The sequence below is a fragment of the Roseomonas sp. WA12 genome (assembly GCF_054165765.1).
Genome location: NZ_CM135108.1, coordinates 1,329,733 through 1,385,617, shown reverse-complemented (window position 1 = coordinate 1,385,617; position 55,885 = coordinate 1,329,733). Strand labels below are relative to the sequence as shown.

The following is a 55,885-nucleotide window of genomic DNA, read 5'->3' as shown; positions in this document are numbered from 1 at the left end:
CCGGGGCGGGGAAGAACAGCTTTACATGGTCGTCGAAGGAAGCGCTGGTGAAGCCCTCCAGATCCGGCCCGGCGAGAGTTACGCGCGCCATACGCGGCGTGATCCGCTGCACCTGCCGCACCGTCAGCAGCCTCCGGCGCAGCTCGTGCCGCACACGTCGGCCGAGCCGCACTTCAGACGTGTCCGTCATCAGATCCGCTCGACCTGCACGGCCGCATCGTCCACGATGGACACGATCCGGCGGAGCTCTTCCTCGGTCAGGCCACTGCGCGAAAGGCGAAGGCGCAATGCCATCCGTAGATTGTGCATGGCCCGCATTGCTTGCAGCTTCGCGCCATCCGGGCGGTCACCGGCGGCCTCGTCCATCCGGGCGAAAAGGACATCGGTTTCGGCCTTGCTGCTGTCCAGCAGCCCCTGCCCTTCGGGAGTGATGGCGTAGAGCTTCCGCCCGCCCTCGGTACTTGCGACGGCGATCTGGCCGAGCTCTTCCAGGAGCGTCAGGGTCGGGTAGACCACGCCCGGGCTGGGCGTATAGGCGCCTGCGAGGCGTTCCTCGATTTCCTTGATCAGCTCGTAGCCGTGGCGTGGCCGCTCGGCGATCATCCGCAGGATCACCAGGCGCAGATCGCCGGTCTCAAAGAACCGGCCGCCTCGGCCACCGCGTCCACCGCGATGGTGGCCGTGGTGGTGCCCGTGCTCGGGACCGCCGCGGTGGAAGCGGCGACGATCATGGTCGCGGCCGCGAAACAGTTGGTGGAACATGGAACCTCCAGAGTAGTACCGATATATCGGAACTACGTTAAGATATATCTAGAGTATTCCGAATTCAAGAGTGACCTCGCTCCCGCTTGGTCGGGGCCATCTCCGGGCCTATCAGGTGTCGATGCGCTCGTCCGTGCCCGCCGCGCACGAATGCCTGGCCCATGAAGCCGAAGAGGTCGTCTCGTGAAGGTTGCCGCGAAGACGGGCCGGGGGGCGCTCCCCGCGGACCGCCTCCTCTTCCGCGAGTTGTATTACCGGGACACGCCGCGGGCCGTCCGGTACCGCTACGGGCTGCTGGCGCTCGACATACTCACGCTGCTCGTCATCATCGGCACCTCCTTTGTCCCGCGCACTGCAGCCGTTGAGGTGCTGGACAGCCTGCTCGGCATCGTGCTGCTGGCCGAGTTCTTCGCCCGGCTGCGCGCGAGCCCGCGGCCGTGGCGGGAGCTTGCCCAGCCCATCACCATTGCCGATGCGGTGGCGATCCTGTGCTTCCTCATCCCCATGCTGGGGGCTGCAGCGGGCTTTCTGCGGGCGCTGCGCGTAGTGCGGCTGCTCCGGTCCGGCAGGCTTTTAGCCCGGCTGCGGGCCGATGTTCCGGGGTTCCAGCGCAACGAGGACACGGTCATCGCCGCGACCGACCTGCTGGTCTTCATCTTTATTATGACCGGGCTGGTCTACGAGACGCAGCACGGCGGCCACGGCCAGATCAAGGACTACGCGGACGCGTTGTACTTTACCGTCACGGCCCTCACCACCACCGGTTTCGGGGACATCACCCTACCCGGACGCTGGGGGCGCCTGCTGACGGTCGTCATTATGTTCTGCGGGGTCACGCTGTTCCTGCGCTTGGCGCAGTCCATCTTCCGGCCCACCAAGGTCCGATTCCCCTGCCCCAAATGCGGGCTGCAGCGCCATGAGAGCGACGCGGTCCACTGCAAGGCCTGCGGGCACATGCTGGAGATCCCTGACGAGGGGAACTGACCCGGCCGCCCGACGCCCACGGGCCGGAAACGGGCCTGGAGGCCCGGCTCGTCATGCCACGCTTGGCCGCGGGACCTCCCTGCCCTATCTGAAGGACTGAATCGCCCCATTTGGCCGGGGCGGCCGCCAGCCCACGGCCCGGAACAGCATGACCGACACGCCCCTCGACAAGATCCGCAACTTCTCGATCATCGCCCATATCGATCATGGGAAGTCCACGCTCGCCGATCGCCTGATCCAATCCACCGGCGGCCTTACCGCCCGGGAGATGACGGAGCAGGTGCTGGACAACATGGACATCGAGAAGGAGCGCGGGATCACCATCAAGGCGCAGACCGTGCGCCTCGATTACCGTGCCAAGGATGGCCAGGACTACGTCCTGAACCTCATGGACACGCCCGGCCATGTGGACTTCGCCTATGAGGTCTCGCGCAGCCTGGCGGCCTGCGAAGGATCGCTTCTTGTGGTGGACGCCTCCCAGGGCGTCGAGGCGCAGACCCTCGCCAATGTCTACCAGGCGCTGGACGCCGGGCATGAGATCGTCCCCATCCTGAACAAGGTGGACCTGCCGGCGGCTGAGCCGGACCGAGTGAAGCAGCAGATCGAGGACGTAATCGGCCTGCCCTCCGACGACGCTGTTATGATTTCGGCCAAGACTGGGCTGAACATCGAGGGCGTGCTGGAGGCCATCGTCACCCGGCTGCCGCCCCCCAAGGGGGACGCCAAGGCGCCGACCAAGGCGCTGCTGGTGGACAGCTGGTACGACCCGTATCTCGGCGTCGTCATCCTGGTACGGGTGAAGGACGGCCATCTGCGCAAGGGACAGAAGATCCGCATGATGGCGGAGGGGTCCACCCACACCATCGAGCAGGTGGGCGTGTTCCGGCCGAAGATGCAGGCCGTTGAGTCCCTTGGCCCTGGCGAGATGGGCTACATCAACGCCGCCATCAAAACCGTCGCCGATACCAATGTCGGCGATACCATCACCGATGACCGCAATCCTGCCCCGGAGGCGCTGGCGGGCTTCAAGCCCTCCGTTCCCGTCGTGTGGTGCGGACTTTATCCTGTCGATGCCGACGATTTCGAGAAGCTGCGCGACAGCCTGGCGAAGCTGCGGCTGAACGATGCGTCCTTCCACTTCGAGGCGGAGAGCTCGGCCGCGCTGGGCTTCGGCTACCGCTGCGGCTTCCTCGGCCTGCTGCATCTGGAGATCATCCAGGAGCGCCTATCGCGCGAGTTCGACCTGGACCTGATCGCGACCGCGCCGAGCGTCGTCTACAAGATGCGCATGAACAACGGCACTGTGCGGGAGCTGCACAACCCCGCGGACATGCCGGACCCCACGCTGATCGCCGCGATCGAGGAGCCCTGGATCAAGGCGACGATCTTCGTGCCCGATGAATACCTGGGCAACATCCTGACCCTGTGCAGCGAGCGCCGTGGGCAGCAGGTGGAGCTGACCTATGTCGGCAGCCGCGCCATGGCGGTGTACCGCCTGCCGCTGAACGAGGTGGTGTTCGACTTCTACGACCGCCTGAAGTCGATCTCGCGCGGCTACGCCTCCTTCGACTACGCGATGGACAGCTACGAGGAAGGCGATCTCGTGAAGATCAGCATCCTCGTGAACAACGAGCCCGTGGATGCGCTGTCCTTCATGGCGCATCGCGCGCAGTCGGAGCGGCGCGGGCGCCAGATCTGCGAGAAGCTGAAGGACCTGATCCCCCGCCAGCTCTTCAAGATCCCCATCCAGGCCGCGATCGGCGGGCGCGTGATCGCGCGCGAGACGATCGGCGCGATGTCCAAGGACGTGACCGCCAAGTGCTATGGCGGCGACATCAGCCGCAAGCGGAAGCTCCTTGAGAAGCAGAAGGAGGGCAAGAAGCGGATGCGGCAGTTTGGCAAGGTCGAGATCCCGCAGAGCGCCTTTATCGCTGCCCTGAAGATGGATAGCTGATCCGAGCCCGGGGGCGCCGTTGCGCCCCCGGAACCCGCTTGACAGGACGCCCCGTTTCCTGCGACCGCCGGTGCATAAACGGGAGTTCACGTTCATGTCCGAAATGACGCGTCGCCATGCCCTGCTCGCGGGCGTGGCCCTAGCCGCCCCCGCGCTCCTCCCCCGCGCCGCCCGCGCCCAGGCAGCCGCCTATCCCAATCGCACGATCACGATGATCGTCCCCTTCGCGGCCGGCGGCCCGACGGATGTGGTCGCCCGGCTCTGCGCCGAGACCATGGGCCGCGACCTCGGCCAGACCATCGTGGTGGAGAATGTTGGCGGCGCCGGCGGCACGCTCGGCGCCCAGCGCGTCGCCCAGGCTCGGCCGGACGGCTACACCATCCTTTGCCACCACATCGGCATGGGCACGACGCCCTCCCTTTACCGCCGCTTGGCCTATGACGCGGTGAACGGCTTCGAGACGATCGGCCTCGTCACTGAGGTGCCGATGACCATCATCGCCAAGAAGGACTTCCCGGCGAACAACCTCGCCGAGCTGATCGCGGTGCTGCGCGAGCGCAAGCTGAACATCAATCTCGCGAATGCCGGCGTCGGGGCCGCCTCGCATATCTGCGGGCTGCTGCTGCAGTCTGCCGTGCAGACGCAGGTCACCACCGTTCCCTATCGCGGCACGGCGCCTGCGATGACCGACCTGATCGGCGGCACGGTGGACTTGATGTGCGACCAGACCACCAACACGACCCAGCAGATCAACGCCGGCGCCGTGAAGGCCTTCGCCGTCACCACCTCCTCGCGGAATGCCGCGCTGCCCAACCTGCCGACCGCAGCTGAGGCCGGGCTGCCGGGCTTCGAGGTTTCGGTATGGCACGGGCTCTACGCACCCAAGGGCACGGATGCGGCGATCGTAAACCGCCTCTCCACCGCGCTGCAGGTCGCGCTGCGCGATCCGCGGCTGGTGGCGCGGTTTGGGGAGCTCGGCACGACCCCGGTGACTCAGGAGCAGGCGACCCCCGATTATCACCGCCGCTACTGGCAGGCCGACATCGCCAAGTGGCGTCCGATTATCCAGGCCGCTGGCCAGTACGCCGACTGACCATTCTGGCGGCTGGCGCGTACCCGCCTGCCGTGTCGTGAAGCGGAACGACGCCCGGTCGGCCTTGACAGCGGAACGGTCGGGCGTCACCCCCTTGGGCAGTGGAATCCTGCCCTCCGGAGGGCCGGAGTGAGGGAGACTGTCTCAATGGCAAGCCTGGCCGGACGTCGCGTTCTCGTCGTCGAGGACGAGACACTCGTCGCCATGCTGGTCGAGGACACGCTGGCCGATGCAGGCGTGGTGGTGCTTGGCCCTGTAGCGACGGTCTCCGAGGCGCTTTCTCTCCTGGACGCGGAGCGCCCCGACCTCGCCGTGCTGGACCTGAATCTGGCCGGTGAGACGTCTGAGCCTGTGGCCGACCGGCTGATCGCGCTGGAGGTGCCCTTCGTCGTTGCCTCCGGCTATGGCGCCGCTGGCCTGCCGGCGCGGCTGGCCGGCATCCCCGTGCTGGCCAAGCCCTACGCGCCCGAGGACCTCACTGCCGCCCTGGCCCGCTTGCCCGTCGCCTGAGGCGGGCACGGGTGGCGGCACAAAATAGCTGATAGGGCTGAATCCGGCACGGGGCCTGCTAGGCTTCGCCCATGATGCCAACCGCCCCAGCGAACGGCCCCTCCGCCGGCCCGATCGCCTTCACGCTTAACGGCACGCCCCGCAGCCTTCCCGCGGGCACATCGCCCACCACGACCCTGCTCGATTGGCTTCGCGGTCCCGCTGCCCTCACCGGCACGAAGGAGGGCTGCGCGGAGGGCGATTGCGGAGCCTGCACCGTGGTCATCGAGGAGGCGGACGGCGCCCGGGTGCCGGTCAATGCCTGCCTTGCCCTGCTCGGCCAGATGCATGGCCGCGCCATTCGCACCGTTGAGGGCCTGCTTGGGCACGGCGGTGCCGCGCATCCCGTGCAGCGCCTCCTCGCGGAATCCGATGCGACTCAGTGCGGATTTTGTACGCCCGGCATCGTCATGGCGGCCTGGGCTCACTCCCGTGAGGGCGGGGATGTCCATGACGCGCTGGCGGGCAATCTGTGCCGCTGCACCGGCTACCGCCCGATTGTCGACGCCTTCGGTGCCTTGCAGGACGATGGCGTGACCTCCGCGCCCGTACCCAGCGCGGCGGCGGTCCGGCTTGAGGCTCCCGGGCAGGTGTTCCACCGGCCGACGACCCTGGACGGCCTCCTTGCCCTCCGTGCCGCCCATCCGCAGGCCTGGCTGCTTTCGGGCGGCACCGATCTGGGCCTCCGCGTTTCAGAGCGGCAGGAGATGCCAGAGGAGGTCATCTGCCTGTCGGATGTGGTGGAGCTCTCCGGTCTGGAGGTTGAACCGCAGGGGCTGCGCGTCGGGGCGGCAACCCCTTACCGGCGCCTCCTCGCAGCCTGCGAGGCTGATCCGGCCTTCGCTCCGCTCGCCGGGCTGCTCCGGCGGCTCGGCTCCCGCCAGATCCGGGGCATGGGAAGCTTGGGCGGCAATCTCGGCACGGCATCGCCCATCGGCGACACACTGCCGCCCCTCATCGCCCTGGGCGCCACACTGCGGATCGCTGGGCCGGCGGGGGAGCGGGAGATGGCGGTGGAGAGCTTCCTGACGGGCTACCGCACCAATGCCCTCGGCCCGTCGGAAGTGATCCGAGACGTGCTGATTCCCCGTCCCCCAGCCGGCGCTCTGTTCGCGGCGGAGAAGCTGTCGAAGCGGTCAGACCAGGATATCGCGACGGTTGGCCTGTCCGCTGTCATCGTCGTGGAGGACAGGCGCGTCGCGTGGGCGCGGATCGCGCTGGGCGGCACGGGCCCGCGCGCGGAGCGCTGCACGGCCGCAGAGGAGGCCCTTACTGGTCGTCCCTGGACCCGTCATTCGGTCCATGAGGCGGCTGGTGCGCTCGAGGCTGCCATCGCCCCGCTTTCCGACCTCCGCGGCAGTGCCGCCTATCGTCGTTTGGCCGCCGGGAACCTTCTCCGCCGTCTCTGGCATCGCCAGCCGGAGTTTGTCTGATGGACATGCCCCCCCGCGACACCGGATCTACCCTCTCGGGACCGGGCGCCGCGTTGCGCCAGGATAGCGCGCTGAGGCACGCGACCGGCGAGGCCCGCTTCGCCGACGACATCCCCCTGCCCGCCGGGCTGCTTCACGCGGCGCTCGTGCTCTCGCCGGTGGCGCACGGGCATCTAGCGCCGCTCAACCTTGGCCCCGCGCTGGCCACCCCCGGCGTGGTTGCTGCGATCGGTCCGCGTGATATCCCCGGCCGCAACGACATCGCCCAGGCAAAGCGCGCGCCGGAGCAGATGCTGGCCGAGGGGCTGGTGGAAACCTGGGGCCAGCCGCTTGCCATCATCGTGGCGGAAACGCGGGATGCCGCGCTGGCCGGAGCCGCGGCCGTGCACCCCGTCATCGAGCCGCTACGGCCCGTGCTTTCGGTCGAGGAGGCGCTGGACGCGGGGGCCTTCCTCATGCCGCCGATGGTCATGTCGCGAGGCGACGCCGCAACCGCCCTCACCGCCGCGCCGCGCCGCCTGTCCGGTAGCTTTCAGGCCGGCGGGCAGGAGCATTTCTATCTCGAAGGCCAGATTGCGATCGCGATCCCGGGAGAGGATGGCGACCTGACCATCCACTCTTCCACCCAGCACCCGACCGAGGTGCAGCATGTCGCAGCGCGCCTGCTCGGCTGTGACCACAACCTGATTGCCGTACAGGTCCGGCGCCTGGGTGGCGGGTTCGGGGGCAAGGAGAGCAATGCTTCCTGGGTTGCCGCCTGCGCAGCCCTGGCCGCACGCCGCACCGGGCGGCCGGTGAAGCTGCGGCTGGGCCGCAAGCAGGACATTGCGGCGACAGGCAAGCGACACCCCATGCTGTTCCGCTGGCAGGCCGGGTTCGACGAAACGGGCCGCATCCTGGCGCTGGAGGCGACGCTCGCGGCCGACGGCGGTCACAGCGTGGACCTCTCTGGCGGGGTGGTGTTCCGAGCGGTCACTCACGCGCTGAACTGCCTGGACGTGCCGGACGTCGCTATCACCGGGATCGCCTGCAAGACGAACACGGTCAGCAACACCGCCTTCCGCGGCTTCGGCGGGCCGCAGGGCGTGCTGCTGATGGAGGATGTCACCCGCCATGTCGCCCGCGCCCTCGGCACGACGCAGGAGGCGGTGCGGGACCGCAACATGGCCGGGGGACTGAACGACGCCCTCACCCCTTATGGCCAGGCGCTGGAGGGCGACCTGATTCGGCGCGTCTGGGCCGAGTGCCGCGACGGCGCGGAATGGTCCCGCCGCCGCGCCGAAATCGACGCCTTCAATGCGGGCAGCGAGGTGGTACGGCGCGGGCTGGGCAGCTTCGTGCTCGCCTTCGGCATCTCCTTCGGCATCATGTCGATGAATCAGGCGGGCGCGCTGGTGCATGTCTATGAGGATGGCTCGATCCGCCTGAACCATGGCGGCACGGAGATGGGCCAGGGGCTGTTCATCAAAATTGCTCAGGTGGTCGCCGGCGTCTTCGGCGTGCCGGTTGAGCGCGTGCGGATCACCCCCACCAGCACGGCGGAGGTGCCCAACACGGCGCCAACTGCTGCCAGCACGGGAACGGACCTGAATGGCTGGGCGGCCCAGATCGCGGCCACCACCGTCCGAAGCCGAATGGCCGAGCTGGCAGCGGCCGAATGGGGCGTGCAAGCGGAGGAGGTACGCTTCGAGGAAGAGGAGGTGTTCGCTGGCAATCACCGCATGCGCTTCGCCGAACTGGCCCATCGCTGCGTGCAGGCCCGCGTGTCTCTTTCCTCGACCGGGTTCTACAAGACCCCGGACATCCATTGGGACCCGGCCGCCATCCGCGGCGAGCCATTCTTCTACTTTTCCTACGGCGCCGCGATCGCGGAGGTGGAGCTGGACCTGCTGACGGGCGAGCACCGGATGATCCGCGCCGATCTGGTCCAGGACTGCGGTCGATCCCTGAACCCCGCCGTGGATCTCGGCCAGATTGAGGGCGCCTTCGTCCAGGGGCTGGGTTGGCTGACTTGCGAGGAGCTGTGGTGGGACGCGGAGGGGCGGTTGCGCAGCCTCGGCCCGTCCACCTACAAAATCCCGGGCTCGCGCGACGTGCCACCCGTGTTCAACGTCCGCCTGCTCGAAGGCGCCCCGAACCGCGCCGACACGGTGTTCCGCTCCAAAGCCGTGGGGGAGCCGCCGCTTATGCTGGCGACGGCAGTCTGGAACGCGCTGCGGGACGCGGCCGGAAGCGACCGGCTGGATCTGCCCGCAACGCCGGAGCGGCTGCTCTTCGCTGCACGGGGGTAATGGCAGGGCCTTACCGACGCCGCATTGGCCACCTCAGGACTTGCCCCCGCTTGCGGCCGGCCCGGGTGAGCCATACCGTGCCGGAAAGCCCCGCGCGCCAGAAGCCGGGCAGAGGGAACGGCATGAGCAACAGCTTCCGTGGACTCGATTTCGGCCTCGGCGAGACTGCCGACGCCTTGCGCGAGCAGGTGGCCGCCTTCGCCGCCGACGAGATCACCCCCCGCGCCGCCGAGATCGACCGCAGCAACGAGTTCCCGATGGACCTCTGGCGGAAGTTCGGTGATCTCGGGCTGCTCGGCATCACGGCGCCGGAGGAGTATGGCGGTGCCGCCATGGGCTATCTCGAGCACTGCGTGGCCATGGAAGAGTTGAGCCGCGCCTCGGCCAGCGTCGCGCTTTCCTACGGCGCTCATTCCAATCTTTGCGTGAACCAAATCGCCCGCAACGGCAATGCGGAGCAGAAGGCGCGATACCTGCCCAGACTGATTTCCGGCGAGCATGTCGGCGCGCTGGCGATGAGCGAGCCCGGCGCCGGATCAGACGTCGTTGGCATGCGGACCCGCGCCGAGAGGCGTGGCGACCGCTACGTGCTCAACGGCAGCAAGATGTGGATCACCAACGGGCCGGATGCCGATACGCTGGTGGTCTATGCCAAGACCGATCCGGAGGCGGGCCCGCGCGGCATCACTGCTTTCCTGATCGAGAAAGGCTTCACGGGTTTCTCCACCGCGCAGAAGCTGGACAAGCTAGGCATGCGCGGATCCAACACTTGCGAGCTGGTCTTCGAGGATTGCGAGGTGCCGGCGGAGAATGTGCTGGGAACCGAGGGGCGCGGCGTGAACGTGCTGATGAGCGGTTTGGATTACGAGCGCGCCGTGCTCGCCGCAGGGCCGACTGGCATCATGCAGGCCTGCCTCGACGTGGTTCTGCCCTATGTCCATGACCGCAAGCAGTTCGGTCAGGCGATCGGCGAGTTCCAGCTCATGCAGGGCAAGATCGCCGACATGTACACGGTGATGAACGCCGCCAAATCCTATGTCTACACCGTCGCCAAGGCCTGCGACGCCGGCCGTACCACGCGCAAGGATGCTGCCGGCGCCATCCTCTACGCGGCCGAGAAGGCCACCTGGATGGCGCTGGAGGCCATCCAGGCACTGGGCGGCAACGGCTACATCAACGACTACCCGACCGGACGGCTGCTACGGGACGCGAAGCTGTACGAGATTGGCGCCGGCACCAGCGAGATCCGGCGCATGCTGATCGGCCGCGAGCTGTTCAACGAGACCGCCTGATGCCTGTTCTCCCCACTGCACTCGACGCGCGCTCTCCCGAATACAGGGAGAACGCTGCACGCATGTGCGCCCTGGTCGATGACCTGCGCGCCCGGGCCGACCGCGTGCGTGAAGGTGGCGGCGCGGGTGCGCGGGAGAAGCATCTGGCCCGCGGCAAGCTTCTTCCACGCGACCGTATCCGCGCGCTGATCGACCCCGCCTCCCCTTTCCTTGAGATCGGGCAGCTCGCGGCGAACGGACTGTACGGTGACGAAGTGCCCTCCGCGGGCATCGTGACCGGCATCGGCCGCATCGAGGGCCGCGAATGCATGGTGGTGGCCAATGACGCGACGGTTAAGGGCGGCACCTATTTCCCGCTCACCGTGAAGAAGCACCTGCGCGCGCAGGAGATCGCCGAGCAGAACCGCCTGCCCTGCCTCTATCTCGTCGATTCCGGTGGTGCCAACCTTCCCAACCAGGACGAGGTCTTCCCCGACCGCGACCATTTTGGCCGCATCTTCTTCAATCAGGCGAACATGTCCGCCAAGGGAATCCCGCAGATCGCGGTGGTCATGGGCAGTTGTACCGCGGGGGGCGCCTATGTGCCGGCGATGTCGGACCAGAGCATCATCGTGCGTAACCAGGGCACCATCTTCCTCGCCGGCCCGCCGCTGGTGAAGGCGGCGACGGGCGAGGTGGTGAGCGCGGAGGATCTCGGCGGCGCCGAGGTGCATTCCCGCATTTCCGGCGTGACGGACCACATGGCCGAGAGCGACTCCCACGCGCTCGGCATCGCACGCCGCATCGTGGCCGGGTTGAACACGCGCAAGCCCGCTTCGCTCGACATCGTGCCACCGCGACCACCTGCCTACGATCCACGCGGGCTGCACGGCCTCGTCCCCGCCGATCTTCGCCAGCCCTACGACGTGCGCGAGGTGATCGCGCGGCTGGTTGACGCGTCGGAGTTCGACGAGTTCAAACCTCTTTACGGCCCCAGCCTCGTCACCGGCTTCGCGCGACTGCACGGCTATCCTGTGGGCATCGTGGCCAACAATGGAGTGCTGTTCAGCGAATCCGCGCAGAAGGGCGCGCATTTCATCGAGCTGTGCTGCCAGCGCGGTATCCCGCTGGTGTTCCTGCAGAACATCACGGGCTTTATGGTCGGCCGCAAATACGAGAGCGGCGGCATCGCAAAGGACGGCGCAAAGATGGTCACCGCCGTGGCCACCGCAACCGTGCCGAAGTTCACTGTCGTCATCGGCGGCAGCTTCGGCGCTGGTAACTACGGCATGTGCGGGCGAGCTTATTCACCGCGCTTCCTCTTCATGTGGCCCAATGCCCGCATCGGGGTGATGGGGGGCGAGCAGGCGGCATCCGTCCTCTCCACCATCCGGCGCGACGCGATCGAGGCAAAAGGTGGCACCTGGCCGGCCGAGGAGGAGGAGAGCTTCAAGGCGCCGCTGCGCGAGCAGTACGAAACCCAGGGCAACCCGTACTACGCCACCGCCCGCCTGTGGGACGATGGCATCATCGACCCTGCCGATACGCGCACCGTGCTGGCGTTGGCCATTTCGGCATCGCTGAACGCACCAATCGAATCCTGGGCCTCGCGGCCGCCGGGCTTCGGCCTGTTCCGGATGTGATGCGCCCTATGACAGCGATGTTCCGCACCATCCTCATCGCCAATCGCGGCGAGATCGCCTGCCGCGTGATCCGCACCGCACGCCGCATGGGCATCCGCACCGTGGCCGTGCATTCCGATGCCGATGTCGGCGCGATGCATGTTGCTATGGCCGATGAGTCCCGTCACATCGGGCCGGCGCCGGCGCGCGAGTCCTATCTCCACATCGATGCGATCATCGCAGCAGCGCGGGCATCCGGCGCCGAGGCCATTCACCCCGGCTACGGCTTCCTCTCGGAGAACGCGGAATTCGCCGATGCATGCGCCGCTGCTGGCATCACCTTCATCGGCCCGACCGCCTCCGCCATCCGGGCCATGGGATCGAAGTCCGCAGCGAAGGCACTGATGGAGCGCGCCGGCGTACCACTCGTGCCCGGCTACCACGGCGACGATCAGTCGCCCGAAGCCCTGCAGGCGGCAGCCGACCGCATCGGCTACCCGCTGCTCATCAAGGCCAGCGCGGGTGGAGGCGGCAAGGGCATGAAGGTGGTGGAATCCGCTGACGGCCTGGAGCAATCGCTCGCGCTGGCCAAGGGTGAGGCGCGCTCTGCCTTCGGCGATGACCACGTCCTGCTCGAGCGGTATCTCACCCGCCCTCGTCATATCGAAATCCAGGTCTTCGCCGACACCCAGGGCAACACCGTTCACCTGTTCGAGCGCGACTGCTCGATCCAGCGGCGCCACCAGAAGGTAGTGGAGGAGGCCCCCGCCCCGGGTATGGATCCTGCGCGGCGTGAGGCGATGGGGCGCGCGGCCTGTGATGCGGCCCGCGCGATCGGTTATGTTGGCGCCGGAACGGTAGAGTTCATCGCTGAAGGCGACACCTTTGCCTTCATGGAGATGAATACCAGGCTACAGGTAGAACACCCCGTCACTGAGGCCATCACCGGCCAGGACTTGGTGGAGTGGCAGCTCCGCGTCGCAGCCGGCGAGCCCCTGCCGATGACGCAGGACCAGCTCCGCATCCAGGGCCACGCCATCGAGATGCGGCTCTACGCCGAGGACCCCGCTCGCGATTTCGCGCCGTCCACCGGCCGGATCGACCATCTCCGCACCCCGCCGGAGACGGGCGGCATCCGCATTGACACGGGCGTTCGCGAAGGCGACGCAGTCACCATCCATTATGACCCCATGCTCGCCAAGATCATCGCGCATGGCCCGGACCGTTCAGCGGCACTGGCCCGCCTCTCTCGCGCTTTGGACGCCACCGAGCTGGTTGGGCCCGCAACCAACCTCCCGCTCCTCCGCGCCATCGCCGCGCATCCCGCCTTCCGCGCGGGCGAGCTCGATACCGGCTTCATTGCTCGGAATGCGGACACGTTGCTGGCGTCGGCCGGCCCAGCGCCACGCGCGGCCCTGGCGGCCGCTGTCGCACAAGTTCTGGCGGACGCCGCCGCTCATGCCTCTTCGGATCCAGCGGATCCGCACTCGCCTTGGGCGGCGGCATCGGCTTGGCGGCTGAGTGGTGAAGGGTACCAGGACGTCGTGCTCACGGATGGTGAGAACACGAGCGTTCTCCGCGCCTATCCCGGCGAGCATGGCTTTCGGCTGATCCTGCCGGACGGTACCGCCGAGGTCACGGCCGCCGAGGCTGCAGATGGCACGCTCTCATTGGCGCTCGACGGCACGGTCCGCCGCGCCCGTGTCCTGCGGCAAGGCGAACGCATCTCGGTCTTCCTCGACGGCACGGCCCACCAGCTGCGCGCCACGGATCCGCTTGCGCCAAGCGAGGCAACGGGTGCCACCACCGGCCGCATTCTCGCGCCCATGCCAGGGAAGGTGCTCGAGGTTACCGTGCAGCCGGGCCAGTCAGTTGCGCGCGGTGCCGTGTTGCTGGTGATGGAAGCGATGAAGGTGCAGATGCGCATCACAGCCCCGGCGGATGGGACGGTTGCGGCCGTCCACTGTGCGCCCGGAGACTTGGTTGAGGACGGCGCCGAACTGGTGTCCCTCGACTAGCGCGAGGGGCGCCGAGCCGCTCGCCCGCCGCCGCGCACCAGCGCCTCGCAGCGGTCGTCCTCACCCGTACCGAACTGGATCGTCGGCAGCAGCCCGGCCACCGGCGCCACAAGGGCCGCCAGCCCGCCAATAATGCCGCCGCGCGTGGCCAGCTCCGTCATGTCCGGCCCGACATCTGGGTCGCGGAAGGTTCCATCGACCAGGATGGAGGTAGGGATCGCGCCGATTGTGAAGGACTTGGATTCGCTCCGCAGCCGCACATTCAGCCGCTCCCGCGCGATATCCACCGCGCCGGTCGCATTCACCACCACATCCTCGGTATCGAGTATGACCGTGCGCAGGTTGGCCGTGCCCCGTTGGAGGGCGATGTTGCCGACGAAGCACTGCACCACCGTTCGCCCGGGCACGCCGATGGCCGAGAGGATCGCATTTGCCAGGCGCAGGCCGGAAAGGTCCACCAGCAACGCCGAGAGATTTCCGCCCGACATGCCCAGTGTGATCTCACCGTTGCCGCGGCTGAGAATATCGGCGAAGGACCGTCCCGTGCCGTCGATACGGCTGCGTCCGTTGATACGCCCTGCGCCTTCGAAGGTCTGCGTCGCTTGCATCAACCGCGAGACGTCGAGCCGCTGGAATCGGACATCGGCGCGGGCATGCAACTGCCCGCCCTCTTGCGGCGTGAGGGCGATCTCACCCTCAATCTGCCCCGTCCCAACGCCGAGGGCGAGCGGCCGCAACGTTACCGCCCCGTCCTTCACCTCCATCACGGCGCGCATATTGTCGAAAGGGATGTTGCGCCCGACGATGCTGTCGGCCCGGTAGTTCAGCCGGACGTTCGCGGCATCCAGCTTGGGGAAGTTGATGGGGTCATCCGGCAGCACGCGGCCGCGGGATTCGTTGCGCGCCACCTCGCGCCGCTGCTGCGGACTCTGGCCGGGCGTCGAGGCGCGGCCAGGCTCCTCGCCGATGAAGCCGCCGAGATCGGCGAGGTCGACGCGGCGCGACCGCAACTCAGCCTCGACCATCGGCTTCTGCTCGCCCGTCGTTACCGCGATGGTGCCGCCGATATCGCTGCGGCCCATGCGGCCGGTGAAGTCACGGAACCGCACGCGGCCATCGACGTAATCGAGCTGCCCGGCGATCTCGTAATTAGGTGTCTTCGGGATCGGCACGCCGGTCAGCGGCTGGAGAAGCGACATGTCCGGGCCGCGCAATTCGAGGCGCACATCAGCACCCTGCAGTTCCAGCGGGTTGCGCAGCGATCCGCGGAGGCTGACGCGTGTCGGTCCGTTCGCCACCTGCATCTCGATCGGCCAGGGCTTGCCCGTGTCCTGCAGCGCCAGGACGGCACCACCTAGTGCCGTGCCGGTGATTGGCTGCCCGGCATAGGTGCCGCGCGCCTCGACGGCGATGCGAGGCTCGTCTGTGTCCTCCGCCCGGGTGGCAATGGCGACGTTGAAATCTGCCCGGAGGCGAGGATCCACGACATGCGCCTGGCCTTCGACAATCCGGAGCAGGCCGATTCGCGGCGCCGCATTCGGTGCGCTCGGTTCCGGCGCGGGGGCGCTCTCGCCAGCCGGCTTCCCGGTGTTGAAATCGTAGTTCGTGCGTCCATCGGCCAGGGCCACGGCCTCGACGACCGGCCGCGTGACCTCGATTGCGGGAATAACGATGGCGCGCTCATGCCAGTAAGCCATGACGTCGACTTTGGCGGAAAGACGCTCTGCACGTGCGAAGGGCGGGTCCTCCGCAAAACCCTCGGGGTTGGCAATCCGTACGCCGTCCGCAGACACCTCGGTAACGCGACCGAGCCGGACATGGAGATGCTCGATGGTCACCTTTCGCCCGAGCGCGGCCGACGCCCGGCTCTCGGCAATAGGAATGAACCAGTCCCAGGACCAGAACACGACCAGCAAGGCGAGCGCTGCGAGCGGGACCCCGGTCCATATCGCCCAGCGCGGTATGCGGCGTGCCGCCATGCTGTCCTCCGTCCGCCTCGCCCAGGTCATGTAATGCACGAGGCCGGTCCAGGTTCACCTGTAGCCCCCGAACGACGGGCGCACCGGCTCAGCCGATCGACGCGATCCAGGCGAACACAGCGAGGCCACCGAGAACAAAAATGCCAATAAAGCCCATCACCAACATGCCGTCCGGGGCACGCTCAACTGGAGAAGCCGTGCTCTCCGCCTTGTTGTCACTTTGCGGACCGGTCGCCATGGCCACACCTCCCTGCTGCACTGATCTGCGCGGGTAACGCAGGAAGGCCGAAGGCTCTTCCCGCCACACCCGTTCGTGATCGGTCCGTCGCGCCGGCTGGATCATGCCCGTATGGCCGGGCGGGGTTATCCCTTCCGGACGTTCCAGAACTTGATAAAGCCTGGAAGCACGCCCGAGACTTCCCGCCGCATGACCGTCGGTAGGAACACATGCGCGACCGGGATCCAGGTCACGTCCTTGAAGGTCTGCAACTGCAGTTCTCGGGCGATCGCCTGCCGTTGCGCCTGCTCGGGCGCGAGGAACCATTCGCGGTACAGCGCTTCGATCCCCGGGCTATCCGGCCAACCGATCCACGCGTCTTTCCCGTTCGCGCGGATGGAGGGAACGACGGTGGGGTCGCTGAAGTAGTCGCCATCGGCGCTCACGGCGAAAACACTCCATCCGCCGCGGTCCGGCGGCTGCTGGCTCGTCCGCCGCTGCACCACGCTGCCCCAGTCCATGGCTTGGTAGTCGAGGTTGAAGCCCATCTTGCGCAGCAGTTCGCCTGCCACTTCGCTGGCCGCGTTGTTCACCGGGCTGTCCGTGCCCACCAGCATGACCACGCGCTCGCCCTTATAGCCAGCGGCGGCCAGCTCGCGCTTCAGAGCATCGAAATCCGTCCGGCCGGCCATCACTTCCAGCCCCGCGTCGGTCGCCATTGGCGCGCCCGGCAGGAAGATGCCGACCCTGCCACCGCGCAGCGCGGGGTCGGAGCCACCGATCGCCGCCGCGAAATCCTCCTGATTCACCGCGGAGAGGACGAGCTTGCGGATCGCCAGGTTATCGAAGGGGGGGTGCAGGTGGTTGAACTGCAGGAAGGCGAGCGTGCCCGCGCGGTTCGTCACCTCCACCTTGAGCGACCGGTCGCGTGCCAGGCGCGGCAGCAGGTCCGGGATCGGACGCTCCAGCCAGTCCACCTCGCCCTGCTGCACGGCGCCCATTGCGGTCGCGGCATCGGGGATGATCTGCCACTCCACCCGATCGACATTCACGATCTTCGGGCCGGCGGAAAGGCCGGGCTGGCCGTCGGGACGGGGGACATAGGTCTCGTTGCGGGCATAGGCCACGCGGGCACCGGGCACGCGCTCGCCGGCCAGGAAGCGGAAGGGGCCGCTGCCGACCATCTCCGTCACCGCTGTATTCGGATCGGCCGGGAAGACGCGCTCGGGCATGATGAACGGGCAATAGGGCGTGGTCTTGGCCAGGGCCTGAGGCAGCAGCGGAAAGGGACGCTTGAGTCGGAAGCGCAGCGTCCTGTCGTTCAGGGCAGAGAGCTCGTCGGTCACGCTCATCAGCGTGCGGCCGAAGGGATCGCGCCGTGCCCAGCGGCGGATGCTGGCCACGCAATCCGCGGCGCGCACCGGCGTGCCGTCGTGGAAGCGCAGCCCGTCGCGCAGGCGAAGCGTCCAGACGCGGCCTTCCTCGCTGACCTCCTGCGCGCCGACCATCTCCGGGACCGGCTCGCCGGCCGCGTTCATCCCGTAGAGGGTGTCGAAGACCATGAAGGCGTGGTTGCGGGTGACGGTCGCGGTGGTGATGCCGGGGTCGAGCACAGCGAGATCGGCCTGGGGGATGACCCGCAGCACACGGTTTGACTGCGCCCGCGCCAGCCGGGGCGCCGCGAGGAGGCCCGTGCCGGTGGCCGCACCCAGGGCGCAAAGCCCCGCGCCGGACGACAGAAAGCCACGCCGATCCATGCCGCATCCTCCATTGCCGCCGGCTTCTGCCGGTCGGACCTGTCGTGGCCTGTCTAACGCCCCGCCCCGGCCGCTGCCAAGGCAGCCTTCCCGCCCCGCGGACCGCGGGCCATCATTGCGCGGAGAGGGACGGAGCGAGATGGGGGCCGCCAACGCCGACTGGGTCACACTTCGCCTGCTGCTGGAGGCGCTAGAGCTGGGCAGCATCGCCCGCGCCGCGTTGCGCTGCGGCATCGCTCATTCCGCTGCCGCCAAGCGCCTGCGGACGCTCGAGGAGGAGTGCGGCCTCCCCCTGCTTGAGCGCAGCGCGCGCGGAGTGCGCCCCACCGCGGCGGGTGAGGCGATGGCCCAGCACGCCCGCGCCCTGTTCGGCCTCTCCTCCCGTTTCGACGAGGACCTGCGCGCCTTCGCCACTGGTGGCCTTGGCAGCGCCCGGCTGCACGCCGCACCCTCGGTCATCGCCGGGCACGATCTCGGCCGCATCCTCGCCGCCTTCATGGAGGCGCGCCCGGGCATCCGCGTGGAACTGCGCGAGGCGTCCAGTAGCGCGATCCTGCACGAACTGGCCGAGGGGCGCGGCGATCTTGGTGTCATCACCGCGGGCGGCGAAATCCCGGAGCCGATGGAGGCCTGGCCCTGGCGCCGGGATCGGCTGGTCCTTCTCACTCCACGCGGCCACCCGCTGGCAGCACAGCCCGATGCCAGCTTTGCCGAGGCGCTGGACCACCCGCTCATTGGCCTGGCCGGGGGCGGTGCCCTTTCCCTCCTGCTGGCCGAAGCCGCCCAGCGCCTCGGACGCCGGCTCGAATTCCGCTTCCAGGTCTCGGGCGCCGACGCCGCGCGCAGCCTCGTCGCAGCCGGGCTTGGCCTGACCGTCATGCCGGACGGGCTGGCGGATCATGGGCCGCCCGGTCCTCACGCCGTCCCTCTGCGCGATCCCTGGGCGCTGCGGGCGCTACGACTGGTGGCGCGCCCGGGTAACGGCCTGCCTCCGGCGGCGCGCCTGTTACGCGATCACCTCCGCACCAGCATGCGCGGCTGACGCAGGCTGCCCCCGCCAAACGGCGCTTCTCTGCCGCGTGGCGCGCGGGCAATCTCGGGTCTATGACAGATGCGTCCGGGAACGAACGGGTCGTGGTGCGGGAAGTTGGTCCGCGCGACGGTCTGCAGATGAGCCGCTCGGTAATGCAGACGGGCGCCAAGCTGCGCTGGATCGCGGCCATGGCAGCGGCCGGCCTGCATGAGATGGAGGTGGCGAGCTTCGTGCCGGCCGCCACCATGCCGGGCATGGCCGATGCTGCCGAGGTGGTTCGCGCCGTCCGCGAACAACACCCCGTTCTCCATGCCGTCGTCCTCGCGCCCAATCTGCGCGGCGCCCGCAATGCCGCAGCGGCCGGCGCGTGCAGCATCGTCCTGCCGGTCTCGGCCAGCGAGGCGCATAGCCGCTCCAATGTCCGCCGCAGCCGGGCCGAGCAGGTGGCGGAGTTCCGCGCCGTGGTCGCCTGGGCTCGCGGCCTCGGCGACGAGGCCCCGCGAATCGAAGCCGGCATCGCCACCGCCTTCGGGTGTTCCCTCCAGGGCAGGGTGCCGGAGGGCGAGGTGGCGTCGCTGGCCGCCGAGTTGGCCGAGGCGGGAGCGGCATCCGTCGCTCTGGCCGATACGCTCGGCTATGCCACCCCGTCCTCGATCCGCCGCCTGGTCCGCGCCGTGCGCGCCGCGATCGGCCCCGTGCCGCTGGGCAACCTGCATCTGCACGACACGCTCGGCACCGGCCTCGCCAACGTGCTGGCGGGGCTGGAGGAAGGCGTGCGCGGTTTCGACGCGGCACTGGGCGGCCTGGGAGGCTGCCCGTTCGCGCCAGGTTCTGTCGGCAACATCGCCACCGAGGACCTCGTCTACATCTTGGAGTCCGAGGGGTTCGACACCGGAATCAACCTTGCGGCCCTGATCGACGCCCGTGCCGCACTCCGGGACGGCCTGCCGGACGAGCCGCTTTCAGGCCGCGTCGCCGCCGCCGGTATCCCGCCCACCTTTCAACCGGCGCGCCGCGCCGCATGAGTGAGCCGATGACAGACACCGCCCAGAAGCCCGGCCCGCTCGCCGGCATCCGCGTGCTCGAGTTCACCCATATGATCATGGGGCCGAGCTGCGCGATGGTGCTGGCCGATCTCGGCGCGGATGTGATCAAGATCGAGCCCGGTCCAGCGGGCGACAACACGCGCCGCCTTACCGGCGCGGCGATCGGATTTTTTCCGTCCTTCAACCGCAACAAGCGCAGTCTCTGCCTCGACCTGAAGACGCCAGCAGGCCTGGATCTGGTGCACCGCCTCGCGGGTGAGGCCGACGTGGTAGTGGAGAACTTCCGGCCCGGTGCCATGGAGGCGCTCGGCCTCGGCTACGCCGCGCTCGCAGCCATCAACCCGCGTCTTGTCTACCTCTCCTGCAAGGGCTTCCTGCCCGGACCCTATGAGCACCGCGCGGCACTGGACGAGGTGGTGCAGATGATGGGCGGCCTTGCCTACATGACCGGCCCGCCCGGGAAGCCGCTGCGCGCCGGCGCCTCCGTGAACGACATCATGGGCGGGCTGTTCGGCGTAATCGCCATCATGGCGGCGCTGCGCGAGCGGGATGCCACGGGCCGCGGCGGGCTGGTGCAGTCCGGCCTGTTCGAGACGAACATGGTGATGATGGCCCAGCACATGGCGGGCGCGGCGATCACCGGCCACAACCCGCTGCCCTTCGGCGACCCGAACATGCCCAAGCCCTGGTCCGTCTACGACGTGTTCGACACGGCGGATCCCGGCGAGCAGGTCTTCGTCGGCGTGGTGACGGAAACGCAGTGGCGCGGCTTCTGCGAAGCCTTCGGCCTAACGGACCTGTTGGCAGATCCGGCTTTCGCCACACAATCCAGCCGCGTCGCCGACCGCTCGCGCTACCTGCCCCGTATCGCCGCGGTGTTCCGCGGCCTGCACAAGACGGTGCTGATGGCTCGTTGCGAGGCGCTCGGTCTGCCCTTCGCGCCGATCGCGCGCCCGGCCGACCTGTTCGACGACCCGCATCTCCTTGCCTCAGGAGGACTGCTGGAGACGGAACTTGCCAGTGCACAGGGCGCCCCGGGCGGCGTTCCCGCACAGGCAAGCGCGGGAATCCCCACCCTTCCCGTCTTCATCGGCGGAGCCCGCCCGCCTCTGCGCCGCCAGCCGCCGCGTGCTGGCGAGCACAGCATGGAGATCGCGCGCGAGGCCGCGCTGAGCGAGGCGGAAATCGCCGACATGCTCGCCGCAGGCACCTTGCTCGCTCCCACCTTGCCGCTCGCCGCCGAATGACGGCGCTGGTACTGCCGGGGCGCATCCTTTTCCTCTCGGCTAACCCGGACAATGTGACGGCCCAGCTCAGCGGTGAGGACCTCGATGCCAACAGAGCCGGCCCGTTGCGCGACGATGTATCAACCGACGAGATCACCCCTCTTCCCTCCCTCGTCTTCTTTGACGAGCGGCTGGCCGAGCATGCCTATACCGGCCTGAAATCCGGCTCCCGGCTGCCGGTGTGTGAAGGCGCCGTACGGGCCGGCGGCTTCTCTGTCGTTGTCGCCGGAACGCGCTACGGCAAGGGCTCGTCCCGTGAGCACAGCCCGCTCGCCGAGCGCATGGCGGGCATCCAGCTGGTGATCGCGGAGAGCTTCGAGCGGATCTACCGGCAGAACGCTGACAATCTCGGCCTGTTCACCTCCACCGATCTCGGGCTCGTCGAGCGCATCCGGCGCGGCGAGTCGATCGACTTTGAAGAGCTGCTCGCCGGGCGCGACGCGATGGCCGGCGATGTGCTGCGAGAGGGCGGCCTGCTGCGCCACAGCCGCACGCGCCTGCGCCAGCTCGTCGCCGCTCGCCTAGCGGATGTTGGGCCGCAGACGCTGACCGCGAAGATCCTCGCCCGCCATGCCCTTGCCGCGCCAGGCGAGACGGCCGCTCTCCTGCCCGGAAAGGGTGTCATCGCCCGCCCGGACCTCCGCTTCATCCACGACATCTACACGGCGATGGCGCGGTACATGCTGCGCGCCACCTTCGGCGAGCGCCTCGCCCTGCACGACCCCGCGACCATTCTGACCTTCGAGGATCACTACTCCTACGCCCATCGCAGCCCCGCGCATCTGTCGCGAGGGCTGCTGCCGCAGGTGCGCGAGCTCTCGGCCGAGCATCGCGCCTTCGTCGCGGAGCACGTGCTGCGCGACCACGGCTACCTCTCCTCTGGCGAGGGTTCGGAGGGCATCTCCCACGCTCTCATGGCCGAACGCTACGCACTGCCCGGCCAACTCATCGCGGGCACTGATTCCCACACGCCGCACAGTGGTGCGCTCGGCTGCCTCGCCTTCGGCGTGGGCACCACCGAGATGGCCAATGCCATGGTAACCGGCACCGTGCGGCTGACAGTGCCCGAGGTGCTGCGGGTCGAGCTTGAGGGCACGCCCCCGCGCGGGGTTACGGCAAAGGACATCGTGCTGCACCTCCTCGCGCTGCCCGCGCTCGGCGCCGGGCTTGGGATCGGGAAAGTGTTCGAGTTCGCCGGCTCCGGCGTCGCGCATTTGAACACCGACGAGCGCGCGACGCTGACGAACATGACGGCCGAGCTTGGGGGCTTCTCTGGCCTCGTCGCGCCAGATGCCGAGACGCAGCGCTTTCTCCGCGACCGACGCGGGATCGAGCTCACCCTCGAACCCTGGATGGTGAGCGACCCCGGCGCGCCCTGTGCGGCCACCATCGCCGTGGATCTCGCGTATCTCTCCCCCATGGTGGCCGCACCCGGTGATCCCGGCCGCGGCCTGGCGTTGGACACGTTGCCCGCGCCGGTGCCCATTCAGATCGCCTATGGTGGTTCCTGCACAGCCGGCAAACGGGAGGACTTCGACCGCTACCACGAGGTTCTCGCCTGGGCGGCCGCGCGGGGCCTGCGGGTGGCTCACGGCGTGGAGCTGTTCCTGCAGTTCGGCACCTCGGACGTCCGCGACTACTGCGCCGACCGCGGCTTTCTGGAGACCTTCGCCCGCGTCGGCGCCACGATCCTGCAGCCGGCCTGCGGTGCCTGTGCCAATTGCGGCCCTGGCACCTCGACTCGGCCCGATCAGGTGACAGTCAGCGCAATCAACCGCAACTTCCCCGGCCGCTCCGGCCCTGGTCAGGTCTGGCTGGCCAGCCCGCCAACCGTGGCGGCCAGCGCCATTGCAGGAAGGTTGGTCTCCTTCGAGGAGCTGCAGAAAGGCCTGTAGGCGGGCGTAGCTTCCATATCTGATTGGACGAAACCAGCGACGTCACGCCCTTGCCGGAGGCCAAGGCCCCTCGATATTCCGCCGTTTAAATGATCTGACCGCGCAGGAACCCGAGGGCAGGAAGCGGCCGCCAGCTACGGGGAAGGTCGGCGCGGCGGATCGGAGAGATGCTGTAATTCGGGACCGGCAGGCTCGAGCTGCGGAGGAACGCCGCGTAATCCCGCACCTGCTGTTCCCGCCAGCTGCGGTCCGCATCTGCGGCTGCGCGGCTGGCGTAAATCTCTGCGATCCGGGTCTTCCGGCCGATGGCGGCCACCACGGCCCAGAGCTTGTCCTCTCGTGCCCGGCTGAGGCTGAGCACCTTGTCAGGGGCCTGCCCCTGCGCTGGCTGATTCATGCGCCATGCCTCGTCGATGCGGCCCCGCCCTGGCGGCGCCCGGCTTTCGCGTACAGCCTGACCATCTGTGTTCCGGCCCCGGGGCGCACAAGGCCCGCGCCGGAAGAACCCGACCATCCGGCGAGGACCCGCACCCCTCCACCGGCTAGTCGCCGGGGTGTTACGGTCAGCGGTCCGGCACGATGTAGAAGCGACGACAGGTTGAGGAACAAGCCATGGCGCGATCGATGGATGAGGGGACGGTACCGGCGACGATGCGCCCCGACCCGGCGGATTACGGCTACGATCTGGACCAGGCCCTTCTCGCCGTAGTCACGCTGCGCGCCCGCGTGCCGGAGGACGCCTTCACCGCCGACACCCTCGGGACGGAGCGCGTCGGCAACGCGGTGCTGATCCGCGAGAGCGGGCTCCTGTTGACCATCGGCTATCTCGTGACCGAGGCAGAGGAGATCTGGCTCACCACCTCCCTGGGCCGCGTCGTGCCGGCCCATGTGGTTGGCTATGACCAAGTGACGGGCTTTGGCCTCGTCCAGGCGCTCGGTCGGCTCGAGGTGCCGGCGCTCCAGCTCGGCGACTCGGCCCAGATCCAGGCCGGTGACCAGGTGGTGTTCGCAGGCGCTGGCGGCCGGGCGGGCGCCCTGGCCAGCCGCGTGGTCTCTCGGCAGGAATTCGCGGGCTACTGGGAATACGTCATCGACGACGCGCTCTACACCTCGCCCGCCCACCCGCTATGGGGCGGCGGAGCGGTGATCGGGCCGAAGGGGGACGTCGTCGGCATCGGATCGATCCAGCTCGGACATGATCCAGGCGACGGGCGCGTGCGGGTGCTCAACATGAGCGTGCCGACCGAACTGCTGCCGCCGATCCTGGACGACATCCTCGCCCTGGGCCGGCCCAGGCGCCCAGCGCGGCCCTGGCTCGGAGTATCCGCCGGGGATGACGATGGCCGGATCGCCCTAATCGGGGTAACCGCGCGCGGGCCTGCAGCCCGGGCGGGCCTTCGTAAGGGCGATGTGATCCTGGCCGTCAACCAGGAGGAGGTGAGCGACCTCGCCGGCTTCTTCCGCCGGATCTGGGCGCTCGGGGAAGCGGGCGTGGATGTCCCGCTTCTGCTGGAGCGCGAGGGCGACCGCTTCGAGGTCAACGTCACCTCCGGCGACCGCCAGCGGTTCCTGAAGTCAGCGCCGCTTCACTAGCCCGGGCGATTGGCCCGGGCGGCAGGGGTGCGGGATGACCCGCCCCCTCCCCAGGCCCCGGTCACCTCTCCCCATCTTCGCGCGGACCGTCCTCGTCCGTCTGCGGCTCCTGCGATTCGCCGGCCTCGGCCGCCTTCTGCTCCTGCTTCCGCTGCGCCTTGGCTGCCGCCTTGGCTGCCTTATCCCGCTCGCGCTGCGCGCGGTCCTGGCTGTAGTTCGGTTTGCGCACGCTCATCCCCCTTTGGGTTCACGCGATCCTTTACCTTCCCAGGGCAGGTTCCGGCCACCCCTGCGGCTTCTGCGGGCAGGAAACCCGGGCGTTTTCCTTTCCCCAGCTGGCCCGGTTCCCGCCGCTGCCACCACGGCCTAAGGTCGCCGCGCCCGCTGCGGCGCTGCCCCAAGGGAGGATCGACCATTCCGGAACCCCGCAAGCGCGGCCGCGCCATCCTCGGCCTGCTCGTCTCAACCGTGCTTCTGCCCCTCGCCGTCCTCGGTCTCGGCATCTGGGAGAGGCAGCGCGGCGCCGAGGACCAGGCCATGCTGGAACTCCAGCGGGCAAGGGCGGCCAAGACGCTCTCCCTGCTGGAGAGCCGCCCCGCACTGACCAATGGACGACCGGATTTCGGCGCCCAGTACCGCCGCAACGGCCAGACCTATGTCGGCCCCCTCGCCCTCGATCAGGCGCGGGACGAGCTGGAGGATGTCGAGAGCGCGGTGACGCTGGCGCGGATTCGCCGCTACCTGCCACCGGTCGTCATTCTCTGCGCCGGGCTTACCGGCGGGCTCTCGATCCTGGCACTGCTGGCGGCGACCGTTCTTGGGCGGCTCGGGCGCGGTTCGCGGGATGCTCTGGTACGGGGCTTCTCGCTCGCACGGCGGGCCCTGCCTCCGGTTCTCGGGGCCCAGGTAATCCTGACCGCCGTTGCCGTTGTCGCCGCCGTCGCGTTCGAGGCTTCGGCGATCCTGGAGGCGGGCAACCTCACCGCGGGAGGGGCAAAGCTGCTGGGCATCGCGGCCATCGCTATCGGCGCCAGCTTGTGGACGGCGGGCAAGGCCGTCGTCCATCTGCGGCGCACCGTGGACCTCTTCACCCCCGACCCGCTGCCGATCATGGGCCGCACCGTCTCGCGCGAGGACGCGCCCGGCCTGTGGCGACTACTGGACGAGCTTGCCGGGCGGCTGAACGCCCTGTTGCCGGACAATGTGGTCGTGGGGCTGACAGGCGGCTTCTTCGTCAGCTCCGGGCCCAAGCTTCTCGAGCCGGGCGGCACGGCACTTTCGGGCCGCACGCTCTACCTTCCCCTGCCGCTCCTTCCACTACTGCGCGAGGACGAGGTGGCCAGCATTATCGGCCACGAGCTGGCGCATTTCTCCGGCGGTGACACCGAGTACAGCCTGCGGTTCCTGCCCATTTATGCCGGGGTCGGGCGGTCGCTCGATGCCGTCTTCCTGGCCGGGATGGGCGGTGACGGCTCGCCCTCCCCGCTGACCCGCCCGGCGCTGAAGCTGGGCGTCTTCGTGATGGACCAGTTCCACCACGCTGTGCGGCACTGGAGCCGGCTGCGCGAGTTCGCGGCCGACGCCGCCGGTGCCGCCGCGACCTCGCCCGATGCCGCGGCGCGCGCCCTGCTGCGCAGCTCAGCGGCGGATCCGCGGGTTGCGGAGACGCTGGATGCGGCTTTCCGCGAACCTGCAGCCGCGCCGCAGGACCTCGTCGCCGCCGTCCTGCACCACGCGGCGGAGCGCGGTCTCGACGACCCGTCCGTGCATCTGGAGGAAACGCAGCCCCACCCCACGGACACCCATCCGCCAACGCGCCAGCGCCTGGCCGCACTCGACCGCGCGCCAGGGCCGGAGCTGCTGGCCGAAGCCGCCGCGGCGCCGCCGCCGGAGGCTCTGTCCCGCCTCAACACGTATTTCGCGGAACCGGAGGACCTCAGCCGCGCGGCGACGGCCGACTTCCTGAACATTGCCCGTCAGGAGGCGCAGGCCGAGCGCGAAGCGCTTCGGGCCGCGGCGACCGGCGTGGCTGAGGAGGAGGTTGCTCTGCATGAGAATACCCGGGCCGGCGCAATCTTCCTCATGGCCTTCGGCGGGCTGTTGGCGGCCGGCGCCCTCACACTCTTGGCGATCGATGTGCCGGGGATCGATCGCACGGGCCGGTGGATCGTAGCGGGGACGAGCGGCGGTCTGGGCCTGCTGTTCATCGCTTTCGGCCTGCCGCTGCTGCGAAGGGGCGACAAGCCGTTTCTGGTGCTTCGCCCGGACGCCATGCTGATCAGCGGGCTCGACCGGCCGATTGCCTGGGGGCATGTGGCGGATCTCGACATGACCTTGGATCGCGGACGCGTGGTCACCCGCGTTCTGTTGCCGCCCGAAGCGCCCGTCCCTGTCCGGATGCGGGGCGGCCGGCGCGTAAAGCTCGATGCGAAACGGCGGATTGTCACCTTCATGGCGGCGCCACCGCGCGACCTGAAGGTGGAGGGCTTCGCGGAGCTCATCGGGCGCTACAGGCAGGCGGAAGCGGCACGCCGTATTCTGGCCGAGAGCACCGATGTCGCGAATGTAAACAGCCCGTGACTTCTCGGCGAGAGCGCGCCGACTAGGATCGCGCCATGCAGCCCAACGCCGAAGCCCCTCTCCCAATGACCCTCCCGCCGCAGGGCAGTGACTGGCGGCAGACTCTGTGGTCGGTGCTCGGAACGCTGATGTTCGGTGCTATCCTCGTCGCCATCGCCATTTACACCGTGCCCAATCTCGTCAGTGACTGGCGCATCCGGGACACGGCGCAGCCCGTTGCCGGTGGGCGGGTGACGGAGGGGTCCTGCAGCTCCCGGCTCATGATCAATGTCTGCGACGCCACTCTGTCGGTCCAGACGAAGTCGGGCATCGTCTCACGAGACGTGAATTACATTTTCGCCGACCTGCATTCCGGCAGCTACAGCGTTGCCGTGGTCGCCGATCCCGCCCATCCGGAACTGCCGACCACGGACATGGCGTTGCAGAAGCTGTGGAATCGCACGATCACGCTGCTGATTGGCGGCGGGCTGCTGCTGGCCCTCACCGTCGCCCCAGTCGTTATTCTGATCCGCCGGTTCTTCGGCCGGGCTTCGCAAGCCGGCTGAGAAGGGGAGCTACACGCGCCGATGAGAGGGGGAAGGACCGCCCTTCCCCCTAGGCCGCTCAGGCCGGCTGCGGCAGGCGTTCGATCAGCTTGTCGAGCGTGAGCGGATAGTCTCGAACGCGGATGCCCGTGGCATTGTAAACCGCGTTTGCGATGGCTGCGCCCACGCCGCACAACCCAAGCTCGCCGACGCCCTTTGCTTTCATGGGTGAGGAGAGGGGGTCCACCTCGTCCAGGAAGATGACCTCCTGATGCGGAATGTCGGCATGTACCGGCACCTCGTAGCCGGCAAGGTCATGGTTGACGAAGAAGCCGTGGCGGGTGTCCACCTCAAGCGCCTCCGTCAGCGCCGCGCCGACGCCCATCGTCATTGCCCCGATCACCTGACTGCGCGCGGATTTTGGATTCAGGATACGGCCTGCCGCACAAACCGCCAGCATCCGGCGGACGCGCGTCTCGCCCGTATAGGAGTCCACGCCGACTTCCACAAAGTGCCCGGCGAAGGTGGACTGCTGGTAGGTCTTGGAGAGGTCGCCGTACTCGATCGCGTCCTCGGCCGAGAGACCCGCTGAACCGGCGGCCTGGCCGAGAGGCGCCATGCGGTTGCCTGAACGCACCTGGCCATCGGCGAAGACGACATCGGCCGAGTTGAAGCCGAGCGCCTGCGTCACCCTGTCCCGCAGCTTCACGCATGCGGCGTAGACGCCAGCGGTGGCGTTGTTGGCACCCCATTGCCCGCCCGAGCCCGCGGAGGCCGGGAAGTCGGAGTCGCCGAGCTTCACCACGACCTTGTCGATCGAGACGCCCAACATCTCCGCCGCTGTCTGGGCGATGATGGTGTAGCTGCCCGTGCCGATATCGGTCATGTCGGTCTCAACCGTGACCATCCCCTGCCCGTCCAGCCGCACGCGCGCGCCAGACTTGGTGAGCAGATTGTTGCGGAAGCCCGCGGCGACGCCCAGGCCAACGAACCAGCGGCCGTCCCGCCGCTGACCTGGCCGGGGATTGCGGTTGGCCCAGCCGAAACGCTCAGCGCCCTGCTGCAGGCATTGGACGAGTTGGCGCTGCGAGAAACGACGCTCGGGATGCTCAGGATCGACCTGGGTGTCATTGAGCACGCGGAACTCGACGGGGTCGATGCCGAGCTTCTCGGCCATCTCGTCCATCGCCACTTCGAGCGCCATCAACCCGGGGGCCTCGCCGGGCGCGCGCATGGCATTGCCCTCAGGCAGGTCGAGTTCGGCCAGCCGCATGGAGGTCAGGCGGTTGGCACCGGCATAGAGCAGCTTGGTCTGCTGCACCGCGGTCTCGGGCTTTCCCTCCTTCAGGTTGCCCGAGATGCTCTCATGCGCGATAGCGGTGAGCTTGCCGTCCCGTCCCGCGCCGAGCCGGATGCGCTGGATGGTTGCCGGCCGGTGAGTCGTGTTGTTGGCGATCAGCGGGCGCGTAAGGGCCAGCTTCACCGGGCGCCGTGCCGCCCGCGCGGCGAGAGCGGCGAGCACAACGTCGGAACGCAGGAACAGCTTTCCGCCGAAACCGCCACCGACGAAGGGACTGTCGACGCGGATGTTCTCCGGGCCAGTGCCCAGGGCCTTGGCCAGGTCCCGCTTCGCCCAGGCGATCATCTGGTTCGAGGTCCAGACCGTGAGCTTGCTGCCGTCCCAGCTCGCGATCGAGGCGTGCGGTTCCATCGCCGCGTGGCTCTCGTCGGGGGTGGTGTAGGTTTCGTCCAGCTGCACCGGCGCGGAGGCGAAAGCACCATCGAAATCACCGGTGCGCTCGATCGGCGGCGCGCCACTGCCCTCGCCGCTGTCTCCCGCCACCAGCGGCGCAGCGCCAGCTGCCGCGGCCAGGTCAAAGCGGCCGGGCTCGCGATCGTACTGCACCCGGAGCAACGCCGCGGCCCCGCGGGCCTGCTCGAAGGTTTCGGCCACAACCACGGCGATGGCCTGATGGTAGTGCTGAATCTCCGCACCGCCGAACAGCGTGGCCGCGTTCATCGGGCCGTTTGGCAGGGGAGCCATCTCAAGCGTTGTCACGACCGCGACGACGCCGTTCGCCGCCTTCGTTGCGGACGTGTCAACGGCGGTCACCCGGCCCTTGGCGATCGCGGAGCCGACGACGTAGCCATAAGCCTGGTTCGGCACCACGTCGTGCCGTTCATAAGCGTAGGGGGCGGTGCCGGTTGTCTTGCGCGGGCCGTCGATGCGGTCGAGCGGCTTGCCGACAACTTTGAGCTGGTCGATCGGGTTCTGTGTGGCGGCAGTCTCAAACTTCATGGTCTCAGCCCTTCGCCTCGGCCAGGACGGAGGCGAGTGCGCGCTCCGCCAGGGCGACCTTAAATGCGTTGTCCTGGGTGGGCCGCGCCTCGGCCAGGATCGCCGACATGGCGGGCTTGGCGCCACGCGGCAGCTCGGCTTCCGCGGCTTCGAGGCGCCAGGGCTTATGGGCAACGCCTCCCAACGCGACACGCCCGGTGCCGTCCCTCTGCACCACGGCTGCCACCGACACGAGCGCGAAAGCATAGGACGCCCGGTCGCGCACCTTTCGATAGAACTGGCGCCCACCGGCGGGAGGCGGCAGGGCCACGGCAGTAATGAACTCGCCAGCTTCCAGCGCCGTCTCGATATGCGGGGTGTCACCCGGCAGGCGGTGGAACTCGGCCATAGGGATGCGTCGGCTGGTGCCGTCCGGGCGCGCCGTTTCGACCACTGCATCCAGGACGCGCATGGCGACAGCCATGTCGGACGGATGCGTCGCAATGCAGGCCTCGCTCGCCCCGACCACCGCCAGTCCACGGGTGACGCCACCGATGGCCGAGCAGCCGCTGCCGGGTGCGCGCTTGTTGCAGGGCTGCGCGGTGTCATAGAAATACGGGCAGCGGGTACGCTGAAGCAGGTTCCCCCCCGTTGTCGCCTTGTTACGCAATTGGCCCGTGGCGCCCGCCAGCAGGGCGCGGGAGAGCACACCGTAGTCGCGCCGGACACGCTCATCCGCGGCCAGTTCCGTATTGCGCACTAGGGCGCCGATCCGCAGCCCCCCATCAGGCGTCGCCTCGATGCGGTCCAGCCCGAGGCCGTTCACATCGATCAGATGGCTTGGCACCTCGATTTGCAGCTTCATCAGGTCGAGCAGATTGGTGCCGCCCGCGATGAACTTGGCACCGGGCGTGCGGGCCGCGGCGGCAGCGGCCTCAGCTGGTGTGCGGGCGCGCTCGTAGGTGAAGGGCCTCATGCCTGCCTCCCCGCAACTTCGGTGATCGCATCGACAATGTTGGAGTAGGCGCCGCAGCGGCAGATGTTGCCGCTCATGCGCTCGCGAATCTCGTCCGGGGTGACCTGCGGCGTCTCCATCAGGTTCGCCGTCACATGGCTCGGGATGCCGGCCTTGATCTCCTGCAGCGCCGCCACGGAGGAGCAGATCTGGCCGGGCGTGCAGTAGCCGCACTGGTAGCCGTCATGCTTCACGAAGGCGGCCTGCATGGGGTGCAGGTTCTCCGGCTGGCCTAGGCCCTCAATGGTCGTGACCGCGTCGCCCTCATGCATCACCGCCAAGGTGAGGCAGGAGTAGATCCGCTGACCGTCCACCATCACGGTACAGGCACCGCACTGGCCGTGATCGCAGCCCTTCTTGCTGCCCGTGAGCTGAAGGTGCTCGCGCAGCGCATCCAGCAGCGTCGTCCGCGTGTCTAGTTCAAGCGCGCGCGACTGGCCGTTCACGGTCAGCGTGACCTTCGACAGGGTCGGCGCGCCCGGCGCGACCGCCTGGGTCGGCGCGGCCGTCTGAGCGCCCGCCGGCGCCGCCGTGGCCGCAGCCGTGGCCGCTGTCGCCGCGATCAGGCCGCGGCGTGAAAGTTCGAAGTCGGTGGCTTTCTGCATGGCCAACCCTGATCCCTTGTTGCGTGTGTGCGGCCCGAAGTCACCGGTCCCGCTCCCTGAGCGGGGCCCTCGAGCGGCCCTGGCAGGCGCTGTCGCCCTGCCGACTTGCAGAGAGAACGTCCCTGAGGGGTGAAGGTGACCCGCAGCGTTCTGAAAATTAGGTGTGGCAAGCTGCACGGCATGATGCCTGCTGTTCATCAACGAACAGGCACAAGCCCGCCGGGTCATGCCGAGAGCCTGGCCCGATTGCAGCGGGCGGTCCGATCCGGGTGTGGCCTCTCGATTGATGCAGGGCGAATATGAGGTCAGGCGACCATACGGGTCTAACGGTTGCGGCCCGCCGCACGTATTTGGTGAGACAACGAAGGAGATACGCGATGGAAATCAAGCGCAGCGGATCCCAGCCCACGACCAAGCCGCCGGCCGAGTACTTCACAGGCACCGTCCGGCTGGACGCACCTTTCAGGGGTACAGGTGACGCCCGGATCGGCGGCGCGACCGTGACCTTCGAGCCTGCTGCGCGCACCGCCTGGCACACCCACCCGCTCGGGCAGACCCTCCTCGTGCTTTCCGGCCTCGGCCGGGCTCAGCGCGAAGGTGGCCCCATCGAGGAGATCCGGCCGGGCGACATCGTCTGGTTCCCGCCGGGCGAGCGGCACTGGCACGGCGCCGCCCCGGACTGCGCCATGAGCCACGTCGCCATCGCCGAGGCGCTGGACGGCCGCAGCGTCGACTGGCTGGAGAAGGTTACCGACGCCGAATACGGCGGTTGACCGTCGGCGGCCCCGAGTTCAGGGGCCAAAGCGGCGGGACGGCAGGATGCCGCGCGGCATGGCAGGGCTCGAGCCTTGGCACCTAGCTGTGCAGGCCGGGTGCTTCCTGCCCGGTATGCGCCACATACTCGCTGTAACCACCGCCATACTCGTGGATGCCCTCCGGCGTCAGCTCCAGCACGCGGTTGGAGAGCGCGGCCAGGAAATGCCGGTCATGCGAGACGAACAGCATGGTTCCTTCGTACTCCGACAATGCCGTGATCAGCATCTCCTTGGTCGCCATGTCCAGGTGATTGGTCGGCTCGTCCAGCACCAGGAAATTCGGCGGATCGTAGAGCATGCGCGCCATCACGAGCCGCGCCTTCTCCCCGCCCGAGAGCACGCGGCACTTCTTCTCAACCTCATCGCCCGTGAAGCCGAAGCAACCGGCGAGCGCCCGAAGCGAGCCCTGCGCCGCGCGCGGGAAGGCATCCTCCAGCGACTGAAACACGGTGCGGTCGCCGTCCAGCAGCTCCATGGCGTGCTGCGCGAAATAGCCCATCTTCACACTTCCGCCGAGCGAGACCGTGCCCTGGTCCGGCACGGTGGACCCCGCCACCAGCTTCAGCAGCGTGGACTTCCCGGCGCCGTTGGTGCCCAGGACGCAGCAGCGCTCCTTCCGGCGCACCAGGAAGTCCAGCCCGTCATAGATCACCTTGCTGCCGTAGCGCTTGTGCACGCCCCTCAGGCTTGCCACGTCGTCGCCCGAGCGCGGCGCCTGGCCAAATTCGAACGCCACAGTCTGGCGCCGCTTGGGCGGCTCCACGCGGTCGATCTTCTCCAGCTTCTTCACCCGGCTCTGCACCTGGGCGGCGTGGGAGGCGCGCGCCTTGAAGCGCTCGATGAACTTGATCTCCTTGGCGAGCATCGCCTGCTGGCGCTCGAACTGCGCCTGCTGGTGTCGCTCGTTCATGGCGCGCTGCTGCTCGTAGAACTCGTAGTCGCCAGAGTAGGAGTTCAGCGTGCCACCATCGATCTCGACCACCTTGTTGATGATCCGGTTCATGAACTCGCGGTCGTGCGAGGTCATCAGCAGCGCGCCGTCGTAACCCTTCAGGAAGCCCTCCAGCCAGATCAGGCTTTCCAGATCCAGGTGGTTGCTCGGCTCGTCCAGCAGCATCACGTCGGGCCGCATCAGCAGGATGCGCGCCAGTGCCACGCGCATCTTCCAGCCGCCGGAGAGCTTGCCGACGTCTCCGTCCATCATTTCCTGGCTGAAGCCGAGCCCCGCCAGCACTTCCTGGGCGCGGCCCTCGAGGGCGTAACCACCCAGCTCCTCGAAACGGCCCTGCACCTCGCCGAAGCGCTCGATGATCGCGTCCAGCTCGTCCGCCTTGTCCGGATCCGCCATGGCGGCTTCCAGCGCGGCCAGCTCGGCTGCGACCGTGCTCACATCCCCGGCGCCGTCCATCACCTCCGCCACCGGCGTGCGGCCGGACATCTCCCCGACATCCTGGCTGAAGAGGCCGATGCTGACACCGCGGTCTACCAGCACCTGGCCCTCGTCCGGCTGCTCCTGCCCGGTGATCATGCGGAACAGCGTGGTCTTGCCCGCGCCGTTCGGCCCGACAAGCCCGCTCTTCTCGCCGCGTTGAAGTGCCGCGGAGGCTTCGATGAAGAGAAGCTGCTGGCCGCTCTGCTTGCTGATGGAGTCGAGGCGGATCATGGAGAACTCTGTGCCTGGGAACGGCGCACCGGCACCGGGAGGACGGGTCCGAGACCACATTCGATGGCCAACCGTCAACCGTGCAGGAATGAAGAGGAGGGAGGCACGCCTCCCCTGCCCCATTCCCTTCGTCTCCTACCGAGTTCAGCCCTCCCAGCGATAGCCCGCGCCGGTCAGCCCTTTCGGATGTTATGAAAGAGCGGGAAGCTGTTGAGCATCCCGGTCACCTCGGAACGGAACGCCGTCGGCTGGGTGAAGGCCCCGGTCGGTAGGTAGGGGATGTCCTCGAAGGCCTGGCGCTGCATGGCCACGGACAGACGCTTCTGTTCGCCGGGGTCCTCCGCATCCATGAACTGGTCGCGCAGCGCCTCGATCTTGGGGAGATCCGGCCAGCCATAGGTACCGGCCCGGCCCGGCCCACGGAGGTAGGACTGCGTGGCGGGGCTGGTGGCGATGATGCCGGGAATCGTGTTGCACCACACGCTCCACCCGCCCTGGTCCAGCGGCCCGCGGTTGTTCACCCGCCCGGCGATCGTGCCCCAGTCGCCGGCCTGATAGTCCAGGTTGACCCCGCTGCGGCGGAACATGTCACCCGCGATCTCACTCATCGTGTTCAGCCGCGCATTGTCGGTGGGCACCACGAAGACGATGCGTTCTCCCTTGTAGCCCGCCGCGTCCAGGTTACGCTTCACTCGGTCGAAGTTCGGCGCACCATCCATCGTCTCCAGCCCCACCTCCGAGGCGAGCGGACTGCCCGGGAGGAAGAAGCCGCAGCGATCGTTCCAGAGGGTACGGTCCTCTCCCAGCACGGCTGTCATGTAGTCGGCCTGCTTGATGCCCGGCAGGAAGGCGCGGCGGATCGCCGGGTTGTCGAAGGGCGGCTGCAGATGGTTAAGGCGGATCATCGACATCGATCCGCTCCTGTCCTTCACCTCCACCCGCAGGTTGCGGTTCCGGCGCAGCAAGGGCAGCAGGTCGGGCGTCGGCTGCTCCCACCAGTCCATCTCGCCCTGCTGCATGGCGGACGCTGCCGTCGCAGGATCCGGAAGGGTGTGCCACTCCACGCGGTCGAGGAAGGCGCGCTTGCCGCCGGCGAGAAAGCTCGCGGGCTCATTCCGCGGTACATATCCCTCGAAGCGTGAGTACACCGCCCTCACCCCAGCCATGCGCTCCCCACCAACCCAGCGGAACGGGCCGCTGCCGACGATCTCCGTCACCTGCGTAGAGGTTGGCAGCCGGGCGAAGCGCTCCTGCATGACCGGGCAAAAGGACGAGGGCTTGGCCAGCGCGGCGGCGAGGAACGGGAACGGCTTCTTCAGGCGGATGACGAACACCCGATCGGAGACCGCCGTCATCTCGTCCGTGATCGCGCGGATGTTCTGACCCAGCACGTCGGCCTGGCTCCAGCGGGCGATACTGGCGACGGCATCGGCGGCGCGGATCGGCGTGCCGTCATGGAAGGTGGGGCCCTCGCGCAGTGTGATGCGCCAAGTGCGGCCGCTATCCTCGAGAACATGTCCTTCCACGAGCTGCGGGCGAGGCTCGTAGTTCTCGTCCAGCCCGTAGAGCTGGTCATAGACCATCATCGCGTGGTTGCGCGTGACGAGCGCCGTGTTGAAGACAGGGTCCAACAGGGCGAGGTCGGCCTGCGGAACGAAGCGGAGCACGCTTCGCGCCCCCGCCGTTCCCTGGGCGCGGATGACCGACGGCGCGGCTATCGCCGCCGCGGAAAAGGCCAGGACGTCACGACGCTTCATCGTTCTTCCTCCAGATCGCCACGGTGTCGTTGGAAACAGCTTTCATCGCCCTCCCGCTCCGCCGGGCGCCCTGTCCAGCCAGGCCGGGAGGCGGGCGATCCAGGGGCAGACGGCCTCGTACTGGGCGGCGGCCTGCAGTACGCCCAGATCGCCCCGCGGCGGGCCGATAATCTGCAGCCCCATGGGAAGACCGCGCGGGTCGAAGCCGGCGGGCACGCTGATGGCCGGGCAGCCCGCCATGGTCGCACCCACCACCACCTCCATCCAGCGGTGATAGCTGTCCATCTGGCGACCATTGATCTCCGCGGGCCAGTCGATGCCTGCCTCAAAGGGAAAGACCTGGGCCGAGGGGATCAGGAGGAAGTCGAAACGCTGGAAGAGGGCGGTGAAGGCCTTGTACCAGGCACCGCGGTCCAGCCCCGCCCTATACAGGTCGAGTGCGGAAAGACGGTGGCTCCCCTCGATCTCCCAGATCGCCTCGGGCTTCAGCAGGGCGCGTTGCGCCGGGTTACGCCAGGCCGCGTCATGGCGACCGCCGATGCTCTGCTGCCGCAGCGCCACGAAGGCCTGCCATAGCCGCTCGGGTTCAAAGTCCACGCGAGCCTGCTCCACAGAGGCGCCTGCCTTACGGAACAGATCGAGCGCGTCGGTGCAGAGTTCGAGCAGCCCCGGTTCAAAGGGCAGGTGCCCGTCCAGATCGCCGAGCCAACCAAAGCGTGGCTGGCGCTGGCCCTTCCTCAGTTGTTCCTCAAACCGAAAGCCGGGGTTGTCGAGCGAAAGAGGTGCTCGTGGGTCGTATCCAGCCTGCACCGAAAGCAGCATCGCAATGTCTTGCACCGAGCGGCCCATTGGCCCCTCGACCGCCATCTGGCCGTAGAACGGATCTGGCGAGTCCGCCGGCACGCGGCCCTGGGAGGGGCGGAAGCCGAAGACGTTGTTGAAAGCTGCCGGGTTGCGGAGCGAGCCGCCCATATCGCCCCCGTCCGCGACGGGCAGCATCCGCGTTGCAAGCGCGACAGCCGCCCCGCCGCTCGACCCGCCTCCGACACGGGAGAGATCATACGCGTTGCGCGTGAGGCCGAAGATCGGGTTGTAGCTGTTCGAGCCGTAGCCGAATTCCGGCACGTTGGTCTTGCCGATGATGATGGCACCAGCCGCGCGCATCCGTTCGACGAAGATGGCATCTGCCTCGGGAACTTGGTCCGCGAAGAGCGGCGAGCCGAGTGTGGTGCGCAGACCCTTTGTTGCAGCGAGGTCCTTGATGGCCTGAGGGAGGCCGTGCAACGGCCCGAGGGCGTCCCCCCGCGCCACCGCCCGGTCAGCCTCCTCCGCCTCGGCTAGGAGTTCGGCGCGCGGGCGGAGCGACACGATGGCGTTCACCCGGGGGTTCACGGCGTCGATGTAATCGAGAAAGGCCTTCATCACCTCGCGCGCGGACACCTGCCGCTCGCGGATCATGGCAGCAAGCGGTACGGCGTCGGTCCGACACAGTTCCGGGGGAGAGATTGCCACGCTACTCACCAGCGATGCCCCTTGAGCGGCCGAGTGACCGAGCGCACAGGCTTAAACCTTCGCGGTTGCTGCAGCCGGCGTAGCGGCCCCGAAGCGGGCACGAAGCTCTGCGTAAATGCGAGATCGTCAGTGCTGTCAGCTAGAGGGAGTAGGACAGGCGCTACACTGCGCGGAGCTTCCCCCGGGGTAAGACCAAAGGAGGAGGTGGGCTCATCCTGCCTACAGGCCATTGCGGCAGCCTGAGCCCGTATGGCTGCTAAATGCATTCCGGTCCCCTCCTTCGAGGATACGGAGTGTGAAACCGAGCTGCTCACCTGTCGATATATCAAATAGCGACTGAGCTGCACTTGGCCAAGCTTCGAGCCGACTTGGAAGCGCCCGCCCGAAGCAGTGGCGCTTGGGTGTCACACCGGGCACGCTGAATATGGCTCCGACGAGATTTCCCCGACAGGACCGTGCAAGACCGCAACATATCGATGCGCGACGAGGTGGGTAGCCGATTAGCTCACGACGCCTTCCGCCAACTTCCTCACGCTGCTGAGATATGACGCGAGCAAAAGCGTGCTCCGCGTATTTCGTGAAAACAGGCTGCGGTCACAGGGACTGGAGGCGCGCTATGCACCACAGCACATCACAGGAGGATGAGAAGAAATGGCGGAGGGGATGGGATTCGAACCCACGATAGGACTTGACATCCTATAACGGTTTAGCAAACCGCCGCCTTCGGCCACTCGGCCACCCCTCCGCAGGAGTGGAAGTCACACGGCGTTGCAGGCGCCGCTCATAGCCGCCCTGCAACGCCGCGTCAAACACCCCGGCGCGCCCTCACGACAACGCCACCTCAAACCCCTTCTTGGTTCCCGGCCGCGCCATCATCCGGTCGTACCAGGCCGCCACATTGGGCAGGTCGTCGAAGGGCACCAGGTGCCGCTCGTGCCGCCAGGCCCAACCGATGATCGCGAAATCCGCCACGCTCGGCTCGCCCTCGGTCGCCACGAACTCGCGCCCGGCCAGCCGCTTCTCCAGCACGCCGTAGAGGCGCTTCGTCTCCTTGCCGTAGCGGGCGATGCCATAGTCCTTCGCCGGTCCGTCCGGCTGCATGAGGAAGTGATGCACCTGGCCCGGCATCGGGCCGAAGCCGCCCATCTGCCACATCAGCCATTCCAATACCGGCACGCGGGACCGAGGGTCGGCCGGAAGGAAGCGGCCGGTCTTTTCCCCGAGATAGAGCAGGATCGCTCCCGACTCAAAGACACTGATCGGCTGCCCGCCCGGTCCCTCATCATCCACGATCGCGGGAATGCGGTTGTTCGGGCTGATTGCTAGGAACTCCGGCCGGAACTGCTCATCCGCACCGATGTTCACGGTCTTCACCTGATAGGGCAGCCCCATCTCCTCCAGCGCCACGCTGATCTTGCGGCCGTTGGGAGTGTTCCATGTGTGCAGGGTGATCATCGGCAACGTCCTCAGGGCGGGTGCGCTTCCGGACAGCATTGCCCCACCTGAGGCTGATGAGAAGCCCGGGCTGGCCCTGGAACCGGCCCCATCCAGGGACGATATCTCGGCCATCATGCCGGACACTCACCACCCAGAACTCGCCCGTCACGTTCTACCTGACGCCCCGCTCGGCAGCCTTGCCCTTCTCCGCGCGGTGATCCGCAACCCGCTGGAAGTGCTTCCGCGCGAGGCCTTCGAGCAGCCCTTTGCTCGGCGGAATGTCCTCGGCCATGAGCGAGTCTTCGTCACCGGCCCCGAGCTGATCCAGCAGGTCCTGCTGACGCAGGCGGATGCGTTTGAGAAGTCGGACTCCATGCGCCGGGCGCTCGCCCCCGCACTGGGCGAGGCCATTCTCACCGCCGATGGCGAACGCTGGCGCTGGCAACGCCGCGCCGTCGCCCCGATCTTCCGTCCGGACCGGGTTAACGCCTTCCTGCAGCCGATGCTGGATGCGGCTGCCCGCACGCGCGACCGCTGGCTTGCCCTGCCCGCGGGCAGCGAGATCGAACTCGGCCACGAGATGATGCGCACCACCTTCGACATCATCGTGGAGACCATGCTCTCCGGCCACGCCGCCATCGATGTCGCGCGGGTGGAGCGCGGCATCACCGATTATCTCGAGAGCACCGGCTGGGCCATCGCGCTGGCCATGGCCAAGGCCCCGGGCTGGACCCCCTTCCCCGGCCAGCGCCGTGCGGCGCGCGCGCGCGACTACCTCCGAGGCGAGTTGCTCCGCCTCGTCAGTGACCGCCGCCGTGTTGGATCCGAGCGAGAGGACCTGATCTCTCTCCTCCTGGCCGCGCGCGACCCCGAGACCGGGCAGTCGATGGACGACCGGGATATCGCCGACAACCTGCTCACCTTCATTACTGCCGGGCATGAGACCACTGCCCTCGCCCTCACCTGGGCCTTCTACCTGCTGGCCAAACACCCCGAGGAGGAAGCCCGACTGTTGGCCGAGATCGCGGCCGTCACGGGCGGCGCGCCTCTGCGCCCGGACCATGTCGCCGGCCTTGCCCGCACCCGGCAGGCGGTCATGGAGGTGCTTCGCCTCTACCCGCCCGCCCCGATCATCGCCCGTGGCGCCGTCCGCAGGGTCGAACTCGCCGGGCACACGGTGGAAGCGGGCACAACCGTCCTGATCCCGATCCTCGCCACCCACCGCCTGCCGGCTCTCTGGGACGGGCCCGACCGCTTCGAACCTGGCCGGTTCGATCCCGCCCTGGTGAAGGCCCACCACCGGTACGCCTGGATCCCCTTCGGCGCCGGCCCGCGGATCTGCATCGGCCTCGGCTTCGCGCTGGAGGAATCGGCAGCCATCCTTGCCACCCTCCTCCCGGCCCTGCGCCTGCGCCCGGAGGAGGGCTTCGACCCTGGCCTGCGGATGCGCATCACGCTCCGCCCCGCGCATGGCATGCCGATGCGGGTCCACCCGCGCTGACGCCGCCGCTCCGTCATCCCTCCCTGGCCTGTCCCGCCGATCCGGGGCAGGCTCCGCTCCCACAAAGAAGGATCCGCCAGAGCATGTCCGGCTTCGGCCCCAGCACCGGCCCCCATCCCGGCATGAGCGATACCGCCGCGGCCATGCATTACGACGCCAACAAGCGCTCCGTGCTTGTGGCTTATCTTTTGTGGTTTTTCCTGGGCTGGTTCGCAGTTCACCGCTTCTACGCCGGGCGTATGGTAAGCGGGCTGTTGATGCTGGTGGTCAGCATGGTTTCCTGGGCCTTCACGGCCATTCTCATCGGCTATGTCGGCCTGCTCTTCATCGCACTCTGGCTGCTGGTCGATGCCCTCCTCATTCCCGGCATGATCCGCGCCTACAACCGCAACATCATCACCTCACTCGGCCGCTAAGGGCGGACAGCCCCTTCCCTGAGGGAATCGCGGGCGCGCTGCAACGACCACACCCTCCGTGCGTCCTACCCGCACGGAGGGCTATGCATGGCCGACCACGACGTTCTTGACGGGCTCATCATCGGCGGCGGTCCCGCCGGGCTCACGGCCGCACTTTACCTCGTCCGCTTCAACCGGCGGATCGCCATCGTCGACGCCGGCGATAGCCGTGCCGCCTGGATTCCCACTAGCCATAACTTCCCCGTCTTCGCCCATGGCATCGGCGGCCCCGAAATGCTCGCACGCCAGCGCGAGAACCTCGCGCAGTACGGCATCACGCCCCGTCCAGCGCGCGTCGCCAGCTTAACAAAGGAGGGCGGCCAGTTCATCGCCACGCTGGATGACGACGCCCCGATCCGTGCCCGCCGCGTACTGCTGGCAACCGGCTGCAAGGATCTCGAACCCACTCTGCCCGATCTGCCCGATGCCGTGCAGCGCGGCCTTATCCGCTACTGCCCCATCTGTGACGGCTACGAGGCGCGCGGCCGCAAGGTGGCCGTCCTCGGCCACGGCGCACGCGGGTTGGGCGAGGCGGTTTTCGTCGCGCGCAGCTACTCGCCGGATGTCACGCTCCTCACCCTCGGCGAGACCCTGTCGGCGGAGGATGAGGCCCGCGCGAAGGAGCACGGCATCCGCATCATCAACGCTCGCATCGATGGGCTGGAGGTGGAAGGTGACCGCATCAGCGCCATCCGCGCCGGTGGCGAGGAACACAGGTTCGAGACGCTCTATTCTGCACTAGGGTTGAGGGTCCGCTCGGACCTTGCCCTGGAACTGGGCGCCGAGCATGATGAAGCGGGCGCGCTGATCGTGGACGAGCACTGCCGCACCTCGATCCCCGGCCTCTACGCCGCCGGCGACGTGGTTCGCGGCCTCAACCAGATCGTCGTCGCCATGGGCCACGCCGCTATTGCCGCGACAGACATCCACAACCGCTGCGAACTGCCCACCGAGGACGAGCCGGGCGGAGGAGTACCTCAGTAGTCCCCGGCGGAGGGCAGCGCGTCCAGGAAGCCCTGCGCCTCCCGCCGCACCGTATCCAGCCTGGCAGAATCCATGCGCTCCAGCGTGCGCACCGCCTGCCCTGCACGCGGATTGGCCGCCAGCCGGTCGCGGTGCCGCGCCACGAAGTCCCAGTACAGCAGGTTGAACGGGCAGGCGCCCGGGCCCTGACGCATGTTCACATCGTACTCGCACCGGCCACAGTAGTCGGACATGCGATTGATATAGTTGCCCGAGGCGGCGTAGGGCTTGCTCGCGATCAGCCCGCCATCGGCATAGAGCACCATGCCGACGACATTCGGCATTTCCACCCATTCATAAGCATCGTGGTACACGATTAGGTACCACTCCTGCACCGCCTTCGGATCGATCCCCGCCAGCAGGCAGAAGTTCCCCAGCACCATCAACCGCTGAATATGATGCGCATAGGCGTGGTCGCGCGTGGCGCGCACGGATTGGCGCAGGCAGTTCATCGCCGTCTCACCCGTCCAGAACAGGTCCGGCAGCGGCCGCACGGCACCCAGCGCGTTACGCTCGCCATAGCCCGGCATTTCCCGCCAGTAGATGCCGCGGATGAACTCCCGCCAGCCGATCAGCTGACGCACGAAGCCCTCCACCGCGTTCAGCGGCGCCGCGCCGTCGTGATAGGCCGCGACCGCCGCATCGCAGCACTCCGCGGCCGTCAGCAGCCCGCAGTTGATCAGCGCTGAAAGATGCGAGTGGAACAGCAACGGCTCTCCCTGCCGCATCGCGTCCTGGTAGGCGCCAAATCCGGGGAGCGCCTCCTGCACAAACCAGCCGAGATAGGTCACGGCCTGCGCGCGCGTCACCGGATAATCGAACCCGTCCAGCCGCCCGAAATGATTGCCGAAGCGCCGGGCCACCAGCGCCAGCACCTCCTCCGTCACCGCGTCCGGCTCAAAGACCGGCCGCTCCGGCGGCTGAACCCCCCGCGGCAACCGGCCGCGGTTCTCGGAATCAAGGTTCCACCGACCGCCTTCCGGTTCGCCTTCCTCGGTCATCAGATAGCCGGTGCGCCGGCGCATCTGGCGGTAGAAGCTCTCCATCAGCAGCGGCCGGCCACGCCGCCCCAGCTTCGCGAAATCCCATCCGCGGCAGAGAAAGCGGTCGTCCTCACGTATTTCGACCGGTAGGCCAAACGCAGCCTCCCAGCCCTCCTGCATCGCCCGTACGCGCCACTCACCGGCTTCGGTTACCACGATGCCATCCACGGCGTGCCGTCTCAGCGCCCGCTCCAGCTCCCCGCCGAAGCTGCCGCTGTTCCCTTCCGCATCCAGCACAACGTAGTCCACTGTCACGCCGCGGCGGCGCAACGCGTCCGTAAAATGCCGCATGGCGGAGAAGAGAAAGGCGATCTTGCGTTGGTGGTGGCGCACATAGGTGGCTTCCTCGGCCACCTCCGCCATCACCACCACGTCACCGGGCGCCAGGTCCCGCAGCGCGGAGAGGCCCTCCGACAGCTGGTCGCCGAGGATGAAACGGAGGCGTGGCACGTCGCGCAGAACCTCCCCGCCTTCATGGCGGGCGCCACGGATATGCCGGCGGAAGGCGGGGCTTCAACCCCGCCCTGCCATCAGCCGTCCAGGCGCGCTTTCAGCACCTCGTTCACCAGGGCCGGGTTACCCTGCCCCTTCATCGCCTTCATCACCTGGCCGACGAACCAGCCGAACAGCGTCGGCTTCTCCCGGTACTGCGCCACCTTGTCCGGATTAGCAGCGATGATCGCATCAACAGCTGCCTCGATCGCGCCTGTGTCCGTCACCTGCCTGAGACCGCGCTCCTCGACGATGGTGCCGGGCGGGGAGCCCGTCTCGCCCATCGCCTCGAGCACCTCCTTGGCCATCTTCCCGGACAGCGTCTTGTCCGAGATGAGGTCCAGCAGCGCGCCCAGGTGCTGCGCCGAGACGGGGCTGTCCTCGATGCCCTTGCCCATGCGGTTCAGCATGGCGAAGAAGTCGCCCATCACCCAATTGGCCGCCACCTTCGGGTCGCGCCCCGCGGCCACCTCCTCGTAGAAGGCCGCCGTCTCCTTCTCGGCCACCAGCACCGAGGCGTCATAGGCCGACAGCCCGAACTCGTTCACGTAGCGCGTGCGCCGCGCATCCGGCAGCTCCGGAAGGCCCGCGCGCAGCTCCTCGATCCAGGCGGGATCCACCACGAGAGGGGGAAGGTCCGGGTCCGGGAAGTAGCGGTAGTCATGCGCGTCTTCCTTGGACCGCATGGACCGGGTGACGCCGCGGGACGTGTCGAACAGCCGCGTCTCCTGGTCGACCGTGCCACCGGACTCCCAGATCTCGATCTGTCGCCGCGCCTCCGCCTCCACCGCCTGCATGACGAAACGGATGGAGTTGACGTTCTTCACCTCGCAGCGCGTGCGGAACCCCTCCCCTGCCTTGCGGACGGAGACGTTCACGTCGGCCCGCAGCGAGCCCTCCTCCATGTTCCCATCGCAGGTGCCGAGATAGCGCAGGATCTGGCGCAGCTTCGTCACATAGGCCCCCGCCTCCTCCGGCGAGCGCATATCGGGTTCCGACACAATTTCCATCAGCGCCACGCCAGAGCGGTTCAGGTCGATGAAGGTCTTGCTCGGGTGCTGGTCGTGGATCGACTTGCCAGCATCCTGCTCCAGATGCAGGCGCGTGATCCCGATCTCCTTCGTGCTGCCATCCGACAGCTCGACGGTGATCACGCCCGTGCCCACGATCGGGTACTGGAACTGGCTGATCTGGTAGCCCTGCGGCAGGTCCGCGTAGAAGTAGTTCTTCCGATCAAAGCGCGACCAGGCGTTCACCTGCGCGTTCAAGCCGAGCCCCGTGCGCACCGCCTGCGCCACGCATTCCCGGTTGATCACCGGCAGCATGCCCGGAAAGCCGGCATCGACGAAGCTCACCTGGCTGTTCGGCGCCGCTCCGAATTCCGTCGCCGCCCCGCTGAACAGCTTGGCGTTGCTGGTGACCTGAGCATGGACTTCCAGCCCAATCACCAGCTCCCAGGGGCCGGTCTCGCCCTCAATCGTGTAGCTCATCTGCATCTCTCCGGCGGCCGCGCCAGCAAGCCCAAGACCCGCCCGGCGTCAAGCCGCCAGGCCGGATCATCGGGCCGGGTTGGCTCAGCTGGGCTGGTCGGGAGACGTCAGGCTGGCCGGCCGGCTGATCCAGGTCCAGCGGTTGTTCTCCCGACCGAGGACTGAAAGCGTAACCACACGGGACGCATCCCGGCGCAGCTCGTAGCTGAGCGGGCGCGGGACCGTCCAGAAAGAGGACTCCCTCCCGTCCGGACCCGTACCCTGCAGGATCGAGACGCCCGAGGTCGGGATGCGCGCCAGCTCGAGACGGTTCAGGTCCAGCGGCTCGGTCGAGAAGACGGCGAGACGGACCAGCCCGGCCAGTTCCGCCGCAAGGAGCCGCGCCTGCTCACGCATCAGCCGGCCGCCATCGGCGGTCCACCGTGCAATGGCGTCTTCCTCCGAGGCTGCGTCGACCGGCTCGGAGAAGGCGATGGCGTGCCGGCCGATGCTGCGCCGTGCCGTGCCCTCTCCGACCGTGTGCAGGATCGTGGCGCGCGCGACGACGAAGCGCCCGTCCGTCGTCAGCACCATATCGCGGTACAGGCGCAGGCTAGCGCCTTCGGCCAACTGGACCTGGGCTCCGCGTGGTGCCTGCTCGAAGCGCTCGACGCGCAAGGTCGGGACCGCCGCCAGCTCCCGCCGAAGCTCCGCATTGAACTGCGAGGCGAAGTCGGCGGAAATGGCGGCTGTCTCGCCCATCCGCGCCGTCAGCTCGTCCCGGCGTGACGTGCGGTTCGCCGTCGTGATGCTGTTTATGGCGGCGTCGCCGGCCGTCATCACGGCCGCGACGATGATACCGGCCGGCGAGAGGGGGAGGAAGGCCGCCTGGCGCAGGTCAAGGTTCACGTCCACCGGCACCGTGGGTCGCGCCTCGTCCACCAGCACCTGGTGAGGCGAGGCGATCTGCGCCGCGGTCGGCGGCGCAGGCGGTCCGGCGACGCAGCCCGCAACGAGGATGAGTAGAAGGAGAGGCCGAAAGACCTTGAGCACGGGAACCTCCAGAGGCGACCCCTGGATTTCACGCCCCCGTGATCACCCGTCAATCCGCTCTCAGATCGGCTTCAAACTGAAGCTCTCACCTGTGGCAGTTTGGTCAGCTTCGCGGCGCGCTCGATCGCCGTGCTCACCGCGAACACCGTCTCCTCGTCGAACGCCTTGCCCAGCACCTGCAGCCCGAGCGGCAGACCCTGCCGGTCATAGCCAGCCGGCACCGTCATGCCCGGAATGCCCGCAAGGTTCGCCGTCACGGTGAACACGTCGTTCAGATACATCGCCACCGGGTCGTCCTGCTTCTCCCCGGCCGCGAAGGCGGCCGAAGGCGTCGCGGGCGTCACGATGGCATCCACCCCAGCAAAGGCCTCGTCGAAGTCGCGCTTGATGAGCGCCCGCACCTTCTGCGCCTTCAGGTAATAGGCATCGTAGTAGCCGGCGCTCAGCACATAGGTGCCGATCATGATGCGCCGCTTCACCTCGTCCCCGAAGCCGGCTGCGCGTGTGCGCTCGTAAAGGTCCTTCAGGTCCTCGCCCTCGCGGCGGATGCCGTAGCGCACCCCGTCGTAGCGCGCGAGGTTGGAGGAAGCCTCCGCCGGCGCGACGATGTAGTAGGTCGGCAGCGCGTATTTCGTATGCGGCAGGGAGATGTCGACGATTTCCGCGCCTTCCGCCCGCAGCCAGTCCAGTCCCTGGCTCCAGAGTGCCTCGATCTCGTCAGGCATTCCCTCCAGCCGGTACTCCCGCGGCACGCCGATCCGAAGCCCCTTCACCCCGCGCGCGCAGGCCGCGGCGAAGTCGGGCACGGCCAGCTCGGCCGAGGTGCTGTCCTTCGGATCATGCCCGGACATGCTCCGGAGCAGGATCGCGCAATCCTCCACGGTCCGGGCAACCGGGCCCGGCGTATCGAGCGAGGAGGCGAAAGCCACCACGCCCCAGCGCGAGCAGCGCCCATAGGTCGGCTTGATCCCCGCGATGCCGCAGAAGGCCGCCGGCTGCCGGATGGACCCACCGGTGTCGGTCGCGGTCGCGCCAAGCGCCAGCCGCGCCGCCACAGCCGCGGCCGATCCGCCGGAGGAACCGCCCGGCACCAGCCGCGTCCCGTCGTCATTCCCGCGCTGCCACGGGTTCTCCACCTCGCCGAACGCCGAGGTCGCGTTCGAGGACCCCATCGCGAACTCGTCGAGGTTGGCCTTGCCGAGGAATACCGCACCGTCGCGCAGCAGGTTCGCCGTCACCGTGCTCTCGTAGGGCGGCACGAACTCGCCGAGGATGCGGGACGCCGCCGTGGTGCGCACGCCCTCGGTGCAGAACAGGTCCTTGATAGCCAGCGGAATGCCCTCGAGCGGTCCTGCCAGACCCTCGCCCCGCCGCTTGTCAGAGGCCCGCGCCTGCTCCAGCGCCCGCTCGGCCGTCACCGTGACAAAGGCGTTCAGGCGCGGGTTCAGGGCGGCAATCGCATCCAGATGTGCCTGCGTGAGCGCTTCGGAGGTGACAATCCCCTCGGCCAGCGCCTCAAGCGCGCCGCGGATGGTGAAATCGGTGGGGTGCATCACTCGACAACCTTCGGAACGGCGAAGAACGCGCCGGCGCGGTCCGGCGCATTGGCGAGCACCGCCTCCGCCCGACCGCCATCATTCACCACATCCGCACGCATCGGCATGGCCGGCGCGCCCGCACCCGCCAGCGGCTCCACATCTTCGGTGTTCACCGCTTGCAGCTGCTCGATCCAGCCAAGAATACCGTTCAGCTCGGCCTGCAGACGCTGGTCTTCCCCCTCCTCCAGGTGGAGCCGGGCGAGCGACGCAACGCGCCTCACGGTCTTCAGGTCGAGCAACATGGGAAATCCGGTCTGGAACAGGGAAGCAGGCGGTGCAGGAAGCCGCCATGCCCCCCGAAGTCAAGGCCCGCCGGCCCCGCAGGTGGCGGACAGACTACGCTTTCCGGGAAGGGTGCGGCCACATCGTCCAGGACGCCCGACGGGTCTCGCGGTCGACGCCACTCTGAAAACCGGCCCACCGCTCTCCCGCGCGTGCCGTACCGGGCGCATATGGCGCGGCGATGATCAGCCGCACGTCCTGCCTCGCCCTTCTCGCCGCCGCCCTTCTTACCGGCGCGGCCGGCTGCCCACCCGAATCCGGCGACCGGCTGGTCCTGGCCGGCCCGGCCTCGCCCGCTGCTCAGGCCCTTCTCGGCCAGCCACTCGGCGCGGGCAGAAACGCGCTGCCCACCGTGCTGGCCCAGGTGAATGGCGCTGCCCTGCCCTTCGTCCTCGACACCGGTTCCGGCCCGACCCTGCTGCGCCCCGAGGCCGCCGCCGCGCTCGACCTGCTCGTGGATCCGGACCGCGCCACCCCCATCACCGGGGTGGGCGGCACCACCCGCTATCCCAACGCCCTGCTTCGACTCTTCCAGATCGGCCGCCGCGCCTTCCCGAATCTTTCGGTGCCCGTTGCCCCGGGCGGGGAGGATGGCGGCCGCCTCGCCGGCATCATCGGCGCCGACCTCCTCCGCCACGGTGCACTTGAAATCGACCTGCCGGCCAGCCGCATCGCTCTCTATGACTCCCCGGCCTGCATCGCCGCTCCGCCTCCCTGGCCCAATCCCGGCGAGGGCATCCCGCTGGAGATCACCGCCGAGGGCCTGCCCATTCTCACCCTGCGGCTGAACGACCGCCCCGCCCGCGCCCTGCTCGACACCGGCGCCATGAGCACCGTGCTCGCACAGGACCGGATCGCCGCCTTCGGAGTTCCCGCTTCGGCCCTCCGGACCCCGCCTGCCGGCACCGTCTACGGCACGGGTGGGAAGGAAGCGTCCTTTCACATCCATGATGGTGCGCGGCTTCAATTCGGAAGCGGCCCCGCCACCGCCCATCCCATCATCCTCGCCCCCCTGCCCGCATCGCTACCGGTAGACATGGTTGTCGGCCAGGACCTGCTGGCTCCGCGCCGGCTCTGGCTATCCTACGCAGCCCGCCGGCTGTGGCTCGCACCCGGCCGCGGCTGAGGAACGGACGCTATGCCCATCACACCTCTTCCTCAGCTCCGCGCCTCCCTGCCGCGCCACGCGCGCCTCATCGGCCTGGATCCCGGCAGCAAGACGATCGGTTTGGCGCTCTCGGACGTGCTGCTGATGCTCGCCACCCCCTATGCCGCCCTGACGCGCGGTAAGCTCGCCCCGACGGCCGCCGAGATCCGCCGGATCGCGGAAAAGGAGGGGGCCGGCGGCCTCGTCTGCGGCCTGCCGCTCGGGCTGGACGGTTCCTTCGGTCCCGCAGCCCAGGCCGCTAAGGACTGGGCAATGGCCGTTTCGGATGCGACGGGCCTTCCCGTGGCTCTATGGGACGAGCGCCTCTCCTCCTCGGCGGTGAACCGCATGATGATCGAGGCTGATCTCACACGGGCGAAACGGGCACGGGCAGTTGACGCCGCCGCCGCGGCCTACATGCTCCAGGCGGCGCTGGACGCGACCCGCCCCGCCGGGCATGCCTGACGGCAGCCTCCCGCCAGACGCCGACAGGACCGCCCGACCATGACGCTGCTGCCACGCCCCCTCGCCGCGAGCCTTGCGGCCATGCTCCTGTCGTCCCTCCCGGCGCTGGCCGGCGATTGCGCGGGCCTGGGCCCGGTCGGAACCCCCGCCGTGCTGTTCGACGTGGACGGACGAAACGGCCCCGTCTTCTTCGTCCATGGCAGCACCGACCGGCCGGGATGCCCGAACGACAGTGCCGCCTGCCGCACCACCGTCAGCCTCCCCTCGGGCAACCGCGTCGTGGCCGGCAGCTCGGAGGGACCCTGGGTCTGCGCCACCCACGCCAGCCGGCGAAGCGAGGTCACCACCGGGTGGCTACCCTCCGCCTCGCTTACCCCGGTGCCGGAAACAACGCCGACGCGGATCACCGACTGGGCTGGGCGCTGGCGCGACTCCACCGGCCGGGCCATCCGCCTGACCACCATGCCCGACGGCTCAGTGCTCATGCGCGCCGAGGCCGATGCCGCCGGCGGCCGCCCCCGGCGCGGTGGACGCACCAGCACGGTGACGGCGCAGTTCACGCCGGAGAACGCGGCGGCCGCCTTTACCATCGGCGCGGACGGCACCACCCGCCCCGATGCGCCGGGCGACGCCACGCTGTGCCGCATGGCCCTGCAGCGCCGTGGCGGCTACCTCATCGTGCAGGACAACGCCCGTTGCGGCGGGACGAGCTTCACGGCGCTCTATCAGGCGCGCCGCTGATCCAAGGGCCCGGGGAGCGTTCCATGCGGAGCGCACCCGGCCCGTAGTCCCCTGTCGCCGGTTCCGGCAATGCGACGAAGCCTTGCGCGCGCCAGAACCCCTCCGTTCCCCCCAACGCTACCAGAACCAGCGGCCTGCCCTGCGCCAGGGCCGCCAGCCTTCTCACGGCCTCGGCCCCAGCGCCGGCTCCCCGTGCCGCCGGCAGCAGCGCAACGTCGTGAAGGTAAATGGCTTCGGGTGTGGCCGGCAGCGTGCCCAGGAGGCTGTCCAGCGGCACGGCCCGTCCGCGGGTCCAGGGATGGGCGATCGCGTAGCCGATTGGCCCGTCCGCTCCCTCCAGTACCAGGCACCCCGCCGGAAACAGGGCAAGCCGCTCGGTGAGTACCGCCTGCGATTCCGGATGGCCGGGATGCACCACGGCCGCGATGGCCAGCACCGCAGGGAGGTCACCCTCCCGCATCCCTCGCCACCCCAAAACTGTCCTTCCCTTCCCTGGCAACCCGGCCTCCCCTACACAGCCCCTGTTCCGCCACCGCCCGCCAGGGCAGCAGACGAGGCCCCATGCCCCTCTACCCGCACCGGCACCTCCTCGCGCTGCAAGGCCTCGAACCGCCCTATATCGCCGAGCTGCTGGACCTAGCCGAATCCTACGCCCTGCTGAACCGCGGCGGGACCACCGGGCGGGACGTGCTGCGCGGCCGCACCCTCATCAACCTGTTCTTCGAGGACAGCACCCGCACCCGCACCTCCTTCGAGCTGGCGGGCAAGCGCCTGGGTGCCGATGTCATCAACATGTCCGTCAGCACATCGAGCGTGAACAAGGGCGAGACCTTGCTCGATACCGCCTCGACGCTGAACGCAATGAAGACTGACCTGCTGGTGATCCGCCACGCGCAGTCCGGCGCTCCCGCCCTGCTCTCGCAGAAGGTGGATGCCGCCGTCATCAACGCGGGCGACGGCACGCATGAGCACCCCACACAGGCACTGTTGGACGCACTTACCATCCGCCGTCGCAAGGGCACGCTGGAGAACCTGACAGTCGCGATCTGCGGGGACGTGCTGCACTCCCGCGTCGCGCGCAGCAACATCCACCTGCTGCTGGCGATGAACTGCCGCGTCCGCATCGTCGGACCACCCACCCTCATTCCCGCCGAGGCCGAGGCTCTAGGAGTCGAGGTCCACTACGATATGAAGTCCGGTCTGAAGGACGCCGATGTCGTGATGATGCTGCGCCTTCAAAAGGAGCGGATGCAGGGCGGCCTCGTCCCCTCAGCGCGCGAGTTCTTCCGCTTCTATGGGCTGGACATGGCGAAGCTGCGCCACGCCAAACCCGATGCCATCGTCATGCATCCGGGCCCGATGAACCGCGGCGTGGAGATCGACAGCGCCGTTGCCGACGACCCGACCCGCAGCGTGATCGGCGAGCAGGTGGAGATGGGCGTCGCCGTCCGCATGGCCGTGCTCGACATCCTCTCCCAGAACCAGCGGCGCAACGCCCGATGAACCTTATCCTTCGTAACGCCCGCCTGATCTGCCCGGCAACCGGCCGCGACGCGCCCGGGAGCCTTCTGGTCGAGAACGGCCTGATCGCCTCCCTCGACGGCGCCGGCGCCCCGGAAGGGGCCGAGGTGATCGACTGTGGCGGCGCCATTCTCGCCCCCGGCCTTGTTGACCTCCGCGCCGCGCTTGGCGAACCCGGCCACGAGCACCGCGAGACCATCGAATCCGCCGCGCTCGCCGCTGCCGCAGGCGGGATCACCACTCTCTGCGCCTTGCCCGACAGCACCCCCGCGCTGGACGACCCCGCCCTGCTGCAATTCGTCCTCCGCAAGGGCGAGGCAACGGGCAGCCTCACCGTCCTCCCCTATGGAGCGGCCACGAAGGGCTGTGCGGGGAAGGACCTCACCGAGTTCGGCCTGCTGCGCGAGGCCGGCGCTGTCGCCTTCACGGACGGCACCCACGCCATCGAGAGCGCGCGGACCATGCGCCTGGCCCTCTCCTATGCCCGCGCCTTCGGCAGCTTCGTCGTCCAGCACGCCGAAGAGCCCTCGTTGGCCCGCAACGCCTCGGCAACCGAGGGCGAGATGGCGACCCGCATGGGCCTGCCCGCAGCCCCTGCTGCCGCGGAAGCGATGATGGTCGCTCGTGACATCGCCCTGGCACGCCTCACCCGCGGCCATGTCCACTTCGCCCATATCTCCACCGGGGCCGCCCTGAACCTGATTCGCGACGCAAAGAAGGAGGGCCTGCGCGTCACCTGTGACACCGCGCCTCCGTATTTCGACCTGAACGAGACGGCGATCGGCGACTTCCGCACATACGCCAAGCTCTCCCCGCCCCTTCGCCGGGAGGAGGACCGCCGGGCTGTGATCGCGGCCCTGGTCGACGGCACCATCGACGCCGTCGCCTCCGACCACCAGCCGCATGATGCTGACGACAAGCGCGTGCCCTTCGCCCAGGCCGAGCCCGGCGGCGCGGGCCTTGCGACCCTGCTCGGCATCACCCTCGCCCGCGTCCATGGCAGGGACCTGTCGATGCTCCGCGCGCTCGAGTTGCTCACGGCCGCCCCGGCCCGGCTCCTCGGCCTGGAAGCCGGCACCCTTGCCCCGGGCGCACCGGCCGACCTCGTCCTGTTCAACCCGGAACGCGGCTGGAAGGTCGAGGCTGGCAAGCTGCCAGGCAAGGCGCAGAACTCTCCCTTTGACGGTCGCGCCCTGGAGGGCCGCGTGATGGGCACCTGGAAGGCGGGCCGGAGGGTCTTCGGATGAACGCCTATCTCGGCGCTCCTCTCGACACGGTCGCGCTCGCGGCCGCCGTCGGCTTCCTCCTTGGCTCGATCCCCTTCGGCCTGTTGCTTACCCGCGCAGCCGGGCTGGGCGACATCCGGACCATCGGCTCAGGCAATATCGGCGCCACCAACGTGCTCCGCACCGGCAACAAGAAGCTGGCCGCTGCAACCCTCGCACTGGATTTCCTGAAGGGCGCCGCCGCTGTCGGGCTTGTTGCTGCTCTCCTCGGCCCCAACCTGGCGGGCGCTGCTGCTGTGGGCGCAGTGCTCGGCCACTGCCATCCGCCCTGGCTCGGGTTCCGCGGCGGCAAGGGCGTGGCGACGGCGCTGGGCGTCTTCCTGGGCCTGGCCTGGCCGGTCTTCCTCGCTGCTGCCCTCACCTGGCTCGTCATGGCGAAGCTGGTGAAGATCTCCTCCGCCAGCGCACTCACCGGCCTGATGGTCGCGGCCGTGGTGGCCTTCCTCTGGGGCGGGGCCGGCCTGTTCTGGCCGGTGGCGCTGATCGTCGCCTATGTCTACTTCCGCCATCACGAGAACATCGCTCGCCTGATCGCCGGCACCGAGCCGCGGATCGGCCAGGGGAAGTGAAGGAAGCGCGGGGGACACCAGCGGACCTCGCCCCATGACCCCCGCCAACTCCCTCGCCCGCCTTCGCCTCGCCCGCACGGACGGCATTGGCCCGCAGAACTTTCGCCGCCTGCTCGCCCAGCACGGTGACGCCGCCGGCGCCCTTCGTGCCTTACCCGGCGACCCAAGCCGCCGATTCACCCCGCCCGACCCAGCCGCGATCGAGCGCGAGCACGACGCCGTGCTGGCGATGGGCGGGCACTGGATCCACCTGGGCACGGCGGAATACCCGCCCCTTCTTGCGGCCACCGAGGATGCCCCGCCGGTTCTCGCTGCCCTGGGGGACCTCGACCTGCTGCCGAGCCGGCAGGTCGCCATTGTCGGGTCGCGCAATGCATCCGCGGCCGGCCGCCGCATTGCCGAGGGAATGGCCGAGGCCCTGGCAGAGGCCGGGGTGACCGTGACGTCTGGCCTGGCGCGGGGGATCGACGCCGCAGCGCATATCGGCGGCCTCCGCCATGGCCGGACGGTCGCGGTCGTCCCGGGCGGGCTGGATGTCGCCTACCCGCCCGAGAACCGGGACCTGCAGCACCGCATCTCGGAGGAGGGGCTGGTCCTGGCCGAGTCCCCGCTCGGCACCGCGCCTCTGGCCCGTCACTTCCCGCGGCGGAACCGCATTGTCGCCGGCCTTTCCCTCGGGGTGGTGGTGGTCGAGGCCGCCCCGCGCTCCGGCACCCTCATCACCGCCCGGCTCGGGGCCGAGATGGGACGGGAGATCTATGCCGTTCCGGGTTCGCCGCTCGATCCGCGCTGCCAGGGGTCGAACGACCTGCTACGCCACGGAGCCCACTTCTGCGAGAACGCCACGGATGTGCTGGAAACGCTTCCGGCCACTGCCGAGGCGCGGCCGGTGTTTCGCCGCCCTTCGCGCACGCGCCCGGATGCCCCCGCACGCGTGCACGCGACGCGCGAGGAATCAAGCACTTCCGACCTCCTCTGCCTGATCGGCCCGACACCCGTGCCGGTTGACGAGGTGCTCCGGCGCTGCCACCTGTCCACGCCAAATGCCCGTGCCGCGCTCCTGGAGCTGGAGCTGGAGGGGCTGATCGAAGCGCTGCCCGGAAACCGTGTCGTGCGGTCCGGCATTCAGCGCGAAGAAGGATTGGAGGGCGAGTAGCCCCGGATGACAGACGTAGTCGTCGTCGAATCGCCCGCCAAGGCGAAGACCATCAACAAGTACCTGGGCGATGGATACAAGGTCCTGGCCTCCTTCGGCCATGTCCGCGACCTGCCCGCAAAGGATGGTTCCGTCCGTCCGGAGGAGGACTTCGCGATGGACTGGTCGTCCGAGGACCGGGGCGAGAAGCAGGTGCGGGAGATAGCCCAGGCTCTTAAGGCCGGCCATTCCAAGCGCCTGTACCTCGCCACCGACCCGGATCGCGAGGGCGAGGCCATCTCCTGGCATGTGCGCCAGATGCTTGAGGGCCGGCACGCGCTGAAGGGCGTCGAGGTCCACCGGATCACCTTTAATGAGATCACCAAGGGCGCGATCCAGCACGCCATCGCGCATCCGCGCGACCTCGATGTCCCGCTGATCGATGCCTATCTCGCCCGCCGCGCACTGGACTACCTCGTCGGCTTCACACTCTCCCCCGTGCTGTGGCGCAAGCTTCCGGGCAGCCGCTCGGCCGGCCGGGTGCAGTCCGTTGCGCTGCGCCTGATCACCGACCGTGAGGCGGAGATCGAGGTCTTCAAGCCCCGGGAATACTGGTCCATCGAGGCCGGCTTCCATACGCCTACTGGCGCGCCCTTCATGGCGCGGCTGACGCATCTCGAAGGCAAGAAGCTCGACCAGTTCGACCTTCCGAACGAGGCCGCGGCCCACCACGCCAAGGCGCTGGTCGAGGCCGGCGAGTTCACCGTCTCGGCCGTCGAGAAGAAGCGGACCCGCCGCAATCCGCCGCCGCCCTTCACCACCTCCACCCTGCAGCAGGAGGCGAGCCGGAAGCTCGGCTACGGCGCCCAGGCGACGATGCGCCTGGCCCAGCAGCTCTATGAGGGCGTGGATATCGGCGGCGAGACCGTCGGCCTCATCACCTATATGCGGACCGACGGCGTCCAGATGGCGCGCGAGGCCATCATGGGCATCCGCGACCATGTGAAGTCCGCCTTCGGCCCGGACTACCTGCCGGTTGCCGCGCGCGAATACTCCTCCAAGGCGAAGAACGCCCAGGAGGCGCATGAGGCCGTACGCCCGACCGACGTGACCCGCACCCCGCAGGACGTGGCCCG

At 68.5% G+C, this 55,885-nt stretch carries 48 protein-coding genes and 1 tRNA gene (2 of these 49 running past the window's edge); 28 read left to right on the top strand and 21 right to left on the bottom strand.

The features are described 5' to 3' along the window. Nucleotides 1-190: the start of a siderophore-interacting protein gene (locus tag ACVBD7_RS06625; RefSeq protein WP_458096706.1), read on the bottom strand. 629 nt of this gene lie to the left of the window's left edge; only the first 190 of its 819 coding nucleotides appear in the window; its start codon is at nt 188-190; its stop codon lies off the left edge, out of view. Next, nucleotides 190-762 (bottom strand): PadR family transcriptional regulator, encoded by a 573-nt coding sequence (locus tag ACVBD7_RS06620; protein ID WP_458096705.1) that lies wholly within the window; start codon nt 760-762, stop codon nt 190-192. The genes ACVBD7_RS06625 and ACVBD7_RS06620 overlap by 1 nt, the downstream gene beginning before the upstream one ends. A 183-nt stretch (nt 763-945) precedes the next feature. Here ACVBD7_RS06620 and ACVBD7_RS06615 point away from each other — a divergent pair, with 183 nt between their 5' ends. From ACVBD7_RS06615 to ACVBD7_RS06575, 9 genes are all read left to right on the top strand, one after another. Then, nucleotides 946-1,746, top strand: a complete 801-nt coding sequence (locus ACVBD7_RS06615) for a potassium channel family protein (RefSeq protein ID WP_458096704.1) — start codon at nt 946-948, stop codon at nt 1,744-1,746. A gap of 148 nt (nt 1,747-1,894) precedes the next feature. Further along, the gene (lepA, locus tag ACVBD7_RS06610) at nt 1,895-3,700 is read left to right on the top strand and encodes a translation elongation factor 4 (RefSeq protein ID WP_458096703.1); all 1,806 of its coding nucleotides are present in this window, start codon (nt 1,895-1,897) and stop codon (nt 3,698-3,700) included. 94 nt (nt 3,701-3,794) lie between these two features. Then, entirely contained in the window at nt 3,795-4,793 is a 999-nt protein-coding gene (locus ACVBD7_RS06605; protein ID WP_458096702.1) for a tripartite tricarboxylate transporter substrate binding protein BugD, read from the top strand. Nucleotides 4,794-4,940: 147 nt separating this feature from the next. Then, nucleotides 4,941-5,303: a response regulator gene (locus ACVBD7_RS06600; protein ID WP_458096701.1), complete on the top strand. Its 363-nt coding sequence runs from the start codon at nt 4,941-4,943 to the stop codon at nt 5,301-5,303. Between the two features lie 71 nt (nt 5,304-5,374). Continuing rightward, nucleotides 5,375-6,775: a xanthine dehydrogenase small subunit gene (locus tag ACVBD7_RS06595; RefSeq protein WP_458096700.1), complete on the top strand. Its 1,401-nt coding sequence runs from the start codon at nt 5,375-5,377 to the stop codon at nt 6,773-6,775. Beyond that, the gene (gene xdhB / locus ACVBD7_RS06590; protein ID WP_458096699.1) at nt 6,775-9,066 is read left to right on the top strand and encodes a xanthine dehydrogenase molybdopterin binding subunit; all 2,292 of its coding nucleotides are present in this window, start codon (nt 6,775-6,777) and stop codon (nt 9,064-9,066) included. The genes ACVBD7_RS06595 and xdhB overlap by 1 nt, the downstream gene beginning before the upstream one ends. A gap of 122 nt (nt 9,067-9,188) precedes the next feature. Then, complete coding sequence (locus tag ACVBD7_RS06585; protein WP_458096698.1) at nt 9,189-10,358, top strand: isovaleryl-CoA dehydrogenase; 1,170 nt, start codon at nt 9,189-9,191, stop codon at nt 10,356-10,358. Next, the gene (locus ACVBD7_RS06580; protein WP_458096697.1) at nt 10,358-11,980 is read left to right on the top strand and encodes a carboxyl transferase domain-containing protein; all 1,623 of its coding nucleotides are present in this window, start codon (nt 10,358-10,360) and stop codon (nt 11,978-11,980) included. Before ACVBD7_RS06585 ends, ACVBD7_RS06580 begins: the two co-directional genes overlap by 1 nt. A gap of 8 nt (nt 11,981-11,988) precedes the next feature. Next, a complete protein-coding gene (locus ACVBD7_RS06575) occupies nt 11,989-13,977 on the top strand; it encodes an acetyl/propionyl/methylcrotonyl-CoA carboxylase subunit alpha (RefSeq protein WP_458096696.1) in 1,989 nt (662 codons plus the stop codon). Here ACVBD7_RS06575 and ACVBD7_RS06570 read toward each other — a convergent pair. From ACVBD7_RS06570 to ACVBD7_RS06560, 3 genes are all read right to left on the bottom strand, one after another. After that, a complete protein-coding gene (locus tag ACVBD7_RS06570) occupies nt 13,974-15,956 on the bottom strand; it encodes an AsmA family protein (RefSeq protein WP_458096695.1) in 1,983 nt (660 codons plus the stop codon). The genes ACVBD7_RS06575 and ACVBD7_RS06570 overlap by 4 nt on opposite strands. Before the next feature lie 88 nt (nt 15,957-16,044). After that, entirely contained in the window at nt 16,045-16,299 is a 255-nt protein-coding gene (locus ACVBD7_RS06565) for a hypothetical protein (protein ID WP_458096694.1), read from the bottom strand. A gap of 20 nt (nt 16,300-16,319) precedes the next feature. Next, complete coding sequence (locus ACVBD7_RS06560) at nt 16,320-17,930, bottom strand: ABC transporter substrate-binding protein (protein WP_458096693.1); 1,611 nt, start codon at nt 17,928-17,930, stop codon at nt 16,320-16,322. A gap of 139 nt (nt 17,931-18,069) precedes the next feature. On the opposite strand from ACVBD7_RS06560, the gene ACVBD7_RS06555 reads away from it, so the two are divergent. The 4 genes from ACVBD7_RS06555 (at nt 18,070) to ACVBD7_RS06540 (ending at nt 23,190) form a co-directional block, all read left to right on the top strand. Beyond that, on the top strand, nt 18,070-18,972 hold the full coding sequence (locus tag ACVBD7_RS06555) for a LysR family transcriptional regulator (protein ID WP_458096692.1): 903 nt from the start codon (nt 18,070-18,072) through the stop codon (nt 18,970-18,972). A 128-nt stretch (nt 18,973-19,100) separates the two neighbouring features. Continuing rightward, complete coding sequence (locus ACVBD7_RS06550; RefSeq protein WP_458096691.1) at nt 19,101-19,988, top strand: hydroxymethylglutaryl-CoA lyase; 888 nt, start codon at nt 19,101-19,103, stop codon at nt 19,986-19,988. Between the two features lie 8 nt (nt 19,989-19,996). Next, complete coding sequence (locus ACVBD7_RS06545; RefSeq protein ID WP_458096690.1) at nt 19,997-21,256, top strand: CaiB/BaiF CoA transferase family protein; 1,260 nt, start codon at nt 19,997-19,999, stop codon at nt 21,254-21,256. Continuing rightward, nucleotides 21,253-23,190 carry an aconitase family protein gene (locus ACVBD7_RS06540; RefSeq protein ID WP_458096689.1) on the top strand — a complete coding sequence of 646 codons (1,938 nt, stop codon included), beginning with the start codon at nt 21,253-21,255 and terminating at the stop codon, nt 23,188-23,190. Before ACVBD7_RS06545 ends, ACVBD7_RS06540 begins: the two co-directional genes overlap by 4 nt. Nucleotides 23,191-23,275: 85 nt before the next feature. Here ACVBD7_RS06540 and ACVBD7_RS06535 read toward each other — a convergent pair whose 3' ends face one another. After that, entirely contained in the window at nt 23,276-23,587 is a 312-nt protein-coding gene (locus ACVBD7_RS06535; RefSeq protein ID WP_458096688.1) for a hypothetical protein, read from the bottom strand. A gap of 215 nt (nt 23,588-23,802) precedes the next feature. Here ACVBD7_RS06535 and ACVBD7_RS06530 point away from each other — a divergent pair, with 215 nt between their 5' ends. Then, the gene (locus ACVBD7_RS06530; protein ID WP_458096687.1) at nt 23,803-24,783 is read left to right on the top strand and encodes a S1C family serine protease; all 981 of its coding nucleotides are present in this window, start codon (nt 23,803-23,805) and stop codon (nt 24,781-24,783) included. Between the two features lie 61 nt (nt 24,784-24,844). Here the strand turns inward: ACVBD7_RS06530 and ACVBD7_RS06525 are convergent, their stop codons facing one another. Next, on the bottom strand, nt 24,845-25,018 hold the full coding sequence (locus tag ACVBD7_RS06525; RefSeq protein WP_458096686.1) for a hypothetical protein: 174 nt from the start codon (nt 25,016-25,018) through the stop codon (nt 24,845-24,847). 233 nt (nt 25,019-25,251) lie between these two features. Here ACVBD7_RS06525 and ACVBD7_RS06520 point away from each other — a divergent pair, with 233 nt between their 5' ends. Continuing rightward, the gene (locus ACVBD7_RS06520) at nt 25,252-27,363 is read left to right on the top strand and encodes a M48 family metalloprotease (RefSeq protein WP_458096685.1); all 2,112 of its coding nucleotides are present in this window, start codon (nt 25,252-25,254) and stop codon (nt 27,361-27,363) included. 35 nt (nt 27,364-27,398) lie between these two features. Then, nucleotides 27,399-27,908: a hypothetical protein gene (locus tag ACVBD7_RS06515; RefSeq protein WP_458096684.1), complete on the top strand. Its 510-nt coding sequence runs from the start codon at nt 27,399-27,401 to the stop codon at nt 27,906-27,908. 58 nt (nt 27,909-27,966) lie between these two features. Here ACVBD7_RS06515 and paoC read toward each other — a convergent pair whose 3' ends face one another. From paoC to paoA, 3 genes are read right to left on the bottom strand one after another with little or no spacing between them, the layout of a single operon-like run. Continuing rightward, nucleotides 27,967-30,186, bottom strand: a complete 2,220-nt coding sequence (gene paoC, locus ACVBD7_RS06510; RefSeq protein WP_458096683.1) for an aldehyde oxidoreductase molybdenum-binding subunit PaoC — start codon at nt 30,184-30,186, stop codon at nt 27,967-27,969. A gap of 4 nt (nt 30,187-30,190) precedes the next feature. Beyond that, nucleotides 30,191-31,141, bottom strand: coding sequence for an FAD binding domain-containing protein (locus tag ACVBD7_RS06505; RefSeq protein ID WP_458096682.1), 951 nt, complete (start codon nt 31,139-31,141; stop codon nt 30,191-30,193). Next, entirely contained in the window at nt 31,138-31,785 is a 648-nt protein-coding gene (gene paoA / locus ACVBD7_RS06500; protein ID WP_458096681.1) for an aldehyde dehydrogenase iron-sulfur subunit PaoA, read from the bottom strand. The genes ACVBD7_RS06505 and paoA overlap by 4 nt, the downstream gene beginning before the upstream one ends. Before the next feature lie 377 nt (nt 31,786-32,162). On the opposite strand from paoA, the gene ACVBD7_RS06495 reads away from it, so the two are divergent. Continuing rightward, complete coding sequence (locus ACVBD7_RS06495) at nt 32,163-32,558, top strand: (R)-mandelonitrile lyase (protein WP_458096680.1); 396 nt, start codon at nt 32,163-32,165, stop codon at nt 32,556-32,558. Between the two features lie 82 nt (nt 32,559-32,640). Here ACVBD7_RS06495 and ACVBD7_RS06490 read toward each other — a convergent pair whose 3' ends face one another. From ACVBD7_RS06490 to ACVBD7_RS06470, 5 genes are all read right to left on the bottom strand, one after another. Further along, a complete protein-coding gene (locus ACVBD7_RS06490; RefSeq protein WP_458096679.1) occupies nt 32,641-34,263 on the bottom strand; it encodes an ABC-F family ATP-binding cassette domain-containing protein in 1,623 nt (540 codons plus the stop codon). Nucleotides 34,264-34,436: 173 nt separating this feature from the next. Next, the gene (locus ACVBD7_RS06485; RefSeq protein WP_458096678.1) at nt 34,437-36,020 is read right to left on the bottom strand and encodes an ABC transporter substrate-binding protein; all 1,584 of its coding nucleotides are present in this window, start codon (nt 36,018-36,020) and stop codon (nt 34,437-34,439) included. Nucleotides 36,021-36,062: 42 nt separating this feature from the next. Then, nucleotides 36,063-37,532 carry an amidase gene (locus tag ACVBD7_RS06480; protein WP_458096677.1) on the bottom strand — a complete coding sequence of 490 codons (1,470 nt, stop codon included), beginning with the start codon at nt 37,530-37,532 and terminating at the stop codon, nt 36,063-36,065. 652 nt (nt 37,533-38,184) lie between these two features. Beyond that, nucleotides 38,185-38,277 (bottom strand) — tRNA-Ser (locus ACVBD7_RS06475). Nucleotides 38,278-38,357: 80 nt separating this feature from the next. Then, the gene (locus tag ACVBD7_RS06470; RefSeq protein ID WP_458096676.1) at nt 38,358-38,987 is read right to left on the bottom strand and encodes a glutathione S-transferase family protein; all 630 of its coding nucleotides are present in this window, start codon (nt 38,985-38,987) and stop codon (nt 38,358-38,360) included. Here ACVBD7_RS06470 and ACVBD7_RS06465 point away from each other — a divergent pair. From ACVBD7_RS06465 to ACVBD7_RS06455, 3 genes are all read left to right on the top strand, one after another. After that, a complete protein-coding gene (locus tag ACVBD7_RS06465) occupies nt 38,980-40,470 on the top strand; it encodes a cytochrome P450 (RefSeq protein WP_458096675.1) in 1,491 nt (496 codons plus the stop codon). The genes ACVBD7_RS06470 and ACVBD7_RS06465 overlap by 8 nt on opposite strands. Before the next feature lie 83 nt (nt 40,471-40,553). Next, entirely contained in the window at nt 40,554-40,886 is a 333-nt protein-coding gene (locus ACVBD7_RS06460) for a TM2 domain-containing protein (protein ID WP_458096674.1), read from the top strand. An 87-nt stretch (nt 40,887-40,973) separates the two neighbouring features. Then, nucleotides 40,974-41,909, top strand: coding sequence for an NAD(P)/FAD-dependent oxidoreductase (locus tag ACVBD7_RS06455; protein WP_458096673.1), 936 nt, complete (start codon nt 40,974-40,976; stop codon nt 41,907-41,909). On the opposite strand, the gene ACVBD7_RS06450 is transcribed toward ACVBD7_RS06455, so the two are convergent. From ACVBD7_RS06450 to gatC, 5 genes are all read right to left on the bottom strand, one after another. Next, nucleotides 41,903-43,441: a cryptochrome/photolyase family protein gene (locus ACVBD7_RS06450; RefSeq protein WP_458096672.1), complete on the bottom strand. Its 1,539-nt coding sequence runs from the start codon at nt 43,439-43,441 to the stop codon at nt 41,903-41,905. The two genes, ACVBD7_RS06455 and ACVBD7_RS06450, sit on opposite strands and share 7 nt — an antisense overlap. Before the next feature lie 80 nt (nt 43,442-43,521). Next, nucleotides 43,522-44,973, bottom strand: coding sequence for an Asp-tRNA(Asn)/Glu-tRNA(Gln) amidotransferase subunit GatB (gatB, locus tag ACVBD7_RS06445; protein WP_458096671.1), 1,452 nt, complete (start codon nt 44,971-44,973; stop codon nt 43,522-43,524). 84 nt (nt 44,974-45,057) lie between these two features. Then, entirely contained in the window at nt 45,058-46,005 is a 948-nt protein-coding gene (locus tag ACVBD7_RS06440; protein ID WP_458096670.1) for a hypothetical protein, read from the bottom strand. A 71-nt stretch (nt 46,006-46,076) separates the two neighbouring features. Continuing rightward, nucleotides 46,077-47,558: an Asp-tRNA(Asn)/Glu-tRNA(Gln) amidotransferase subunit GatA gene (gene gatA, locus ACVBD7_RS06435; RefSeq protein ID WP_458096669.1), complete on the bottom strand. Its 1,482-nt coding sequence runs from the start codon at nt 47,556-47,558 to the stop codon at nt 46,077-46,079. After that, a complete protein-coding gene (gatC, locus tag ACVBD7_RS06430) occupies nt 47,558-47,845 on the bottom strand; it encodes an Asp-tRNA(Asn)/Glu-tRNA(Gln) amidotransferase subunit GatC (RefSeq protein ID WP_458096668.1) in 288 nt (95 codons plus the stop codon). The genes gatA and gatC overlap by 1 nt, the downstream gene beginning before the upstream one ends. Nucleotides 47,846-48,066: 221 nt before the next feature. Here gatC and ACVBD7_RS06425 point away from each other — a divergent pair, with 221 nt between their 5' ends. From ACVBD7_RS06425 to ACVBD7_RS06415, 3 genes are read left to right on the top strand one after another with little or no spacing between them, the layout of a single operon-like run. Continuing rightward, entirely contained in the window at nt 48,067-49,011 is a 945-nt protein-coding gene (locus tag ACVBD7_RS06425; protein ID WP_458096667.1) for a retroviral-like aspartic protease family protein, read from the top strand. A 12-nt stretch (nt 49,012-49,023) separates the two neighbouring features. Beyond that, nucleotides 49,024-49,497 (top strand): Holliday junction resolvase RuvX, encoded by a 474-nt coding sequence (gene ruvX, locus ACVBD7_RS06420; RefSeq protein WP_458096666.1) that lies wholly within the window; start codon nt 49,024-49,026, stop codon nt 49,495-49,497. Nucleotides 49,498-49,536: 39 nt separating this feature from the next. Then, nucleotides 49,537-50,238 (top strand): hypothetical protein, encoded by a 702-nt coding sequence (locus tag ACVBD7_RS06415; protein WP_458096665.1) that lies wholly within the window; start codon nt 49,537-49,539, stop codon nt 50,236-50,238. Here ACVBD7_RS06415 and ACVBD7_RS06410 read toward each other — a convergent pair. Then, nucleotides 50,210-50,698 carry a GNAT family N-acetyltransferase gene (locus ACVBD7_RS06410; RefSeq protein WP_458096664.1) on the bottom strand — a complete coding sequence of 163 codons (489 nt, stop codon included), beginning with the start codon at nt 50,696-50,698 and terminating at the stop codon, nt 50,210-50,212. The two genes, ACVBD7_RS06415 and ACVBD7_RS06410, sit on opposite strands and share 29 nt — an antisense overlap. 101 nt (nt 50,699-50,799) lie before the next feature. On the opposite strand from ACVBD7_RS06410, the gene ACVBD7_RS06405 reads away from it, so the two are divergent. The 5 genes in view from ACVBD7_RS06405 to topA are tightly spaced (at most 34 nt apart) and all read left to right on the top strand, a layout consistent with a single transcriptional unit that may run on beyond the window. After that, complete coding sequence (locus ACVBD7_RS06405; protein ID WP_458096663.1) at nt 50,800-51,741, top strand: aspartate carbamoyltransferase catalytic subunit; 942 nt, start codon at nt 50,800-50,802, stop codon at nt 51,739-51,741. Then, nucleotides 51,738-53,006, top strand: coding sequence for a dihydroorotase (locus ACVBD7_RS06400; RefSeq protein ID WP_458096662.1), 1,269 nt, complete (start codon nt 51,738-51,740; stop codon nt 53,004-53,006). The genes ACVBD7_RS06405 and ACVBD7_RS06400 overlap by 4 nt, the downstream gene beginning before the upstream one ends. Then, nucleotides 53,003-53,614, top strand: a complete 612-nt coding sequence (gene plsY, locus ACVBD7_RS06395; RefSeq protein WP_458096661.1) for a glycerol-3-phosphate 1-O-acyltransferase PlsY — start codon at nt 53,003-53,005, stop codon at nt 53,612-53,614. The genes ACVBD7_RS06400 and plsY overlap by 4 nt, the downstream gene beginning before the upstream one ends. Nucleotides 53,615-53,648: 34 nt before the next feature. Beyond that, the gene (gene dprA / locus ACVBD7_RS06390; protein ID WP_458096660.1) at nt 53,649-54,770 is read left to right on the top strand and encodes a DNA-processing protein DprA; all 1,122 of its coding nucleotides are present in this window, start codon (nt 53,649-53,651) and stop codon (nt 54,768-54,770) included. A gap of 6 nt (nt 54,771-54,776) precedes the next feature. Beyond that, nucleotides 54,777-55,885, top strand: the start of a protein-coding gene (gene topA, locus ACVBD7_RS06385) for a type I DNA topoisomerase (protein ID WP_458096659.1). Its footprint extends 1,627 nt past the window's final position; 1,109 of the gene's 2,736 nt are visible here — the first part of the coding sequence; its start codon is at nt 54,777-54,779; its stop codon lies beyond the right edge, outside the window.

What these genes read in the sequence shown, in the direction of transcription:
- ACVBD7_RS06485 (WP_458096678.1), bottom strand. Translation starts at nt 36,020, where the DNA reads ATGAAGCGTCGTGACGTCCTGGCCTTTTCCGCGGCGGCGATAGCCGCG.
- ACVBD7_RS06580 (WP_458096697.1), top strand. Translation starts at nt 10,358, where the DNA reads ATGCCTGTTCTCCCCACTGCACTCGACGCGCGCTCTCCCGAATACAGG.
- ACVBD7_RS06540 (WP_458096689.1), top strand. Translation starts at nt 21,253, where the DNA reads ATGACGGCGCTGGTACTGCCGGGGCGCATCCTTTTCCTCTCGGCTAAC.
- ACVBD7_RS06570 (WP_458096695.1), bottom strand. Translation starts at nt 15,956, where the DNA reads ATGGCGGCACGCCGCATACCGCGCTGGGCGATATGGACCGGGGTCCCG.
- ACVBD7_RS06415 (WP_458096665.1), top strand. Translation starts at nt 49,537, where the DNA reads ATGACGCTGCTGCCACGCCCCCTCGCCGCGAGCCTTGCGGCCATGCTC.
- ACVBD7_RS06600 (WP_458096701.1), top strand. Translation starts at nt 4,941, where the DNA reads ATGGCAAGCCTGGCCGGACGTCGCGTTCTCGTCGTCGAGGACGAGACA.
- ACVBD7_RS06400 (WP_458096662.1), top strand. Translation starts at nt 51,738, where the DNA reads ATGAACCTTATCCTTCGTAACGCCCGCCTGATCTGCCCGGCAACCGGC.
- plsY (WP_458096661.1), top strand. Translation starts at nt 53,003, where the DNA reads ATGAACGCCTATCTCGGCGCTCCTCTCGACACGGTCGCGCTCGCGGCC.
- paoA (WP_458096681.1), bottom strand. Translation starts at nt 31,785, where the DNA reads ATGCAGAAAGCCACCGACTTCGAACTTTCACGCCGCGGCCTGATCGCG.
- ACVBD7_RS06530 (WP_458096687.1), top strand. Translation starts at nt 23,803, where the DNA reads ATGGCGCGATCGATGGATGAGGGGACGGTACCGGCGACGATGCGCCCC.
- paoC (WP_458096683.1), bottom strand. Translation starts at nt 30,186, where the DNA reads ATGAAGTTTGAGACTGCCGCCACACAGAACCCGATCGACCAGCTCAAA.
- gatA (WP_458096669.1), bottom strand. Translation starts at nt 47,558, where the DNA reads ATGCACCCCACCGATTTCACCATCCGCGGCGCGCTTGAGGCGCTGGCC.
- xdhB (WP_458096699.1), top strand. Translation starts at nt 6,775, where the DNA reads ATGGACATGCCCCCCCGCGACACCGGATCTACCCTCTCGGGACCGGGC.
- ACVBD7_RS06505 (WP_458096682.1), bottom strand. Translation starts at nt 31,141, where the DNA reads ATGAGGCCCTTCACCTACGAGCGCGCCCGCACACCAGCTGAGGCCGCT.
- ACVBD7_RS06595 (WP_458096700.1), top strand. Translation starts at nt 5,375, where the DNA reads ATGATGCCAACCGCCCCAGCGAACGGCCCCTCCGCCGGCCCGATCGCC.
- ACVBD7_RS06470 (WP_458096676.1), bottom strand. Translation starts at nt 38,987, where the DNA reads ATGATCACCCTGCACACATGGAACACTCCCAACGGCCGCAAGATCAGC.
- ACVBD7_RS06525 (WP_458096686.1), bottom strand. Translation starts at nt 25,018, where the DNA reads ATGAGCGTGCGCAAACCGAACTACAGCCAGGACCGCGCGCAGCGCGAG.
- ACVBD7_RS06555 (WP_458096692.1), top strand. Translation starts at nt 18,070, where the DNA reads ATGGGGGCCGCCAACGCCGACTGGGTCACACTTCGCCTGCTGCTGGAG.
- ACVBD7_RS06550 (WP_458096691.1), top strand. Translation starts at nt 19,101, where the DNA reads ATGAGCCGCTCGGTAATGCAGACGGGCGCCAAGCTGCGCTGGATCGCG.
- ACVBD7_RS06620 (WP_458096705.1), bottom strand. Translation starts at nt 762, where the DNA reads ATGTTCCACCAACTGTTTCGCGGCCGCGACCATGATCGTCGCCGCTTC.
- ACVBD7_RS06585 (WP_458096698.1), top strand. Translation starts at nt 9,189, where the DNA reads ATGAGCAACAGCTTCCGTGGACTCGATTTCGGCCTCGGCGAGACTGCC.
- dprA (WP_458096660.1), top strand. Translation starts at nt 53,649, where the DNA reads ATGACCCCCGCCAACTCCCTCGCCCGCCTTCGCCTCGCCCGCACGGAC.
- ruvX (WP_458096666.1), top strand. Translation starts at nt 49,024, where the DNA reads ATGCCCATCACACCTCTTCCTCAGCTCCGCGCCTCCCTGCCGCGCCAC.
- ACVBD7_RS06535 (WP_458096688.1), bottom strand. Translation starts at nt 23,587, where the DNA reads ATGAATCAGCCAGCGCAGGGGCAGGCCCCTGACAAGGTGCTCAGCCTC.
- ACVBD7_RS06425 (WP_458096667.1), top strand. Translation starts at nt 48,067, where the DNA reads ATGATCAGCCGCACGTCCTGCCTCGCCCTTCTCGCCGCCGCCCTTCTT.
- ACVBD7_RS06495 (WP_458096680.1), top strand. Translation starts at nt 32,163, where the DNA reads ATGGAAATCAAGCGCAGCGGATCCCAGCCCACGACCAAGCCGCCGGCC.
- ACVBD7_RS06575 (WP_458096696.1), top strand. Translation starts at nt 11,989, where the DNA reads ATGACAGCGATGTTCCGCACCATCCTCATCGCCAATCGCGGCGAGATC.
- gatC (WP_458096668.1), bottom strand. Translation starts at nt 47,845, where the DNA reads ATGTTGCTCGACCTGAAGACCGTGAGGCGCGTTGCGTCGCTCGCCCGG.
- ACVBD7_RS06460 (WP_458096674.1), top strand. Translation starts at nt 40,554, where the DNA reads ATGTCCGGCTTCGGCCCCAGCACCGGCCCCCATCCCGGCATGAGCGAT.
- ACVBD7_RS06515 (WP_458096684.1), top strand. Translation starts at nt 27,399, where the DNA reads ATGCAGCCCAACGCCGAAGCCCCTCTCCCAATGACCCTCCCGCCGCAG.
- ACVBD7_RS06545 (WP_458096690.1), top strand. Translation starts at nt 19,997, where the DNA reads ATGACAGACACCGCCCAGAAGCCCGGCCCGCTCGCCGGCATCCGCGTG.
- gatB (WP_458096671.1), bottom strand. Translation starts at nt 44,973, where the DNA reads ATGAGCTACACGATTGAGGGCGAGACCGGCCCCTGGGAGCTGGTGATT.
- lepA (WP_458096703.1), top strand. Translation starts at nt 1,895, where the DNA reads ATGACCGACACGCCCCTCGACAAGATCCGCAACTTCTCGATCATCGCC.
- ACVBD7_RS06490 (WP_458096679.1), bottom strand. Translation starts at nt 34,263, where the DNA reads ATGATCCGCCTCGACTCCATCAGCAAGCAGAGCGGCCAGCAGCTTCTC.
- ACVBD7_RS06455 (WP_458096673.1), top strand. Translation starts at nt 40,974, where the DNA reads ATGGCCGACCACGACGTTCTTGACGGGCTCATCATCGGCGGCGGTCCC.
- ACVBD7_RS06410 (WP_458096664.1), bottom strand. Translation starts at nt 50,698, where the DNA reads ATGCGGGAGGGTGACCTCCCTGCGGTGCTGGCCATCGCGGCCGTGGTG.
- ACVBD7_RS06605 (WP_458096702.1), top strand. Translation starts at nt 3,795, where the DNA reads ATGTCCGAAATGACGCGTCGCCATGCCCTGCTCGCGGGCGTGGCCCTA.
- ACVBD7_RS06565 (WP_458096694.1), bottom strand. Translation starts at nt 16,299, where the DNA reads ATGATCCAGCCGGCGCGACGGACCGATCACGAACGGGTGTGGCGGGAA.
- ACVBD7_RS06405 (WP_458096663.1), top strand. Translation starts at nt 50,800, where the DNA reads ATGCCCCTCTACCCGCACCGGCACCTCCTCGCGCTGCAAGGCCTCGAA.
- ACVBD7_RS06560 (WP_458096693.1), bottom strand. Translation starts at nt 17,930, where the DNA reads ATGGATCGGCGTGGCTTTCTGTCGTCCGGCGCGGGGCTTTGCGCCCTG.